The sequence below is a fragment of the Lysinibacillus sp. KU-BSD001 genome, from assembly GCF_042920265.1.
Classification (GTDB): Bacteria; Bacillota; Bacilli; order Bacillales_A; family Planococcaceae; genus Lysinibacillus_B.
Genome location: NZ_JBDQZI010000012.1, coordinates 1 through 57,671, shown reverse-complemented (window position 1 = coordinate 57,671; position 57,671 = coordinate 1). Strand labels below are relative to the sequence as shown.

Genomic DNA, 57,671 nt, shown 5'->3' with positions numbered 1-57,671 from the left:
GGTCGCAATCATTGGTGCATTTTTCACTAAATTATTCACTTGCGTAGCAATTGGATTGCCGATCATTAATAAAAGACCTGTTACGACGCCTGCTAGTAAAATAATGATTGTACTAATACTTCCCCATCTCGGTAAGCCGCGCTTTTCTAACAAGCGCTGCAGCGGCTCCGTAACATAATACAATACGCCCCCTAATAACAATGGAATAAAAATCGTTTTTAAAATGATAACAAACGGACTAAAGATCCCTTGAATCTCTATAAAATATTTAATAATTAAAAGACCGATTAAAATACCGACCCCTACTTGAAACCATAGTTTCTTTGTCATTATTGACCTCCTTCTTATTAATCTGCTCTAAATCAAACTATGTATTTGAAAGATATGAACACGGGGCTATCCAAACTGGTAAAGTGCTCACCTTCCTATGAAATAGGTTACTACTTCTTACATACGTGATGAAACGATAGAATGTTTCACTCTTTAATCATTCAATATTCTTATTGATTATACTTTATTTTACTGATCAAAAAGAAGACTTATAAAAAGAGACTATCACCAAAGAGTAGAGATGAACTAAAATGCTAGTGTTCATCACTTACATAGCTTTCACCATTGTTGCCTCTTTCAAACCCTATTTATTCGTTTGCACAGAACACATCGCTTTAGGAGGATTCCTTTTTTAAAATAAAAGAATGAGCAGTAAGTCAAACTCCACCGCTCATCCTTCATTTTTATAGCTTTGTATCATCAATACTGTTTAAATACGCTTCAATGACACCCACTACCGATTGGACACAGCCCTCTTCAAATGGCGAGATTAACCCAGCCTCTTTCACTAAGCCTGTGAACGATTGTGAACCACCTAAGCTGCATAAATGGACATAGTCTTTCCATGCTACTTCAAAATCTTCACGTGAACGCTTCCAGAATTGGAATGCACAAATTTGCGCTAATGTATAGTCAATATAATAGAACGGGCTTGCATAAATATGCCCTTGACGGTGCCAAAAGCCGCCTGACTCTAAATACTCCTGACCACCATAATCACGATGTGGCAAGTATTTTTCTTCGATTGCTTTCCAAACTGCGCGACGTTCTGCTGGTGTCATTTCTGGATTTTCATATACAACATGCTGGAACTCATCAACGGCTACCCCATATGGTAAGAAGATTAGCCCTCCACTTAAATGGGCAAATTGATATTTATCTGTATCCTCTTTAAAGAATAACTCCATCCACGGCCATGTGAAAAATTCCATACTCATCGAATGAATTTCACATGACTCAAAAGTTGGCCATAAATATTCTGGAATGCCAATATTACGACTTGCATATACCTGATAAGCATGCCCTGCTTCATGTGTTAAGACATCGATATCGCCCGATGTGCCGTTAAAGTTGGAGAAAATAAATGGTGAATCATAGTTTTCGATAAACGTACAATAACCACCAGATTCCTTGCCTTTCTTCGCCACTAAATCCATTAACTCGTGATCTAACATATAGTTGAAGAACTCCCCTGTTTCTGGTGATAATTCCTCATACATCTTTTTCCCATTTGCGACAATCCAGTCAGCATCGCCTTTCGGTGTCGCATTCCCTGATAAAAACTTCAACCCTTCATCGTAGTATTTTAAATCTACTACTCCGATGCGTTTTGCTTGGCGTGCGTACAACTTTGTAACAAGCGGTACGATATATTCACGTACTTGCTGGCGGAATTTTGCGACCATCTCGGCATCATAGTCTATGCGATTCATATGAATATAGCCAAGTTCTACATAGTTTTTATAACCAAGTGTTGTCGCGATTTCATGGCGAATTTTCACGAGCTGATCGTATAAGTCATCAAATTTTTTCCCATTTTGTGCAAAAAAGTGAGCTGATGCCTCGCGCGCTGCTTTACGTACCGTACGATCTGTTGATTCACCATAAGGCGCAAGCTGGGCTAGCGTTAATGTTTTCCCATCAAACTCAATTTGAGCAGAGGCTACGAGCTTATTATATTCTGATACTAATTTATTTTCCTTTTGCATCAATTCAATAATCGCTGGTGAAAAGCCTTTAATTTGGTTATCTGCTAATGCAAATAACTGCGCTCCCCATTTTTGTTCTAACGCTGCGCGAAACGGTGAGTTGACAAGCGCTTTATAGTACTCTGTGATCACATCGTCCATTTCGGGCTCGATTTCATCTAAATAATCACGCTCTTGTTGGTAATATTCATCTGTTGTATCAATAGATGCACGAATATATACAAGGTTCGCCTGCGTAGAAAAATCTTTGCGATATGCATTGATTTTTTCAATCACTTCGCTTTGTTCTTCCACTGTTGTCGCTTGTTTAAATTGTGTAATCAATACATGGACTGCTTCCTTAATCGTCGGCATATGTGGACGTTTATACTCGTAATCTGTAAATTTCATCGTATCCCTCCATTTAATTCGAAATCCGAAATTTATAGCTTTATTATTTAGTATTTTTCCTATAAATGCAAGAAAAGAGTGTAGATATACTACCTACACTCTTAAAAAAACCGTATTATTTCTCTATTCTACCCATTAATAAACAAGCATTTATCGAATCGTGAATTTATTAACGGATTCTTGTAACCCCTGAATTTCGTTCGATAAATCATTCGACGAGTTTGTCACCATTTGCACGGCTTTTTGCTGTTCATCTACAGACGCCGTTACTTCCTCCGTCATACTTGCATTCGTTTCACTAATCATTGCAATTCGTTCAATAGAGGCAAGCATCGTATTTTTCGAATTATTTAGTAACTGCACGCTTGTCGATACTTCTTCAATGGAACGAATAATTGTTTCAACGGCATTGCCAATGTCTTCGAAAGACTGTTCCGTCGTTTCCACTGACTCATGCTGCCCTTGAACAATCGCATACGTTTTAGACATCTCATTCGTTACTAATTTGGTCTCTACTTCAATCCCTCTGAGCGTATTTCGCACTAAATCGGTTGCTTGGCTTGTTTGGTCGGCTAATTTTCGCACTTCTTGGGCGACTACAGCAAAACCTTTTCCATGTTCCCCCGCACGTGCTGCCTCAATCGAAGCATTTAACGCTAATAAGTTCGTTTGGTCTGAAATTTCATTGATTGTATTCACAATCCCTTCGATGTCACGAACTTTCCCAATTAAACTATCTAATACATCTTGCATCGATGTAATAAGCTCATAAGATTCTGAAGAACGCTCTTTTAATACAGTTAAATTATCTAGACCTTCCGCATTCGACTTCCGCATCTTTTCAGATGAGCGTAGCATCAATTCATTTTTCTCATGTAATTGCTCAATTTCTTTGGCAAAACTTAACGTGATTTGGTTTGTTTCATCCGCATCTGCCGCTTGCTGTGAAGCGCCTTTTGCTACTTCTGTTGCCGCTTTGACAATATCTTCTCCAAATGCTGTTGTTTCCTCTGCCACTGCTGTTAAATTAGTCGATGTATTTTGAATTTCCCCAATCGTATGCTCCACATCGGAAATGAGTACCTTTAGCTGACTCACCATTTCATTGAACCCTTGATTTAATACACCGACTTCATCATGGCGTTCTGTGTTGTCTAACTCTACGGTTAAATTGCCTTTCGCTACTTGTCCAACACGTTTTGATAGTTTCATCAGTGGGAAAGCTAAATGACGAGAGAATAGAATCGCCGCTAGTCCCCCTAGGACAGTTGAAATGACTAATGTAATAAGTATAACCTTTAATAACGAGTTAGCTGGTGCATTGAAATCCTGTAAATACGTTCCTGATGCAATAATCCAGTTCCAATCTTCTTCTAACTTTGAATAAATTAGTTTTGGTGCCACTTCAGTTTTTCCTGGTAACTCAAATTCATAATACGTAAAGCCTCCACCCGCTACAGCTTGTTCCTTTACTTCACGTATAAAGTACTGACCTGAGCTATCTTGGTCATTCCATAAATTATCGCCTTCTCGTGTAGGGTGACCAATTAACGTCCCTTGGCGATTTATAATATATATATAGCCATTCTCTCCTAAATCAGAAGGGTTCGCTAATTGTCTTTTTCCATCTGGTTCTTTTTCACCAATCAGCGCAGCCTTTACTTGTTCCTGTGCCTCTTGTACCGTAATCGCTCCGCTGTCTACGGCTACCTGTGCTTGATCAATTAATTGTAGTGCAGATTCTACACTATTTTTAATTACTGTTTCTCCTAGCTGATCAAGCCCCTGTTGCGCTTCCATGTAACTAACAAAACCAATGATTGAACTAGGTAGTAAGAATAATAAAAATGAAAAAATCAATAATTTTCCACGAATTGTACGTAAAACACTCATTTCATCACCACTTTTCTATTTTTCCCAAATCCCCCGTTATCTTTATTATTACATAAAAATGTAATTAAACAATTAAATTCCGACAATTTTTCTACAAAAATTAAAAAATATTTAAAATTATAAAAATAAAAGTGCGGCATCTCATCATAAATAGATACCACACTTCCTTTTATTTTATAACACACGTGTTTATTTTCACTACAGTTGAATCGCTTTCTACAGGCACAGCTTCAATTAACGAGTAAGTCCCTTTCAACCATTCCACTAAAGTATCACTGGACACTATTCACCTAAATCAGCATTATGATAGACGCGTTGCACGTCTTCTAAGTCTTCTAACGCATCAATCATTTTTTCGAACTTCGCTAAATCATCACCAGTTAATGCTACTTCTGTCATCGGAAGCATCGTTAACTCCGCTACTGCAAACTCCTCAATACCCGCTGCTTTAAACGCTTCTTGTGTCACATGAAATTGATCTGGCTCTGTATAGACAATGATTGTCCCTTCTTCATCTAGAATATCACGTGCATCTAAGTCCGCTTCCATTAAAATTTCAAGCACTTCATCCTCAGATTTACCTTCAATACCAAATACAGCTGTTGCTTGGAACATATGTGCAGCAGATCCACTTACACCCATGTTACCCCCATTTTTACCGAATGCCGCACGTACTTCTGATGCTGTACGGTTGACATTGTTTGTTAACGCGTCCACGATGACCATTGTACCGCCGACACCGAAGCCTTCGTAGCGTAACTCGTCGAAGCTTTCTTCGCCGCCACCCTTCGCTTTATCGATTGCTTTTTCAATAATATGTTTTGGTACTGAATATGTTTTCGCACGCTCTAAAACCGTTTTTAACGCACGGTTTGATTCTGGATTTGGCTCACCTGACTTAGCAGCTACATAAATTTCACGACCAAATTTCGCATAAACACGACTGTTAGCAGCGTCTTTACCAGCTTTTTTGTCCTTAATGTTATTCCATTTACGACCCATAGTTCCACTCTCTTTCAATTTATATAAAATGTAAATTGCCTTGTAACTTAATTATTATACAAAAAAAGTCGCTTATTATAAAGTGAACCTTCACACAATAGAGGCCTCTCCTCTACTATTCTATAGAGGCATACAGGCATCCCCCCATAATGTGGCAATACCTGTATGACTAACTTCCTGCTGCTCCCTTTTCTTTATCACATTTCGAATCATTATGTAAAAGTAATACTGTTCTTCAATTTCAAAAATAAAAGCTACTACAGAAAAATGAATCGTTGCATCCTTCAAAAATTGATTTCACTAGAAGAAATCACTAAAATTCCACGAGGAAAATAATAAAACGAAAGCAGTGAATGTGGAAGATGCGGCCTTGTAATATCAAAAAAATAGCATCTAAATTTCACTAATCAACATACGTAACATTATATAATAGTAAAATGGGGTTTAATCTCAAGGACTCTAAAAGCACATCGAGGGCTGGGGTCATGTTCGTGGAAAGCGTTCACTCGTAATAGCATGAATGATCGAGTACGTATTCAAGTTAATAATTTACAAATAATAGGAGCAACTTATTCTATACTAACGGGAGTTTATGATGAAAAATAATATTTGGTCTCGTTATGGAATTCTTTTAATAGGTAGTTTTTTCTTTTTATTAACATTGCGTTTAATTTGGTTATTTATTTTTTATCCAATACAAATAGAGGTCCCTGACAATACTTCTACAAGTATCGATTACGCTCTTATTGAAAATGATGAGCTACTTCATCTACAAGGTAGCAATGAGCAACCGATGCACATTTCATTGGATTCTTTTCCGAGCGAAGTAACGCTCATGTTTTATATTCCTAAAAGTGAATTTAAAACAGAAGTATTTGTGAATGATCGGCTCATTAGTCAACCGTCTGAAAAATTTGGCACAACTTATAGTGCTTATTTAGCAGAAGTGACGATTGATGAACCGAACTTTACATTAACTGTTTCATCCAATGAAAATAAGCATACGCTATTGTTTCATAAGCCTATTATTATGAGTTCCATACAAGGGTTAACAGATTACATTGATTTGATTAATACATTAAATTTAATCATTTTAATTACACTTTTACTCAATATTACTTATAGTGTCTTCATTTACTTATTTATTTATCGAAATCGTATCGTCTTAATCTATTCGATTATGTACATTTTCCCTTTTTTAGATGAAATCTATCGCTTTGTAAACAGTTTATGGGGGGACTTTTTACTTCCTTATTCATTAGAAGCCAAATTGACCTCTATTTTATATTTATGTACCGCCTTTTGCATCGTTCGATTTGCCCAATTATTACCAGTCCATACAACAAAATTAAAATATCAATCACTCATAAATGGGTTATTTAGTATATTTCTATTTATTTTGCTTATAATACCGCTTGCTTATAAAGACTTCATCGATTTTCTATTAATACCCTTTTATATTATATCGGTTTTATATACTTATAGAGCGGTTTGGCGTGTTACGGTGATTACCGTCAAAGAAACATACTTTTTACTCTTTGCTGGAATGGCTGCTTGTTCTGGTTTACTATGGCGGGTGATTAAATCTCTACTTCCTTATGAATTACCTTTTTATCCGTTTGATTATTTAAGTATAGAAATTGGCATTGCCTGCTTTTGGTTTTATCGATTTTTTATTACTAACGAACAAATCAAATTATATGCAGCTAAGTTACAGCAACGGGACCAAATGAAAGAAGATTTTCTACGCCAAAGTTCGGAACGTTTATATAATCCGTTAAACTCACTCATTTTTGAGTTGGAAAATGATAAAGTCGATTTAGCGAAATTGAAAAGCATCGTACGAATGATGAATTTTTCACTCGGCCATTTATTCGATTATACGCAAATCCAAAATGAAACGATTCATATTGAAAAAAAATCGATTGCAGTTACGCCATTACTTTCGTATTTATTGAGCTTATTGCAACCATTTGGACAAGCCAATCATATTACGCTGACGTTTAACAACCCAAACAAGCTACTTCATGTTATGGGCGATGAGCAAAAGTTAAGTCAAGTATTCATCAATTTACTGAACAATGTTTTGATAAAGCTAAAAAATGGTAGTGAAATTACGATTGAAGTACAAGAGCAAGGAGACTATGTTTCCATTTGCATGTCAGGAATGTCTAATGAAGTTTTAGAAGAACTTGATCAATTAACGATTGAGGTATGTCATCAAATCCTTGCTATGCAGCAAGGCGAACTTATTTTTAATCCTTTTATGCTAGAAATTCGTCTATTACAAAGTGTAGAAAAAGAACATTGGCATGTGGAGTTAGACCAATCTGTTATGTGTACTGAATATAAGGGCAAAATTCTTTTGTGGTCCGAAAATCATGCAGATAACGCATTCCTCTTGGCGCTTCTATCTTCACAACAGTATCAACTTACGTTGGCCAATGAATCCAATTTTTGGACACATTTAAAAACGCTTCAGTATGATTTAGTCATCATTGATTCGATGATTGCAGCACATTCATCATTAGACATTATTAAAGAAGTTCGTCAAAATTTTTCATTTGTACAGTTACCTATTCTATTCTTGACCGTACAGGCACATAATTTAGAACTATCTACTATATTCAAATCCGGTGTGAATGATTATATTTCGAAACCGATTCAGCCTATGGAATTGCTCTCACGTACCAAATCACTCATTACGATGAAACAAATGGTAGAAAATGAGCTTCATTTAGAAGCCGAATTATTACGTGCACAAATTGAACCACATTTTTTATTTAATACATTAAATACTATTGCTTCATTAAGCACGATTGATCAGGATAAGATGGTTGATTTACTACACGAGTTTGGCAACTTCCTTTCTAGTTTATTTGATGCGCGTATACAATCTCGTATGATACCGCTTTCCGATGAAATTGAGCTCGTCAAATCTTTTGCCTTTATTCAAGAGCAACGGTTTATGCCTAACTTAAAAATTGTCTGGGTACTGAACGATACAACCTATGATGCTATCAATATTCCCCCATTTAGTTTGCAAACACTCGTGGAAAATGCAATCCGACATGGCGTGCATCCCAAGGGAAGTGAGGGAACGGTCACTATTAGTATATGGAAAACGGAACAACAATTTTTCATCCGTGTAGCAGATAATGGGGTGGGCATACCAGCCGACAAACTAGCTAATATCGTGGAAATGAGTAGTGGACTAGGGTTGCGAAATACACTCGAGCGACTCCGACATAATTTAAACGCGACACTGCAAATCGACAGCACAGAAGGACTCGGGACAATCTGTACAATCAGCATCCCCCTTCACTATGACTAATATAATGGAAACGTTTCTATAGGAGGAAACGCTAGTAGTAAGCCAACGCTTTGAAATGGGATGGATGGAACCTTTTTGACTGAACAAAACGGAAATAAATCTAACTCTATTTTTCAAAAAAATTTTTACATTCGTATATTCAACAACCTTCATACAGTGGGGGTTTTGGTGCATAGGATGGGCTAGGGCCAAAGTTTGACGCTTTTAATCTAAGTGCCTCACTCCTTTATCGAGGCACTTAGATTCAGAATATGACATCTTGTAGTAACACCTAGGTAATCAACTACTTGTTTTCCCCTAACCGATCCGGTTTACGAGATAAAATAGGGCGGAAACACGTCTAGTGTAAGATGGAGCCTCCTTATTGCCCTTCACTCCATATGCTATTAGCGTCCTCCCCTTTTTAATCAAGAACAGATTTTGATATTCAAACTATATACACCGTTCATTTTCCCTTCAGCTTATACTTTCACAACTGACATTTACAATAATCGTTTAATTTTTATTGATGCCATGTGAAAAAATAAATATATTCTACATCCTAAGCTTTTAAGAATCGTTTAAGATTAAAGTTTTATAATTAAACCCTAGGCCTATTGTTTCATCACATAAACATTTAACGTTCTAAAAAATTTATATAAGCCCAAAAAATACATATTTTTACCTTTTATAAAATATAATACCAGATGAAAAAGACATAAAAAAATCAATTTTTTTATTATAAAATTGATTTATTATATAAAATAACAGAATTTATTGTTATTCATTTCAAACATTACGAATTGAATGAAAAAAGTGACACTACCAAATCTCGGTTAATTCACTGCTATCATTACCGATATATTACATTTACATATAAGGGGGGAAAAACACATGATTTCTGGATACAAGAAATTTTTCACACTACTTAGCTTTATTTTGTTTTCTAGTATTTTCTTCACAATAGAAGTAAATGCTGACCAAGTTTACTTTGTCTCTCCATCTGGGAATGATAGCGCAACAGGAGGGAAAGACGACCCTTGGCAAACCATACAACATGCCATTAATCAAGTTCAAGCAGGCGATACAATCAATGTCAGAAAAGGCATCTATAAAGAACTTATTACGATTGAAGATATAGGAGATATAAAGCAAGGCTGGCTTACTATTCAAGGATACAAAGATGAAATTCCCATAATCGATGGATCTACTATAGAAGTAAAGGGTTCCAAGCGGGCTGGCTTTTCCTTAAAACAGGCTGAGGGGATACGCATTCAAAACTTTGAAATACGTAATATTAAAACAGATGATGAAAATCGTTATCCCGCTGGCATCTTAATAAGCAATGCTAGTCAGCATATTGAGCTCAACAATAACAACATTCATCATATTGCAAATTATGCTGAAGACGGCAATGCACATGGCATTATCGTATACGGCAACAAAGCAAAAGCGATTGAACACATTGTTATTAAAAACAATAAATTACATGATTTAACGTTAGGCAGAAGTGAATCTTTAACACTTTCTGGAAATGTGACTCAATTTACGATTGATCAAAATTACATCTATGATAATAACAATATCGGTATTGATATAGCAGGACATTATGGTGCATGCGATGAGGACAATTGTATGGATATTGCTAGAAATGGCATGGTGTCTAATAATCGCGTCATCAGAAATTCCTCGGCTAAAAATCCAGCTTACGATGGCGATAATTCCGCAGCAGGTATTTATGTAGATGGCGGTCAGCATATCGCAGTAGTAAATAATATCGTGAGCGAAAATAATTTCGGCATATCCATTTCAAGTGAGAATTACGAAAAAGCCGCTATAAACATCACCGTAGAACGCAATATTATTATTAATAATGATAAATCTGGATTAGTCATAGGTGGCGCTGACCACGATAACGGTGGCGCACATCATAGTCAAATTAGAAAAAATATATTTATAAAAAACGACCTTTCAAACGAAGGGTATCGTGAAATATTAGTTCAACATCATAATATTAATAATACATTCTCAAATAATATCTACTATTTATGTAATCGAAAGGACTATTTGTATAGTAGTGACGATACAAACCCTCAGAACGAATTTAAAAATGAAATTTTCCGTTTCTCAAATAATTTATGTACTAAAAATTAAGCTCTCTAATATACAGAAAGGAGGCTTCTATGCGAGTTTTAATTACGGGTGGTTATGGTTTTATCGGTTCACATGTGGCAGAGCGCTTTTATAAGGAAGGGTACGAGGTTCATATAATTGATGACTTATCTACTGGAAAAAAGGAAAATGTCACAATAAAGCATAAATCTTATATTTTGTCTGTTGATAACCCTAAGTGTAAAGATATATTTGCTTCTTATCATTTTGACATTGTTGTACATTTGGCGGCCCAAGTAAGTGTGGCCAAATCAATTATAAGCCCGATGGATGATGCACAACATAATCTAGTTGGTCTTACCAACATCTTGCATCTTGCTAGTCAACATCATGTGAAAAAGTTTATTTTTGCCTCTTCAGCAGCTATTTATGGACAAAATGCAAAGATTCCATTAACAGAAGATCAGCTCCCAACTCCTATTTCTCCATATGGAATAAGTAAATGGGCCGGTGAGCGGTACTGCGTTAACTGGACGGAACAATATGATTTAGACACCATTTGTTTCCGATTCTCAAATGTGTATGGACCTCGTCAAACAAAGGATGGTGAAGGTGGTGTAGTTTCAATCTTCACCTCACGTATATTAAAAAATCAAGCATTACAAATTCATGGCGATGGCAACCAAACAAGAGATTTTATTTATGTAGAAGATGTAGCCTTTGCCATTTACCGAGCATCACAAAGCATTTTAAGTGGCATTTATAATTTGTCTACGAATACCGAAGCTAGCGTCAATGACATTGTAACGTTTTTAGAAAACGCACATGGCACTATCCAAACAACACATATTGCTGCTCGCAAAGGAGATATTTACCGCTCTGTATTAAGCAATGAGCTTATAAAAAAACAATTAGACTGGGTACCTATGTACTCATTAAACGAAGGTTTACAAAAAACTTATGAATGGGCAAAATCTACTGTACCTCTAGAGGAACAAGTAAAACCTGTACAAAGAAGAGAACAACCTAAATGGTTTAAAACATTTAAGCCTTATATCGAAAACTTTATATTCTTTTGTATTTTGAGTGCCATTATGTTAAATATAACAACACCTTTTCTTACAACTTTTGAAGTAGGCATCTTTTATATTATGACAATGGGCGCTATCTATGGTAATAAGCAAGCATTTTTTGCAGTAGCCCTATCATTCAGTTTATTGCTCATCGATAAATTAAGACAAGGTCGCGAGTTCATCTCTTTAATGTATGACACGGTTTTCTTCTTCCAATTAGCTACTTTTTTATTCATCGGTTTAGTAGTTGGTTACTCTGTCCAACGCAAAAATATTAAAATCGAAGAACAAAATGAAAAAATCGAAGAGCTTGAAAACCGTCATCAATTTCTTGAAGAAATTCACGAGGAAGTACGCAGTGTAAAAGATGAGTTACAATTTCGCGTACTGAATAGCGAAGATAGCTTTGGAAAAATCTATTCTGTTATTAAAAGTTTAGATGATTTAGAACCTGAAAAAGTGTTGACAAGCACAGTAGATGTTGTGCAAAAAATTATGAGATGTGATGGTGTTTCGATTTATATGTTTAACAAATACCAATCATTTTTACGATTAGTAGCGAATTCAACGGTGAATGGAGAACGTCCTGTGAGTAATTCGCTTAAAGTAGAAGATACGTTCTATATACAACAAATGATACACACGGGCCAACCTTATATGAATAGACATTTACATGCTGATGCCCCTTTAATGGCTACCCCTATTTATCATAATCAGCAAATGACAGCCGTTATTACAATTAGTGAGTTACCTTTTGAGAATTTCTCTAATTACCATGAAAACTTATTTAAAGTCGTAACAGAGTTAATCTCGACATCTCTAAGCCGGGCATTCGATTATATTCAGATGACAGAAGAAACACGTTATATTGATCAAACATCCGTTCTAAAGCCCGAAATCTTTAATGACATTTTAGCTAGTAAAATGATCGCTAAAGAAAAGTATAATATGCCTTTTACTATTTTAAAAATGGCCGTTGATTCATCCGCTTTAAAATATACATCTGATAAAATCGTAAAACTGCTACGTGAAACGGATTATATTGGTTACGATAATGATGAATTACAAATTTTATTATCGAATACAAGTGAACAAGATTTGCCAGCCATACTAAAACGCTTTAAAGAGGCTGGAATCGAAACAGAAATCTATCAAGGTGTAATCGTATGATGAAGTGGTTTTTATTATATATAGTCGTTTCTGCCATTATTATGTTTTTTTTCGCTAAGGGAGACAAACGGGAATGGTTATTTAAACTAACCATCGTGATTACATTACCCGTTATCGGGTGGCTTTTCCCCTCCATATGGCCAAAAAAATGGATTCGCAATAAGGGACATGAATTTCAAGCTTATATGACAGGACAAACGGACGATATTCCATTAGAATTCATCCAATCTCAAAGCAAAGTAGAACGTGAACGCGAATTAAATGTCATTTCAATTGAAGAAGCACTGATTGTAAGTGACTATTCGACACGCAGACGCGTAATGATTGATGTGTTAAAACAAGATGCGATGCAATACTTGGATGTGCTAAAAATAGCAGTTACAAACGAAGATACGGAAACATCACATTATGCGGTAACGGCTGTCATCGAAGTAAAACGTGAACTGTCAATCTTATTACAAAAACTATCTGTAGAATTTAACCAAGATCCAAATAATCAACATGTCGCACTAACGTACGCAAATGTCATTAAAGAGTATTTGCGCAGTGGATTCTTAGATGAACAGTCCACAAAACAATATCAAATCACCTATACGCAAATCTTGCAACAATTGATAGATAACGACCAAGCAGATGAAGAAGTCTTTGCAGCAAAAGTTGAAATGGAGTTAAAGTTACGAGATACACATGCTGCTGAAAAAACAGCACTTTCTTTTAAAAAGCATTACCCACTTTGCGAGAAAGCTTACTTAAGCTTAATGGCGACTTATTATCAAATGCGAGCATTTGAAAAGCTAGCACAAGAATTACAAAACTTAAAAGCGACCCCTATTACGCTTTCAAATCAGGCACTTACGATTGTACGTTATTGGTCAGCAGGAGTGAATAAAACAAATGAAATGGTTAGTAGCTAACCGAAAAGTAAGTATTATCGTCTTATTTGTATTGTTGAGCGGTTTACTTTTACAATTATCACGCTCTCAATTTGTACTGGAGATGGTCGATAATGAAAACCTCGTAGCCAAAAAGGATGAAATTATTTCCGCTAGTTTAGAAAATCCAACGGAAACAAGCTACGATGTCGACTATTGCATTGTTTACGATGAAACAACGCTTTCATTTAAAAATAATGCTGAACAAGCCCTTCAATATATGCACAAAAAAACAAAGTCTTATGATGTCTATCTTGGAAAAGTAGATTATAATCGATGTCCGCGTATTATTTTAACAACACCCTACTTAAAGCATTTAGGAAGTATAGAAGAGATCGAAAACTATGTTTATCATGGTGGTCGCCTTTTCTTAATGAATGTATTAGAAATGGATACACATTTTCAAGTTCTTTACCGTAAATTAGGCATTGTAGATTTTCACGATTATGTAGAAACAAATGGGGTGAAAATGCTTTCAAATGTATTGATTGGGACAAAAGGAAAAACATTTTTAGAAAATACAGCTACTAATGTAAGCATTGGTGTTACGTTAAATAATCATGAAGATACATTAATGCAAACGAGTAGTGGCGTACCATTATTATGGAAAAGCTCTTATGGTGAAGGTACTTTCGTAGTGTTTAACGGGACGATATTAACTTCTAAAACTAGTCGAGGAGTATTTTCTGGGGCAATTAGTTTAATGGAACCTGACTATATTTATCCTATCTTTAATTCTAAAACGTTTTATATTGACGACTTCCCAGCCCCAATTGCTAAAGGGACGAACGATGTTATTTATAAGGAATACAAACGAGATTTACCTACTTTTTACCAAAATATTTGGTGGCCAGATATGTTACAACTAGCTAATGAATTCAATATTACCTACACTGGTATGCTAATTGAATCATATAACAATCTTGCCGAAGCCCCCTTTGAAAACACAGATGATGCTGAATCTAGTTATTTAATTTCGTTTGGTCGTGAATTAATTCAAAGTGGCGGTGAATTAGGTTTTCACGGCTATAATCACCAATCTTTCACAATGGATAAGGAAATTTCAAAATCCTTTGGCTATAATGCCTGGAAATCCACTGAAGATATGAAATTGGCTATTCAAGAGCTACGACGTTATACAAAAACAGGGTTCCCAGCTTATAAAGTTACGTCTTACGTCCCGCCTTCTAACGTACTTTCTCAAGAGGGACGAAAGCTCCTAAAAGAAGTATGGCCAGAGCTAACTGTTATTGCTTCTTTATATTCCGAAGATATAACTACTCGTTCATATGTGCAAGAATTTGAGATAGCTGAAGATGGCGTGATTGAAATGCCTCGTATATCTTCTGGCTATTTTAAAACAGAGACGAATGAATGGGCTATTGCAAATGCTATTACAGGTCTCGGTGTATTTTCTCACTTTATTCATCCTGATGATGTCATTAGTGAGGATCGGAGTAAAGGCAGTTGGTCTGATATGTACGAGGAATTCGAAGAGCTAATGAAGGAAATTCATAAAACATACCCTTGGTTCCGCTCTATGACGGCTACAGATGCTGCACTAGATGTCGCTAAAGTGTTGCAATCAACAGTAAATTTTAAGCAAACCGAAAACAAAGTTCATGGTACTATTGAGAACTTCTATACTGATCAATACTTTGTCTTCCGAACAGAAAAACAAATTGGTCGATTACAAAATTGTACGGTGCAAAAAATCGATACAAATACTTATTTAGTCACAGCGGAAGAAGCTGAATTCGAAATAGCATTAAGGGGGAACAAGTAAATGCGTATTTGTTTAATAGCAGAAGGTTCTTATCCTTATGTAACTGGAGGGGTTTCGAGTTGGATTCATAGTTTAATGACCTCTATGCCAGAACACGAATTTGTGATTTATGCCATTGCCGCTGAAAAAAAACAACAAGGACAATTTAAATACAAGCTCCCCCCTAATCTTATTGAAGTACGTGAAGTATTTTTAGATGCACATTTAGAAGAAGCAGCACAATGGGGTAAACGTTATCATTTAACACCGGAGCAGAAAAGGAACTTAACTTCCCTTGTGAGTGGAACGAAAGATGTCAATTGGCCTGAATTGTTTCAGTTAATCCGAAGTGACCAATTTAGCAATGTAAGTGAATTTTTATCTAGTAAAGACTATTTTGATTTAGTTGAGCATCTAGCAAAAACAAATTATTCGCAAGTTCCTTTTACAGAGCTTTTTTGGACATTAAGCTCCATGATTTTACCATTCTTTACGCTCATTCGTCATGATATACCCGAAGCTGATATTTATCACGCTGTTTCCACTGGCTATGCAGGTGTTTTAGGTGCTTTAGCAAAGGTCATTTATAACAAACCATTACTTTTAACGGAGCACGGTATTTACTCACGTGAACGTGAAGAGGAAATCATTAAAGCAAACTGGGTAAAAGGGTATTTTAAAGATTTATGGATTAACTATTTCTATACATTATCTAGCTCGATTTATGAATTGTCCGATCAAGTAATTACGCTATTTGGTCGCAATAGAGACATTGAGATTGAACTAGGTTGTAACCCAGATAAAATTGAGATTGTACCAAATGGTATTGAAGTAGCGGACTATGCGACTGTTACACGTACCGTACAAGATGATAAAATTCGGCTTGGTGCCATTGTACGGGTTGTACCTATTAAAGATATAAAAATGATGATTCAAATGTTTGCGTTAGTTGAACGTGCCATATCAAATGTAGAATTGTATATTATGGGCCCTGCTGAAGAAGATTCTGAATACTACGATGAATGTGTGCAGCTAGTCAAAACGCTAGGTGTAAAAAATATTATTTTTACAGGTATGGTTCAAATTAAAGAATATCTCGGAAATCTTGATATTTTACTCTTAACAAGTATTAGTGAAGGACAACCATTAGCTATTTTAGAAGGTTTCGCCTGTGCTAAGCCCTACGTCTGTACAAATGTAGGAGGTTGCCGTGAATTAATTGAGGGGCGTCCAGATGACGACTTCGGTCCAGCTGGTTATGTTGTCCCTGTTATGCACTACGAGGAAATGGCCAGCTTTGTAATTAAACTATGTCGTGATGAAAATTTACGTATACAAATGGGGCAAAATGGCTTTGCACGTGTGGCACATGATTATAAACGTACCGCATTCATTAATAGCTATAAGCAAATTTACAAAGAATTAGTAGGAGGGATTCATACATGGCAGGTATAGGTTTTGAGTTACGAAAATTATATCGACAACAAGGGCTTGCCCATAATGTAAAAGCATATGCCTACTCTACCATGACAACAATCGGCCCTATGATTCTTTGTTTAATTTTGGTATTTGCTCAACAATACATGATGCGTGAAAACGACAGTAGCTATTTACAAAATGAGCTTTTTGTTGCAACGATGGCCTACTGTTTTGTTTTTTCAATCATTGTCACATCTGGTTTATCGATGCTTGTTACGCGTTTTATCGCAGATCGTATTTATGAACAGAAATACGAGCAAATTATTACTGCTTATTATGGTAGCTTACTGCTCATTCTACCTATCGCGGCGATTATCGCAATTATTTTCTTATGGGGTGTCGAAGAAAATTTACTGTATAAAGTAGTAGCTTATATTTATTTTGTGGAGCTTGTTGCAATTTGGATGCAGAACGTTTTCCTATCCGCATTAAAAGATTATAAACGTATTTTCCGTGGTTTTTTAATTGCCGTCATTTTATCGATTTTAACGAGTTTTTTATTGTTTTATGTTACATCTTGGAGCCCTGTTATTATTGCATTGTTAGGAATAGATGTAGGGTTTGCAAGCATTTTAATTTTGTCTTCCTTACATTTCGAACACGTATTTCCACGTAATGAAAAACGAGATTACTTCGCTTTTTTACAAATGATGAAGTCCTATCCTGCTATTATCGTGAGTGGAGTTTGTGTGTATTCAGCTGTTTATATTCATAATATTGTCTATTGGGTATTTTCAGATGATCATTTTTTAATTTCAGGTCAGTATTTATTAATGCCTTTTTATGATGTTGCTGTATTTTATGCTTATTTATCCGTACTCCCTTCCCTCATTTTCTTTGTCGTAATTATCGAGACAGATTTTTATGAGAAATTTTTAAATTACTATAAAAATGTAATCGATGGTGGTACGTATGAGAGTTTACAAAACGCTAAAAAGAAAATGCAAAAGGTTTTATTACATCGAACAGGATTTTTAGCCGAAATTCAATTGCTCTTTACTATCCTTTCAATCGCAGTAGGTATTTTACTTTTACCGAAAATCGGTTTTTCCATGGAGCAGTTAGATTTATTTATAACACTTTGCTTTGGTTATTTCTTTTTTATTTTAATGTTTATATTGTTGCATATTTTAATGTACTTCGATGATCGAAAGGGCGTGTTAGCCATTAGTGGCTCGTTTATCGGCCTAAGTGCTGCACTTACGTATATGACGATGATAGTGGAGTTTCATGGCATGGGGATGTTTTTAGCATCGTTTATTGGTTTAGTCATTACATTCTTCCGCATGCTTTATATTATCGCCAATATCGATTATTACACATTCTGCCCACAACCAATGCTAACGATTAGCTCAAAAACGAAGCGGCGATATAATTGGAAGAAACACATTACAACGACGACATTATTAATGAGCATATTCGTTTTAACTGGCTGTATGCCCAATGAACAAGAAGTTACTAAAACAGAGGAATCCCAAAACACGGGTCAAACACCAGTTCCATCAGATAATTCCATTCAAATTGATGATAAGCGTTTATATGAGAGAGACGATGACTCCTCTATAAAAACGCTCTACATTACAGTTTTGCCTGATGAAGAAAACAAAGCTTTAGATTGGTACGCTTTAAATCGGATTACAGAGCGCTATAGCGAAGAAAATCTTAAAATCATTATGGCTGAAGGTCAACCGAATGGTAATGGTCCAAAAGTGGGTATGTTCGGAGCATCCGAAACGACAGCGAATGCAAAAATTAGTATTCGAGGAAATACAGCACGGAATCATCCTCAAAAATCGTATAAAATTAAATTGCTAGATAGCGCTGGCACTTGGAACAATCAGACGACGATTAATCTAAATAAGCATATATCAGATGGTAGCCGACTGCGTAATAAATTAAGCTTTGATTTAATGGAGAAAATCCCTCATATTTCGAGTTTACGAACTCAATTTGTTCACCTATATGTTAAAGACGTAACAGCTGGTTCTACAGCATATGAAGATTATGGATTATACACACATGTTGAACAACCGAATAAGCAGTTTTTACGCAATCACTTATTTGACCCGAATGGTTATTTATATAAAGTAACATTTTTTGAGTTTAATCGTTACCCCGAACAAATTCGTTCACATACAGATGAAAACTACGACTCTCGCTCTTTTGAAACAATTTTAGAAATTAAAGGACGCGAAGAACACGACAAACTCATCACAATGTTAAATGATGTGAATGATTATAGCTTACCGATTGAAGAAGTAATTAATCGTCATTTCGACGAAGATAACCTTTTAACGTGGCTAGCTATCAATATTTTAATGGATAATATGGATACAGATGCTAACAACTTTTATTTATATTCTTCTTTAAATAATGATAAATGGTTAATTCTCCCTTGGGATTATGATGATGGTTGGGAAAAGGGACGTGATTATTCCAATTTTAGCTCTTATCGTGCTGGAATTAGTAACTATTGGGGAAATCGTCTATTTAACCGTTACCTTAAAGTACAAGACAATGTCGATAAACTAACAGCAAAAATAGAAGGACTTTATGCTGACTATATTAACCAAAATACAGTGACGACACAATTAAATCAGTATGCATCTATTGTAGAACCTTATGTTCAACGCTATCCTGATAGTTACTATTTACCTATTAATAGCGCTGATTATCAGCCAGAGTTACAACGAATTATTGAAACACCAGCTAATTCTCTCAAACGCTATTATGAAGATTTAGAAAGACCAAAGCCATTCTATATAGCAAATGAAGTACTATTAGAAAATAATGAGCATGTTTTCACTTGGGAGATAGCATTCGATTTACAGAACGATGATTTATTCTATAATGCAACAATTGCTCGTGACCCAGCTATGCAACAAGTGGTTCATCAAGCAGAAAAAATACGTGTAAATGAAGTGCGTATACCTCAACTACAGGCAGGTATTTATTATTTAAAAGTTACTGCTACCGATTCAACAGGCAATACTCAAGTAGCATTTAATATGTATACAGATGAAGATTCAGATGAAACTTACTTTGGTACTATTCGATTAGAGGTGGAATAGTGGATTTAAGCAACCGAAAATTTCGACATGAAATGAAATATTATATTAATTATATTGAAATGCATGCGTTAAAATCGAAGGTTTCAACCGTTTTAACTTTAGATAAACATTCTAGAAGTGTAGATGGATACAATATTCGTAGCTTATATTTTGATGGGCTACATGATCATGCTTTATACGATAAAAATGATGGCATTTTTGGTCGTGAAAAGTATCGCATCCGTATCTATAACGGTGAAGATCATGTGATTAACCTAGAAAGAAAAAGCAAATTTGGTGACTTTGTTAGTAAAGAATCCGCACGTTTAGCGCGTGCTGATTATGAGGGTATTTTATGTGGTCAATATAGCAGTTTGCTCCATCGTCCAGAGCCATTAATACAAGATTTTTATAGAGCTTTACAATATCGATTGTTCCGCCCTACCGTCATCGTTGATTATATAAGAGAAGCATATATTTATGAACCTGGCAATGTACGCATTACATTCGATAAAGAATTACGTGCAGGCATTAACGGCATTGACTTATTTGATAATCGAATAATCTATGAAGAAATTCTCTATCCTGAGCAAGTCATTTTAGAAGTAAAATTCGATCGTTTTTTACCTGATATGATTCGACAGTTAGTGCAGCCGGAACGATTTGTACGGTCTGCCATTTCAAAATACGTATTATGTCGTGAAAGAACGATTCAATACTTTAAAAAATAAAGGGGGTTTCTTTATGAGTGACACATTAAATTTTCAAGATATTATAAAGAAAAGCGTTCTTAGCCTGGAGTCATTTGCAAGTGTTTCATATATTGATATTTTTTTAGGATTAATATGTTCCTTTGCAGTAGGGATGTTTATCTACTTCGTCTACAAGCGCTATTTCCGTGGCGTTGTTTATAGTTATAACTATAATGTTTCCTTTGTCTTAATGACCATGATTACATCATTGATTATTATGACCATTAGTACAAACATTGTGCTATCACTCGGGATGGTAGGGGCACTAAGTATCGTCCGCTTCCGTACAGCAGTGAAAGATCCCCTTGATATTGTCTATATGTTCTGGGCTATTTCTGCTGGAATTGCGATTGGAGCTAAAATGTATCCTTTAGCTCTTATTGGTTCACTAGCTTTCGGTGGTACATTAGCCTGGTTATCGAAGAAAAAAGCCCGCGGCGATACATATTTGTTAGTCGTACACTATACAATTGAGGCATCCGATGATTTGCGTAAAGTCTTTAGGAAGTTAAATACTAAATTAAAATCAAAATCTATTCGTCATGGTTTAATGGAGATGACTGTTGAAGTACAACTGGTAGATGATAATACAAGTTTTATGACATTAATAGATAGCATAGAAGGCGTACAATCTTGCTCCTTAGTAAATTATACTGGTGACTATGCTCAATAAAATAAAATCGGCGGACTAAAAGTTTACTTTAGTCCGCCGATTTCTTATTTTCAGCCTAGCTGATGCTCCTCCAAAATCCTCTCCAACAACACCTCGCAACCTTCCACACAAAGCTCATACGTTTCTTGGAAATTGCCTGTATACCATGGATCAGGTACATCTTTTTTGTGCGATGTTAAATCTAAAAAGCGAAATATTTTCGCATCTTCATATGCCCGCAACATATCACGGGTATTTTCTACATTACTCGCATCCATACATACAATATACTCAAATTCTAAATCAGATGTTCTCAGTTGACGTGACACCATACCACTTGTAGAAATACGCATTTCCTTTAATTTTTCACGTGTCCCTTTATGTGGTGGTTCTCCCGCATGCCAATTACTTGTTCCGGCAGAATCTACTTTAATTTGTGCCGCTAATCCGCGCTTTTCAACTAAGTCTCGCATTACAGCTTCTGCCATCGGGGAACGACAAATATTCCCTAAACAAACGAATAGTACTCGAATCATTTCTATCCCTCCATCAATTCATACGAAAAACACCCTTCTTAAGAGAAGAGTGTCCTTCTTTATTTTTTCTGTTCCAGCTCTACTAGTAGGCGCTGCAATTCCTGTTCTAACAAATGTGTGGCTTCGTCTCGTGCTTCCTTGCCACCTCCCACTGTAAATGGTTTACCGTAAATCAAATAACCTTTTTTTCGCTTCAATACACCACCGATATCTTTCGGTCCAATATACGCCGCAGGAACGATTTGTGATTTAGACAGTTGAGCAATTGTGATAGCACCTTGCTTTAAATCATTGCTCTCTGCACTACGTGTACCACTCGGGAAAATACCTACAATTTTCCCCTCTTTAATCAGTTGACGTGGCACTTTAATGACGCTTGGTCCTGGATTATCACGGTCTACAGGAAATGCGTTGAGACGTTCGATTAACCACCCAAGTCCCTTTATTTCAAATAATTGTTTTTTCGCCATAAAGTGAATTTCACGTGGATAAATCGATACGCCTAAATTTAAAATATCTACATACCCATTATGCGTACACGCAATCACAAAGCCGCCATCCTTCGGCACATTTTCAAGGCCGTACACTTTTGCTTTTGATCCGTTCGCCGCTAAAAACATTTTGACAATATTCGCCGCTAATTTATACAATGCTCATTTCCTACCTTATCTACTTTAATAATTTCATTTTACTAAAAAAGCGTGTTTGCCTCAATTAGTTATATTGCTTGGCAATTTCATTAATCCGTCCTAGTTTGCTAAAAAGGAAGCTCCCTTCTTCTGCTAAAATGATGGACCTGTTGACGACTATATTGACAACACTCATCCGTTCTTCATTTATTACTTGTTTCACGTGAAAATGAAGAACTGGGGTATCGTTGAAAAATGAAGCTTCTCCTTATAAAGAATTGGCCCTATCGTTCATTTGAATATTATAGGAGCAGCAATTAAGATTTCCTTCAAACCTTGCTGCATGATCACCTACGTATGTTAGAAGCCTCGAGAGAAAAAATTTTTTCACGTGTAACAATTATTATGTCATCCGCTTCACCTCATTTTATACTACTTCACACACCCAATTAAAATATTTAAATCAACAGTAATTTCGGTTATAACAATCTCGTCTTTGTTTGCGATATGCCAGCCCATCGGCGTCATTTGTAATAGCTTCGGTACTACATCTGCTGATAATGGCATTGTATACGTAAGGCGCTCTATCTTAACTGTGTCAAAGCTTTCCTGAAAACGCTCTACCGTTTGATTGTTTGTATAGTTTTCCTTTTCTGAATCAGCAAATGCTTGTTGGCGTAATTCCTTTAAATAGCCTTCTTGTGGCACGACTTTAATGACTTTTCCACCTGGCTTTAGGAGGCGCTTAAATTCATCATAATTGGCTGGCGATAAAATATTGAAAATCGTATCAAAACTTCCCTCATGATACGGACTTTTGGCTAAATCGCCCACACACCAAATCGGTCCTACGTGAAACTTTGCTGCAGCTAAGATGCCCTCTTTGGCAATATCAATACCAACACCAATGGCTTCTGGTTTTTGCATCATAATACGTGCTAAATGTGACCCTTCTCCACAGCCTGTATCTAAAAAATGTGTACCGACTGCAAGCGCGGCTAATCGCTCTTGTAATGGATTATATAAGCCGCTTGAAATAATATCGTGACGTGCCTCAAATAGCTCTCTCGAGTACATCGACTGTACAGGCTTCGTCATAAAGTTAATGTATCCCTGTTTGGCTACATCAAATGAATGATTACTCGGACAAATCACTTTTCCATTTTCTTCAATGGTTATGGATTGTGTACAAATAGGACAGATAAAAATCGCTTGGTTTACCTGCATATTTTGAATGCATACTGCTTTTTTGGATAACATCATTTACTCCTCCAATACTAGTATGTATCATAACACGAAAGGGCTACTCCGTAAGTTTTCACTTACAGTGTAGCCCTTCTTTATTCTAAATATTTCACCTGTAACTCCGCACGCACTTCCTTTGAAATCCTAAATTGATCTTGTAAGAAATCAGCTTCTGATTCATAGCGTGTATCAATTTCATGGAATACGGCATTTAGATATTTTTCGTTTGCCAACATGACCTCATAAAATGGGGTTAAATCTGCATCTGGATAAGCGGCTTTTAATTGTTGTGCCATTTTTGTAACCAATGGTGTTAATAAACGATTTGTTAGTAAATACTCTTGCATAATTGTTTCACGTGGCACATCTAATAGCATTAAAATGAGCGTACCACCAATGCCGGTACGATCTTTCCCAACTGCACAATGGTGTAATAAACCTAAATTATTTTCATTCTTCACTAATTGCATTAAGCGCTGAAATGAAGGGTTATTAAACGGCATTTGAGCATAAAATTTTGTGAAATGATCGGCATTTACTTGCTTATAAAAATCGAAATTAACACTTCCGTCTTTAGGAGCACCCGGCATTTTAAATGAGGATGCGCCTTTTGCTGGTATACGAATATTTTGTATTCCTTCCATGACAGGCGTTGGATTATGTGTTGCCTCATGGTCATCACGATAATCAAAAATTGTTTTAATACCGAGCCTTTTCAACATTTGTTGATCTTGTAAGGTTAATTTCGCTAGATTGGCCGAGCGGAAAAATAAATTTCTTTTTACTAATTTCCCGCTATTTGTTTTATAGCCACCCATATCTCGGAAGTTTAAAACGCCTTCTAACACAATGATTTGGTCCAGGCTTTGTGACATAAAACCACCTCCATCTATTCATAGCAAGACATTTCCTGGGGAATAATGTCGAAGTTTTAAGCGGGACTAACAGGTTTACATTCCGTTTCCCCGCGAATTTAGACAAAATAGGAACCGTCTCCTACTCGTGGGCTTCTTGAAAAGACATTTTGAGATGCTACCTTTTCGACCACCGCAGAACTCTTATCAAGTAGTGAAGGGGATGGTCAGAAAGCTTTTACTTTCCGGACATCCCCCTCCTTCAAAAATTAGTAAGCTGTCCAACCAGCATCTGCTGTCACAACTGTACCATTTACAAATGCTGCATCGTCTGAAGCTAAAAATAATGCCACACGGGCAATATCTTCTGGCTCTCCATTACGTGGATTAAATGTTGCACCTGCCATCGCCTTGTTTAACCCTTCTTGATTTGGATTTCTAAATGATGCACCAATATTTGTATTCACACCACCTGGAGCGATGGCATTGCAACGAATTCCTTTATCTGCATACTGGAAACCTGTATTTTTTGTTAAACCTACTACCGCATGCTTTGCTGCTGTATATGCAGCACCTGCACGTGAACCATATAAACCGCCCACTGAAGCAATATTTACAATGACACCTGCACCTTTTTCTAAGAAAATTGGCATTGCTTGACGTGTCGTACGCATAATACCCGTTACGTTGACAGCAAACACTTTCTCCCAAAGTTCGTCTGTTACATCACCAATCGGAGCAAAATTATCCATAATCCCCGCATTATTCACTAAAATATCTAATGTTCCGTACGTATTTACTGCTGCTTTAATCAGCTTATATACGTCACCTTCGTTTGATACATCTGCTTCTACTGCGGTTGCTGTGCCACCAAATTTCGTAATTTCTGCCACGGTTGCACCTGCACCTTCTAACGTTAAATCGGAAACAACAACTTTTGCTCCCTCTTTTGCATAAAGAATTGCGATTGCCTTACCCATTCCTGAAGCAGCACCTGTAACGACTGCCACCTTGTCTTGAAGTCTCATCGATAAAACCTCCTTGAAAGTGTATTCCTGTTACAGTTTTAATATTCGACTTCGTTTCATGTTTCCCTGCTTCAATTCACTACAAGTTTAGGCTGCTTTTTGATTAATAACACAAACAGGCTCGCAAAACCGCAGAACCCCCCTGCTAATAAAAATGCCCACATATACGAGCCAAACACGTTATAAATGACACCACCTGAATAGGCAGCCACGCCCGCTCCTACTTGATGTGCGGCAACCATCCAGCCGTACATCATCGCACTCTTTTGAATACCAAATCGCTGACGTGTTAAACCAACTGTTGGTGGAACCGTCGCAATCCAATCGAGCCCATAAAAAATGGCAAATACCATGAGCCAACCGTATGAGCCCGAGTCTAACGCGAATGGTAAAAAGAGTAAAGATACCCCACGCAAGCTATAGTACCAAAATAATAACCACCGATTATCGAATCGATCTGATAGCCACCCTGACAACGTCGTACCAATCAAATCAAAAATCCCCATAAACGAAAGCATCGCAGCTGCTGTCACAACAGGAATTCCAAAACTAATACAATACGAAATAAAATGTGTGCCAATTAGTCCGCTTGTCGATAAACCACAAATAAAAAAACTGCCTGCTAATAACCAAAACTCTTTGACACGTAGTCCCTCAAATAACGCTGCAATGGCTACTTTAAATGGATTCCCTGATGAATGGACTACTTCTTGCTCCATTTCCTCTTGGCCATATGGTGGAAGGTTTATATCACGCGGATAGTTCCGCATAAAAAGCCCCATGATTCCTAACATGACGATACTTAATATAAAAATCAATAAAATAGCCGCTTGCCATGAATGTTTCTCAACAAGCGCCGCTAATACCGGCAATAAGATGAGCTGTCCTGTTGCCGTTGCTGCCGTTAACATACCCACTGCTAAACCACGGCGCTTTACAAACCAGCGATTGGCTACTTGTGTACTTAATACCGTTAAAAAAAGACCGGACCCGATGCCAATGACCACGCCCCAAATCAAAATCAATTGCCACTCACTCTTCATTACAAATGTGAATGCAAGCCCGATTGCTAACAATGTCATCGAGCCCATCATCATACGTTTCAAGCCAAACTTTTCAACAAAAGCTGCCATAAAAGGCCCTGAAAAGCCATATAAAAATAAACTTACCGCAAAGGCAAACGAAATCGCTGGACGATCCCAGCCAAAATCCGTCTCAAATGGATCAATAAAAACGCCTGCAGAAGACCGAATAATGCCTGCTACAATGATAGCTAAAAACGTGACAGCTAATATAATCCAACTATAATGAATTCTTCTCATACAAATCCCCCTAATAACGCTATTGTACTAGAAGAGATATTTGAAAATATATTATTTTCCCAAAAATAAAAGCCGGCTGTATGCCGACTTTACTTAATACTTAAATTTTTGACGCGTGACTGCTACTAAAATCAATGCTGGAATTGTACATATTAACATGCCTAAAAAAGCAGCGCCCGGTTCAATTTCGTATAAATAACCACCTAAAAATGTAAGCAAGGCTACACTTAAACTCATAGCAAATGCGGAATACATGCCTTGTGCTGTTGGAATTTGTGAAGCTTTTAGTTTACTCGAAATGTATTGAATAAACGCGTAATGCGCAAAACCGAATGATACGGCATGTAATGCTTGTACTAAAATGAACACCCATACATTTGGGAATAGGAAAATAGCTACCCAGCGTATTGTCGAGCCAATTGCCGCTAGCCCAAACAAGGTAGATGGGCGGAATTCTGAAAACAGAGCATCTGCCTTTAAAAAGAAGGCAATTTCAATAATGACGGCTACATTTAAAATGAGCCCGATATAAAAACTATTAATACCTAAGTCATCTAAAAAAATATAACCGTAATTATAGTAAGAAGCATGTGCACCTTGTAGTAAAATCGATATGACTAATACAATCCCAAAGCTACCGGATGTGAATAATTCTTTTAATGAAACCCCTTCGCTTGTTTCCTTGCGTTTTGGCTTGTCACTCAACTTTGCAGGTGCGGCAATCCATTGTGACGCCACCATCATCACAAGCCCTGCAATCATAATCCATAATACAGAACCAATCCCGAACAGTTCTGTTACTCCACCAACAAAGACTAACGCAATCGTATAGCCAAGCGAACCATACGAACGACTTTTACCGTAATGAATCTTTTCTGCCCGTATTAACACCGATGCACTGCTTTCCATACCTGGCATTAAGTTCGGGTAAATCGCACTAAATAATACCGTAATGACAAAAAGCGCTGTATACGATTCAAAAGGGATATAAAATAGCATTGTAACAAGTGCAGCAATTGCCATCCCGCGCATCACGACACTAATCGCATACAATTTTGTCGCTATTGGGAATACAATAAGCATCGAAAGTGAGCGGGCAATCATCCCAGCCCCCATAATAATACTTGCTGCCGGGACAGATAACCCTTTATCTGTAATTAACCATCCTGTCCAATATGGTAAAAACACACCCCATGTAAAGAAGAATGTGAAATAGTTTAACGACAGCCATTTTTGACTATTCATTCATGAAACTCCTTGTTGTATAAACTTGCTTTATTTTAGCATAAGGTATATGAAAACGACAGTTCACTCCATAGTAGAGAACATACAACAAAAAAAGAGAGGTACACCCCCTCTTAATTGATTTCTTAATTTGTCACTGCTTGCTTTGTAGGCTGTTTAGCCGACTGTTGTTTAAAGCTCATGAATCCTTCTAGTGCATGATACACTTTATCAATTTCTTCCTTCGATAACACTTCGCCACCAATTTGTTTTGTCCATGCCTTTAGCTCACGCATTTTTATGACTTCTACGTTTGGCGAATACGTTTCAACTTTTTGGAACGAACATGCATCTGAGAACACTGAAACAGAGCTATATACATCTCCATTTACATCTGGCAGTAACTCTCGTAATGTGTCAATAATACGATGATTGACCATAATCGGGTTCGTAAAAGGCTCTTGCTTATCGCCATGTTTTACTTGCACCCATTCTACTTGATGTTCATCACCTGTAATCCAACCTGTTTTATGTACACCATCTATCACATAAATACCAGATTCGTGTACGAAAATAGCATCAACCGGATATGTCGAATTATTCACGGGCAACTGAACATCGATTAACACTTTATGCTCTCCAGCTACGTGATCTAATTGTGTCATAAGTTTATACAACTGGCCTTTTTTAGCATGTAATACGATATCGAAAAATGAATAACCTGTTAATTGACCGAATGCCGTTCCGTCGTGCCTATATACAAGTACAGCTACTGTTATGATTAGTGCGACTATAATGAGCGTAATTCCAATCACCATATCCCTGCTCCTTACCGATTATTTTTCCATTTTATTTTAACAAATCTAGTACGGGCTGACTATGCAACAGAAGACACGAATGTCAAGTTATGACATGCTGTTTTACGGTTAAAAAGCACAAACTAAAGCACTGCATTCATTTGATAGAAAAATAAGTAGACTACATCATAAAATTCGTCAAAATAAAAGACTACCCATTAAGGAATAGTCACACCTTCTACCATCAATAATTTTTTCTTCATGTCAAGTCCTGCCCTAAAGCCTGTTAGTGTTCGATTTTTCCCAATAACACGATGGCATGGAATAGCAATCATCACTGGGTTAGCCCCAATTGCTGTACCAACCGCGCGTACCGCTTTTGGATTATCGATTGCAGTGGCAATATCGCTATAACATTGAACTGCGCCAAAAGGAATAGCTTGTAGCGCTTGCCACACTTGCTGTTGAAATGCTGTACCTTTTACATCCAAAGAAAAATCAAAATCCTTTCGCTCACCAGTCAAGTATTCTTTAAATTGTTGTAGATAAGGCTCTAATTTCTCATCATTTCGCGCCAGTTGTTCCCCTTTTCTTCGCTTCTTTGCCCACTCCAACAATTCCTGTTCATCGCGGTTTTCAGAGCCTGTAAAGCAAAGCCCTTTTTCAGTTGCTGCCACGATGAACTGCCAATCCGCATGCTGAAATACTGTCCAATAAATCATGTTAATCCCCCTTTTTGTTGAAACTTTTCATACGCTTTTTCCGTATAAGTAAGTAACATTATATCGAAAGGAATGGACTTCATGTTCAAAAAGATTATTAAAAGTATATTACACTCTGCTGCAAGTTCACGTCGTTATTCTTCTAGTAGCCGTCGTCGCTATTCTAGTCGTCATAATTACTACGGTCATAAACATTATAAACGAGGTTACCGCCGTTCTTCTCGTAGCTTCTTTAGCTCAAAAAGCTTTTTTAGTAGCTGATGATTTCATTATTCAAAGAAAGTAAATATGAACGCCTTTTAAAGCAGTTCATCCATGTCCATACAAACTATCATATGATGAATCCAATCGGGGAAGGCTCCTACGGTATCGCCTACTTACTGATTCATAACGAAACGGGCGAAAAAGCCGTGCTAAAACGCTTAAAAACAAAGCACCGCCATACAACTAATCAGCAAAAGTTTTTACAAGAAGTCTCGTTTTTAAAAAGGCTCTCTACTTTACCTGTACCAACAGTATTGACAGAGGGTTTCATTGAGGAATTACCATTTTATATAATGGAGCATATTGAAGGGGATACATTTGAACGTGCTATTTTCGAACGGAACGAACAATTTTCTGTAGCAGATGCATTAACTAAAACGGAAGAACTGCTAACTATTCTAATCCGTATACATGAACAAGGTATTGTGCATAGAGACTTGCGTATGCCAAATATTATTTTAAAAAATGACCAACTCACGATTATCGATTTTGGTCTTGCAACAAAGATCGACCCAGCTGTTTGTGTCAATACAATTGATAACCCTAAAAAAGCTGCAAGCCCACTCAGTGACTTATATGCAGTTGGACACTTTATGCTCTTTCTTTTGTACTCAAGCTATAACCCTACATCAAAGAAAAGCCGATCATGGCAAGAGGAATTAGCGCTACCAACTATACTACAACACTATATTGAACGACTCCTGATGATTCAATCACCATTTTTAGATGCTAGCACAGCTAAACAAGCGCTTCAAATTGTGAAGGAAGCTTCTGAAAAGACACTTTGAGTCGCTTCTTTCGCGACGAGGGATGTTGATGTGACACCGCAGGATCCATATTTCTTAGTAGATATGGATCAATAAGTAAAGGGTGTCCAGAAAATTTTTCTGAACACCCCTTTTCTTATGCTTATTGCATTTCCTTTGTTGGCCCCATTACTGGTGGTACTGGTAAGCCTGCTTGACGTAGTAACACTGTCATTTGACCGCGGTGATGTGTTTGATGATTGACTAACAACCGTAGTAATTTACCACGTGGCATTGCTCCACCCAAAGCCTGTACCTCTTCCTCCATTTGAGCATCTGTTAATGTTGCTGCTTCTTTGTTATAGGCTTCCACGACCGCCTCATACATTTCCACGATTTCTTCCATCGTCTCAGGCATCGGCATATCTGGTCCTGGTGATGGAATTTGTAACTCAGCGAAGTGTCCAAAAGCACCGGCCACACTCACTAAATGCCACGATAACCAGCGAAGGGAGTTATGTCCTTCTACAATCGAAGCGTGCTTTTTGTCTTCCGTAATTGCTTGCATTACGCGAAGTGTTCCTTGCGCATTCATGTGCCAATCTTCTAAAAAATCTTGTGCTTTACGATACATCTTATTCTCCCCTTATCATATACTGTTCAAGCGCTCGCCATGCCTCTACTTTTTGGTCGAATGTCTTAATATTGCGTCCTGGTACAGGGCTGGTTGATGGCATTTTATAATACTCTTTTCCAACAAGCAATTCAAAGCCTAGCTTCTTTTGAAAGACGTCATACGCTTTTGTACCATTAAAAAAGACCGCCTGAATTTGCGGATAACGTTTAAAAAGAGCAACAAAATCATTCGGGATTTCGTTTTTAATATTACTATCTAGACTACCAGCACGTTCACATGCTTGAATTACATCCCACAACCCAATGCCATGCTTCTTCACAAGTGCGAGGCGCTCTTCATACTGTTCTGGCACCATTGTACTCGTTAGCTCACCAATGATTCCCCAAAAATGATTACGTGGGTTGCCGTAATACTGCTGCTTTTCAAGCGATTTTACACCCGGCATAGAGCCGACAATGAGTACAGTTGTCTGTTCATTTACTACGGGTGGTAGCATATTTTTAATCATCATCACACCTCCTAGTCGCTAGTTTACACATAGGAAAGCCCTAATACTAAACTTCCCCCTTTGAAAGTTTCTATGATGATGGCAATCTAACCATAACCTTTATAACGATATGAAAAAGGAGCTAACCTAGTAGCCCCTTCTTTATGTTTATTTTTGCGATACACTTGCACTTTGGAATGTAGCCATATCCTTCATCATCACATTAGCTGCTTTAACAATCGGATACGCAATGGCTGCACCTGTTCCTTCACCAAGACGTAAATCAAGCTGTACGAGTGGCTGTTTATTCAGATGCTTCGCTGCAATTGCATGCCCAATCTCCACCGAATTATGCGATAAAATCATATAGTTTACAGCACCTGGCGCTAGTAGCTCCGCTAAACAAGCAGAAACCGTACAAATAAAGCCATCTAGTAAAATCGGGGTACGCATTTCTGCCGCGCCAATCATAGCACCTGTCATACCTGCTAGATCAAGACCACCCATTTTAGATAGCAAGTCAATGGCATCATCTTTCTTCGGTTTATGTAACGTAATCGCCTCACGACAAACCTGTGCTTTGCGATTCAATTGCTCATCATTAATACCTGAACCGCGACCAACAACTGTCTCTGGATCAATCTCAAGAATAGCTGCTAAAATGGCACTGCTTGGTGTCGTGTTACCAATACCTAACTCTCCAACAATGATACAGCCCGCGCCTTCACGAATAGCCTGTTGTGCTGCATCGTAGCCTACTTTAATTGCTTGCCATGCCTCTTCTTCTGTCATCGCACGCTCTTTTAAAAAGTTAGCAGTTCCAGATGGACGGACTTTCTTGTTAATGACCTTCTCATTTGGTACAGGGCGTAAAATACCTAAGTCATAGACAGCAAGTGGTGCACCAATCATACGACTAAACACACTAATTCCCGCACCACCTTCCACCATATTCATCGCCATCTCATACGTTACTTCTTGTGGAGAAGCCGATACATTTTCTTCCACAATGCCATGATCTGCACAAAATACGAGAGAAGCAGGAGCAATATTAGGTTTTATTTCCCCCGTCATGCCTGCAAGTTGAATCGCTACTTCTTCTAAGCGCCCTAAACTGCCCGGTGGCTTCGTTAGCGAATCAATATACTGACGTGCCTGCTCCATTTTTTCTTCATGCAGTGCTGGAATTGAAAAAGTTAACATTGTTGAAAAACCCCTTTATGAACCGAATTTTCACTAAATATACCATAAAATTTAGCATTATTTCTTCATTTAAGTAAATCACAAAAAATTACTCCACAGAATAGAAAATGTCCGTGCAAATTTCTTTTGTATGTGTGATTTTTCTCACATCTAAAAAATTTCAAACATTTTATAATGGGCTTAAGATGAAAGGAGCGAATTTTTATGTTAAAAATAACTTATGTACTTGCCTCTTGTCTTGGTATTGGTGTTGCAATTGGCCTTGGTGTACTCATTAACCAAACTTTCATTCAAGTTTAATACCTCATATTAAAAAGGATTGGCCATTTATACTCCGCCAATCCTTTTTATCTTGTTATTTTTTAATAGGCGAACAATATAAAAAATAATGGGCGGGAGAAAAGGAATACAAGAAATAATCGGTAAGGATAATGCCATGTTTTGCTCAACAATCGGAATTTGTCCGAGCAAAAGTCCCGCCCCAAGCCATAATACAACCCATATCCCTCCACCCATACTGTTATAAGCTAAAAAAGGATACAGTGGATAGTTCGTATAGCCTGTCACAAATGGAATCGTCGTCCTCATAAGCGGAATAAAGCGCGAAAATAAGATCGCTCTATGTCCATAATTTTTAAAAAAGTCCTTTGCAGACTGCAATGTCGTTTTCGGAATAACCCGCCAGCTACCCGTCACTCTCTGTCCAATTTTACCTATGCAGTAATTTTGTGTATCCCCAAGCACAGTTGCTGCAAATAATATCACGACTAAAAACCATAAATTTAACTCGCCTAATGCGGCTAATGCACCACTAACAAATACAGTTGCATCTCCTGGTAAAAATGTAAGAACAACAAAAGCAGTTTTACAATAAATAATGAAAAACAATAAAATATACACGAGATGCCCGTAATCCTCTAAAAAATGGTGAATCGCAACGTCAATTTGTCTCATTTCCAATAAAAATGTGTGCATGCCATCACCTCTTCATTTTTCAGTTATACTGTGTCGCTGTCATTAAATTAAATTTGCCCTTATGGCGTTTTATGTCTAAAAGGGGAGGAAAAATGACAATTAAAACGAAAACGAGATAAATTTAAATTCTCCCAGCAAGTGGTACTTCGCTTCTTTCTATTCCCATCAACATCCGTTCTTACTCATACGAATACTAGCTCACCAAGTCCCTATACGTATATATGTGCATTTTAATGTTCTAGCATAAAGATTGACTTTAAAAATCACCCTCCATGTTGAAAGCTTATCGTCTCCTTTGCTTACATTTCGGCTAAAAATAAATGTTTTTTGAGGTTCACTGCAGGATTTTGACTGGATACGGTAGGATTTTGCTCATGCCGAGTGTTTTTGCTCGGATACCGCAGTGTTTTGCTCATGCCGGGTGGTTTTGACCGGATACAGCGACTTTTTGCTCGGATACCGTAGCTTTTTGACCGTTCACTGTCGACCGTTTTAAGATGATTTACATAGAAATACACGTCCAATCAATTATCAGCCAAAGGGGCAATTGCTTATTCTACCGTTCTACAAGTACAATAGAAGAAAAACGAGGAGCCTGAGCCATGTTCAAATCTTTATTTAAACGAAAAGATAAAGTACTAAAACACCAAATCGAATTTTGCATCTCAAACCTTTCATTTGGTAGTGCAGATGCATATGATGAGCTAATCCAACGTGAAGATGTTGTCATTGAAGAATCTGGTTGTACATCAAATTGTGAAACATGCGATTCATGCTTATTTGCGGTTGTAAACAGCGAAGTGGTAACAGCGGAAACAGCGGACGAGCTATTACAGCGGATTGAAGAGAAAATGAAAGAAAATCCATTGATGGATTAAACATAGCAGGAGCAAATGAGGATTTGCTCCTGCTATTTTATTTGTAGTAAAGACGTAATCCACCTAGCAATTTTCACACTATTGACTTCTACTATAGCTATGTTAGAATATTTTTATACTTTTTTAAGTTGAAGCGTTGAACTTCAACGCATTGAATTGCATTATACAGCTAGGAGCAGACATATGTTTTCTATTGAAGCAAAAACAAAGCCCTCTGTTTTAGAGGCACTTTTTATTGTGTTCACTGTTATTGGCATGATTGCTATTGCAATTGGGCAGCTCGGTTCAACCCCACATATTCCTATATTATTCGCTATTATCTTTTTAATTTTTTATGGACTAATCAAACGCATACCATTTAAAACATTAGAAGAAAGCATGTTAGCCGGAGCTAAGGCTGGTATGGGTGCCGTTTATATCTTTTTTTTAATTGGTATATTAATTAGTAGCTGGATTGTAAGTGGGACCATTCCAACCCTTTTATATCTAGGCTTATCCATCGTAACGGCGAGCTTTTTTTATACAATTGTCTTTATTATGACAGCCATTATCGGGACAGCCATTGGTAGCTCACTCACAACGGTAGCAACAATTGGTGTCGCCTTTATGAGTATTGCCGGAGCCATTGATGCATCCATGGCACTGACAGCTGGAGCGATTGTATCAGGTGCCTTTTTTGGTGATAAAATGTCGCCTTTATCGGACACGACAAATTTAGCTGCGAGCATCGTTGGCATCGATTTATTCGAGCATATTAAAAATATGAGCTGGACAACCGTTCCTGCATTTTTAATTAGTGCGATTTTGTATTCTGTTTTATCCCCTTCTATTGGGACATTTGATGCTAGTACGATTGCATCTTACAAAGCAAGCTTACTAGAAACGAATTTCATCCATTGGTATGCCATTGTACCACTTATTGTACTTATTATTTGTACATTACTGAAGATGCCTGCCTTTTTAACACTGATCGTCAGCTCGCTTGTAGCACTTGTATTATCGATGTTCCATACGTCGTTATCCTTAGCTGATTACTGTGCCATTTTATATAGTGGATTTGTTTCAGAAACAGGCGTAGAGGTGATTGATTCACTGTTAACACGTGGCGGTATTAGTAGCATGTACTTTACTATTATGCTTGTGCTACTTAGTCTGAGTATGGGCGGTCTATTATTTGCACTTGGTGTTATTCAAACACTTCTTGAAAAAATCGAAAAGCTACTAAAATCAGTTGGTGCATTAATTACAGGAACGGCATTGACAGCGATTGGGATTAATACTCTCGTTGGTGAACAGTATTTATCCATCTTATTAACGGGCGAAGCATTTAAGCAAAAATACGATGAACAAGGCTTACATCCAAAAAATTTAAGTCGGGTGATGGAAGATGCGGGTACCGTCATTAACCCATTAGTCCCTTGGAGCGTTTGCGGTTTATTTATCGTGTCGATGCTGGATGTACCCGTCATGAGCTATTTACCGTTTGCTTTCTTTTGCTTAATCAGTCCTGTGCTTACTATTTTATTTGGTTGGCTGAATATGACGATTACGAAAAAATAAACAATCACCATGGATAGACTACTATTACCTAAATAACTAACAATATGACATGCCTGCTACTTCATGTAAAGTAGCAGGCATATTGACATTTGTCGTTCAAAATAGTGAATAATCTGCCCCCTTCTCAATAAACCGTCTTTTTAATCCTTATGGCACTAAAAAACTCCCCTTTTATTTGTTTATTTATTTATACATTTGTCTATCCTCTTAATAGTTTAAAAAGCTTATTATAGGAGGGTTTAGTAATGACTGACTTAGAGAATCAAAACACCTCCCAGCCTAATTCTAAAAATGCTCCTCTATGTGCATCTCTTAGTGAAAATATAAAAACCTTAAAAAATACACTGGGCAACAGTAATGACATCATTCTACGTGAGTTGTTAATTGGAAAATTACGGAAACAGCGCATTGCTATTATTCATATTGATGGTCTAGCAAATGAAACAATCCTAAATGATTCTATATTAGAATCCCTAACGCTTCATTTAACAGAAAATCCAAAAATTATGTCGAACGAAATGAATCAATACTTAAAGGATTATTGTTTAACGGTGAGTGATGTGAAAGATATTGTAGATTTTACAGCACTGTATAATGCTCTGTTAAATGGAGATACGATCATACTGTTTGATGGACTGACAAAGGGGATTGCCGCAAGTACAAAAAGCGCTAAAGATCGGGCTATTTCCGAGCCTACTACAGAGTCCGTTATTAGAGGACCCCAGGAAGCCTTTACTGAAACGCTTCGTACAAACACAGCTTTAATCAGGCGGAAAATTAAAAGCCCCAATCTTTGGATCAAATCGAGAGTGATTGGACAAGAGACGCAAACTGATATTGCGATTATGTATATAAACGGCATTGCCAACGACAAAATTGTGCAAGAAGTACTCGACCGTTTAGATCGTATTGAGATTGATGGCATTCTTGAGAGCAACTATATTGAGGAAATGATTCGAGATTCAAAATTCAGCATATTTCCAACCGTTTATAATTCGGAACGTCCTGATGTAATAGCAGGGGAATTACTGGAAGGAAGAATTGCTATTTTAGTAGATGGCACCCCTTTTGTGTTAATCGTCCCTGCTTTATTCATCTCTTTTTTACAGACAGCAGAGGATTATTATCACAATGCCATTATTAGTTCATTTATACGACTTATACGTTTTTTTGGTATAAGCCTTTCGCTAGTTGCTCCATCCCTATATGTTGCTATCACTACTTTTCACCAAGAAATGTTACCTACACCATTGTTAATTAGTATTTATTCTCAAAGAGAAGGTGTACCATTCCCTGCTTTTGTAGAAGCATTAATCATGGAAATTGCCTTTGAAATACTGAGAGAAGCTGGAATCCGTATGCCACGAATGATTGGTCCTGCCGTATCCATTGTGGGTACATTAATTGTTGGACAAGCAGCTGTAGAGGCAGGCATTGTTTCTGCCGTAATGGTCATTATTGTGGCACTAACAGCGATTTGTAGCTTCCTTTTCCCAGCTTACGGGCTTTCGAATGCGGTACGCGTGTTGCGTTTTCCACTAATGATCTTATCAGGGATGTTTGGCTTAGTTGGGCTAATGGTTGGCATTATGTTGATTATTCTTCATTTATGTAGTTTGCGCTCTTTTGGCGTACCTTATATGAGCCCGTTTGCCCCGTTAATTGTGAAAGATCAAAAGGATACTTTAATTTTGCTTCCACGTAACCTTTTGTTAACTCGCCCACGATTAATTAGCCAAAAGAATAACGTAAGAGGGAAGAAGCATCTAGGCAATACGAAAAGAAATGTACATTAAATAAAAAGAGGAGCTCGAATGAAAAAATTAATCACAATGATTTTGCTAGCAGCCGTTGTTCTTCTGTTAAGTGGTTGCTGGAGTAAACGGGAATTAAGCGAGCTCGCCATTGTAGTGGCACTAGGAATAGATAAAACAGACGACGAATATGCCGTATCAATCCAAGTCGTAGATCCTAGTGAAATTTCTGCAAGTCAATCTTCAAGCGGGCGGGCGCCTGTCGTTACGTATCATGCAACGGGAGAAACATTATTCAAAGCGATCAGAAAAGTGACAACACTCTCTCCTCGAAAAGCTTATTTTGCGCATCTACAAATGCTTGTAGTTGGAGAGGATTTAGCTAGAGAAGGTTTGCGTTATACGATTGATTTTTTAGGGAGAGGGAATGAAATTCGAAATGACTTTAATATTATTGTTGCTCATAAGACAACAGCCAAAAATGTGTTAAATGTCTTAACGCCCATTGAAAAAATACCTGCGAATAAAATGTTAAATTCCATTCGGGTTTCGCAAAGGGAATGGGGATCTACACTACAGGTAGATGTAGATGGATTAATCAATAAGTTAAACGATGGTGGACAAAATTATGTATTGTCAGCTGTAGAGGTGAACGGAGATCCACAACTAGGGATTGAGCAAACAAATGTCCAAAGAATTAGCCCATCTACAATATTAGAATTTATAGGACTAGCCGTATTTAAACAAGACAAGTTAATAGGGCTTTTAAGCGAAGAAGAGAGTAGAAGTTATAATTTTTTAAACAATGAAATTAAAGGTACACTTGAAATCATATCCTGCCCTGAACAAGGGCAGTTAACAACTGAAATAACAAATTCTAAAACGAAAACGAAAGGAAAAATAAAAAACGGCATTCCTCAAATATTCGTCCAAATTGATGTGATACAAAGTGTGGCTGAAGTGAACTGTGACATTAATTTAACAGATGAACAAACCCTCCATATGATTGATAAAGAAACGGAAAATGTAATTAAAAATCATATAGAACAGTTACTTGATACAATTCAAAAAGAATATGAAGCAGACATCTTAGGATACGGTGACGTTATTCATCGTGAAAATGCTAAGGAATGGAAGAAGATGAAGGATGATTGGCCAACACTTTTTCCAGAGTTACAGGTAAATGTAGAAGTTAACGTAAATACACAAGGTTTAGCCACTTTGCAAAACGCAAAAGTAAAGGAGTAATCTTACATGTTTATGGCTTTAGGGATTTTAATGATTTCTGGGGTTATTTTATATATGACGCTACCGAGGTTAATCAAAGAAAGAGATGCTAAAACCATTTGGGCATTTTCTCTTTTACTGTTTATTGGAACCGCCTTAAATATTGCGATCAGTTTGAATGTCAAAATTCCTAGCCCTTTTAATGTAATTATCATTATTTATAAACCAATTAGTGCGTTTTTGAAGTCCTTTTTTTATTAAGTTAACAATTGGCTACAAGCGATACTAATTAACCAAAATGCTTGAAAAGGAGGGAATTATGGAAAAGCAGATCATTAGTTCACGTCAATTTACAATCATCGTCCTTTTCTATTCAGTTGGTACAAGTATATTAATTATACCCGCAAGCATCGCACTAGATGTAAAACAGGATGCATGGATTGTACCGATAATAGGGACAATATTAAGCGTATTATTAGTAAAACTACTGATATCTTTAGGAAAACGAATGCCTACCTTATCTTTTGTAGAAATGAATGAAAAAATACTTGGGAAATTTATAGGTAAATGCGTTTCTATTGGGTTTATAGTATTGACCTTACTTTCAGCAAGCGAATTACTCTATTTTATGGGGAACTTTCTACAAACAGAAGTAATGATCGAAACACCACAAGTGGCATTTTCGATTCTTTTTAGTATTACTATTCTTTTCGCTGCTTACTTAGGTATAGAAGTGTTCGCACGCTCACTGGAAATATTATTACCATTCTTTGTGTTAATATTTATTATTTTTGTCCTCAGTATTTCACCACAAATAGATAGTAACAATATTCAACCATTTTTTGAAGTTGCAGCAAAGCCACTTATTTATAATATTTTTTATTTCGTAGGTCTCTTTTCTTTTCCATTAGTTGTTTTATTAATGATTTTCCCGTCTGCTGTCAATGTATATCAATCCGCGCAAAAAGGATTTTATATTGGGATGATCGCTGGAGGTCTCATATTAAGCATTGTTATAGCATTATGTATTTTAGTTTTAGGCGCACCAAATACATCTTTACGCACTTTTCCTAGTTATGCATTAGCACAAAAAATTTCAGTAGGTAATTTCGTACAGCGTATCGAAATCATTATGGCATTTATGTGGTGGATCACCATTTTCGTAAGAGCATTTATGTATTTTTATGCCTGTGTAAAGGGATTAGGCGAAATACTTAAACTAAAAGATCACCGACCGCTCATTCTACCGCTTGGCATGATTTCAATCGGGCTTTCTCAAATCATGCATCCCAATGTTATACATTCAGCTACATTTAATAAAGAAACTTGGCCATTATATATAGCTACATTCGCCATTGTTATTCCTTTGATTTTACTGACCGTTGTAAAATTGCGTAAAATGGAAAACCATGACGCGAATGGTAGCGAATCGTCCTTTCCTAAATAAAAGGGACTAAATTACTTATATGAATACAACAAGAGAATATAAAGAAGCCTTCCCAATAGTTCTTTAGTAAATAAAGAGCTATTTTTTTTATGAAGGAATCGGTATTTTCTGTAATGCATATTGGACAGATTTCGTAATGCCTATTTTCGGATTTGAAATCGTTCCGTCTAAATCAAATTAAATAACCTTATATTTTCCAGCCATTCTACATACCTACCTTTTGTCTACCATAACTTCTTTTGCCATTCTACCTGCTACATCCTTTAGATTTCAACTACTACTCCATTTTATTGCAACATATATAACCAACACTAATGCCACGTTTAATTTTTTATCTCATTACTTGCGAAACATAAGGAGAAAAAACATTCCATTTTATATGTAAAACATGAAGATGTTACTACCAATGATTTACGCAAAAATGGGTAATTTAATGAAGAGGTCAAAGCACCTTTAAAATAAAGCAAAGGAGGTATGAATAGTGGGAGCACTCTACAGAATTGCTTTAATCCTTGTTATTGTTGGTGCAGTTAACTGGGGACTTATTGGTCTTTTCCAATTTGATTTAGTCGCTACAATCTTCGGTGGTCCAGATTCGATCATTTCTAGACTAATCTATACACTTGTTGGTGTTGGTGGACTTATCTGTATACCGCTTTTAAGCAAGCCTTTAGTCGAAGAAGAAGCTTCAACTTCGAATGCAAGTACCAATCGACCAGCATATCGAAATCCGAGCTACCAAACAGAATTTGGGAAAGAGGAAGACTTCTCTAATTCAAAAAAGTCTAATGCGAACAAAAAGAAGAATGATTCAAACTCGAACAAGTAACATTATCATATTGGCGGACCTTTTTAAGGTTCGTCAATTTTTTATCATTATACAAATACGAACCACATTATATGAAGCCCTAATACACTTACATACAACAAAAATAAGACTATTAGTAAAACAAGATAATTTTTTTGGAACTTTTCATTACTTGTTTTGTACACTACATTAGATATAGCTATGAGGACAAGCGATAAAACGGTTTTTATACTTAAAAATAATAGTGGGCTTTTTAACCAAATAAAGTCCATGATTGGATTTAACTCTTCAATTACACCATTTGCTAAACCATAATGCGTAGCAAATCCGTCAACTATATTCAACATCGCCACTAACCAACTGACATATATCAATTTCACTTTATTTTTCATTATATGATCCTTAATTTTTAATACTAAGAAACTCAATTGGAATATGAAGACTACTATCCATGTTCAAATGATTACTTATCGATTTCATTATTTTTATTATGTAATAGATGGTCATTATTTATTCTGAAACATTTCCCCTAACAAAAATAACTACTCCATCTTTCTGTCTAAAAAATCATATTTACATGGTTATTATCCTTCCATAATTCTTGCGTACATTACGATGTTGTTATGATTTTAAACCATTTTAAATTTATAATAAAAACAAAACAATAAAAAATTTCATTTTGTTTAATTTTATTTTACTTTTAAATTACTTAAATTTAATTAAAAGCATATAATAAGTTTAATAAAAATAAACAAAAAGGAAGTGAGGTAAGATGTTAGCTAGTTTATCAAAAACAATATGGATGCATATTTGTACAATTTGGTCAAAGCCCACAAGGAAAACATCTTCACCGCTAGTCGACATTCACCCTGTTCAGCAACAAACAATGCGGTTACACGAAACGTTCTGTCCAATTCGTCGCAACATGTATTAACCTAACTGTCTCATGAACTACTGACCATATCAATTTTTCAATAATAAAAAGCAAGTGGCGTGACCTAGCCACTTGCTTTTTGTATATTAATTAATGGCTACCCTTGTTTCAATAAGCCCCTCTCCCACTTTCGTTAACGGAAGAGGTTCTGTTTCCTCTGTATGATCATTAATTAGACTCGCTAATACATGCACACGTAATATAATGCCTTGAATTACCTGCTCCTCGTTTGTGACAACTAACGGATATTTGGACTCTAAGACATACGGTATAATATCTTTTACATATTCATCAGGAGGAACTGTTTTGACATCGGTCATTACGATTTCATGCAATGCTCGATGCTCTTTAATGCCCTGAATTGCTTGATCAATTGTAATCATACCTTGTAGCTGTCGTTTCTTGTTTGTGACAAACGCACTGGAAATCCCACTTTCCTGCATTACTCGAACCGCTACATGTAAACCATCTTTTAATGAGACTAACCCAAAAGGCTTCGACATAATATGCTCTGCTTGCAATATTTGCGAACGGTCAATATCACGGATAAATTCCGAAATATAATCGTTAGCAGGTTGATCTAAAATTTCTTCTGGCGTACCGATTTGTTCTACTTGACCGTCTTTCATGACCGCTACACGGTCCCCAAGTCGAAAGGCTTCATTGACATCATGTGTAATAAAGATAATCGTTTTCTGTAGCCGATTTTGTAAATCGAGTAATTCTAGCTGCATCTCCCGCTTAATAAGCGGATCCAGTGCACTAAACGGTTCATCCATTAACAAAATATCAGGATCATTTGCAAGCGCCCTTGCAATCCCGACACGCTGACGCATCCCACCTGAAAGTTCATCTGGAAACTGATGCTCATACCCTTTAAGGCCTACAATTTCTAGCTGTTTTTGAGCAATTTCACGTCGTTCCTCTTTCGATGTACCACGTATTTCAAGTCCATATTCCACATTTTCAAGCACTGTTCGATGACTAAACAAACCGAAATGTTGAAATACCATGGCAATCTTCTTTTGTCGATATGTTTTTAGTTGTGCTTTATTGTACTCTACAATGTTCTCACCATCGATATAAATCGCGCCAGACGTTGGTCGATTCAATAAATTTAAACAGCGGATTAATGTCGATTTCCCACTCCCAGACAACCCCATAATTACAAAGGTTTCGCCTTCTCTAATGTCCATACAAGCATTGTATACCCCTACTGTATGACCTGTTTTTGCAAGAATCTCTTCTTTCGAAACACCATTCTCAATCATTGAGATTATTTTTTTAGGTTTTGGCCCAAATATTTTCGAAACCTTTTCAACTTTTATTTTGACTGTCATGCCGCACCCCTCCTATGCTTCTGAAGACGGTTAGCAATACCACCCGTGAGGCGATCCATAATAATCGCTAAAAACACAATACTAATACCCGCTTCAAAACCGAGTGAAATATCAATACGATTAATCGCATAAAGGACACGCTCTCCTAAACCTTTCGCCCCTACCATGGAACCAACGACTGCCATTGCTAAAGCCATCATCATCGTTTGGTTCACACCCGCCATAATGGTCGGTAATGCTTGTGGTAGTTGTACCTTTAGTAACATTTGACCCTGTGAAGAACCAAATGATTGAGCTGATTCAATGACCTCTTTCTCTACATTCCGAATGCCTAGCTCCGTCAACCGCATAACAGGTGGTAATGCATAGACAATTGTAGCAATTACAGCAGGTACATTTCCTAATGGGAAGAAAAAGATTACCGGAATTAAATACACAAAGCTTGGCATTGTTTGCATTGCATCCAATAGTGGTCGCATCGTAACAGACATCGTTTTACTAAATGCCATCCAGACGCCTAGAGGAATACCTATCGCAAGAGATAATAGAACGGAGATTAACACAATGGAAATGGTAGTCATTGTCTCTGACCATAAATCAAAGCTACCAATCAGAAACATAAAAGCAGAAAATAGAAGACCTCCGTACAGATTCGTAAAATACCAACCTAGCAAAAAGATAAGAATAATGAATAACCACCAAGGAATGGCTAGGAGACCTCCTTCGAGTCCTTTAATAAGGCTAGAAGAAATAACAAAGATAAAATCAAAAAACGCTTCTAAATTGACTGCTAAAAAATCAATAAATTTTTCTACCGCATCCCCAATAGGGATTCTAAAATCAGGAAATTCATGCATATCATTCGGGCCGCCTTCACCGAGACAGCCCTTTCACCTCACAATTTCAATCAAATCCATATATTCTGATTCATTATTTCAACGTTGCTTTTACTTTTTCAGCTACTTCTTCAGACACCCAAGTTGTCCAGATTTTTTCATGTTCTTTCATCCACCACTTTGCTGCATCCTCTGGTTCTACTTCATTTTCACCCATATATTCTAATGCTTGTTCTGTTAAGTCATTACTTGTTTCATAGTGACTTAGGAAATCAACAACATCCTTTGCTTGTGTTGGTAAGTCTTTATACACGGCAACCACAACATCATTCGGTGGAAATTCCGTCCCCTTTGAACTTTCCCAAACTTCCTCGTCATACGGATGGTCTTCAAGTAATGTTAAATCATAGCTAGCTGTGACCCATGTTGGCGACCAATAGTAACCTACCCATGGCTCCCCCTTTGTGTATGCGCCAGCTAAATCAGCCACAATCGCCGCATCAGAACCCGGTGCTAAATAGTTATACTGTTCATCAAGACCATATGTTACAAGTTTCGTCTCCAAGTGTTCACTAACTGCCCAGCTTGACGGTGCACCGACGATTCTCCCTTTGCTACCATCTTCAGGATCTTGGAATAGTTCAGGATACTTCGCTAAGTCTTGAACAGTTTTTAAATCTGGTGCAACTGCTTCAATCCCTCTTTCTGCATCCCCTTTTATTACGTAAGTTGGAACATATAATCCTTGTGCATTATCTGCAAAGTTAGTCGATAGCTTGACAATCTTTCCACTTTCGACTGCTTTTTCATACACTTCTTTCACGTTATCCGTCCATACTTCCATATAGACATGAAGATCACCTTGTTCAAGTGCTTGCATCGTAGTAGCTGTTGTGCCACTCACCACTTCGGTTTCATAGCCATACCCTTCTTCAATAATGAGCTGAGCAATGCTATTGTGAACGCGAATACTATCCCATCCCGCATCCGCAAACTTAATGACTTCAATGCTTTCTACACTCTCTTCATCGCTACAGGCAGCTAGTACTAAAAACGTCACTAGTAGCAATAAAAACTTCATCCTTTTCATTATCTTTTACCCCTTTTGATCTTATATTTTTCTCTCAATACATGTTGGAAATGTAAGCATCATTAGTTGAGAATAATTTGATTTTCCTGCTCATCGATACCTATAGCACTCTTCGTCATAATTTGCGCTAGTGCTTGTTCCATCGTATAACTCCCTTTTTCCTGATTCATAATCCACTTCGCTGCATAAATGGCCCCTTGCCCAAAAGCAGCTCTGTTATGGGTTTCATGCACAATTCGGATTGTTTGATTTGGCAAACCAAAAACAACCTCATGTTTCCCTACAACACTACCAATGCGAATCGAGTTTACATGTTGTTCTTCATCTAATCCTAATGCTTTTGCAATTCTTATGGCCGTTCCTGAAACATCTTTTTTGTCTTTGAAATGTTCTTCGATAATTTCAATATCTGAATCTGGGACAATTTCTTGTAGTAACTTCGAAGCTTCCATTAAAAAATTAATACCTAGTGTAATATTAGGAGAATAGAGAATGGCCGTCTGCTGACTTAATGCCTTTAAATCCTCAATATCCCCTGGCTCATAATTAGAAATGGCAGAAACAATACGACTACCATACTTCACTGCATGTTGATACTCCTTCACCGCACAGGAGCTAGAAAAATCAATAATCACATCCACTGGATTTTCCTCATAAAAGCGATGGAAATCGACTTCCTGAAATGAAAAAATCCTCCCTTCCCCATGCACATGCCCTAGTAAATGGCTGGCAAATTCACCGGTATGCTCAATCGATTTCTTCATGACCCACTTTAATTCACAATCGGCGTCATTAATAATTTCATTGGCAACAGCAGCTCCTGTACGCCCAAACCCAAATAATCCAATGGAAATTTTCATATCACCACATCCCCTTTATGTTATTTTTACGCTCCCCTAAGTCACAATTTTGTACTTACTGCCCACAAATTCAAAGTAACAACTCATTATAAAATATAAGTTGTTTGTTTGATTAACTACTTAAATTTATTACAAAGTTGTTACTTTTGTCAAATAAATATTTCCATTTTATGACGCTTTTGTCCATAAAAAAAGCTTAAATAACAGGGATAATCCCTTGCTATTTAAGCGTTTTACTTACTTGTAAAAATTGTTCTGCATTAGAAAGACAGATCTCGTCGCCGATAAAATATAAAATATCCCCTACTTCAAGTGTAGCGTATGGACCAGGTGAAAGAAGTAACTCATTCTTTTTGCGAATGCCGACGATGGTAGCCCTTGTATTTTGCCAAAAATTAATTTCACTAATGCTTTTAGATAAATACGGGCAAGACTCACCAATCTCTAATTGAAACGGAACAAAAGGATTAACCGATTGAAATCGATTCGTACGATTAATGAGCTCTTTCGCCGTTTCTTGTAGGTTATTTAACTCCGCAAACTGTTTTTCAATACTCATACTTAGCTCTTTTTGTAATTCTCGTACCGATTTAATCCCTTCAAGACGATGAACAAAATTCGCTGCATTTTCATATGAAGTAATGATTACACCACTTCCTTTTGTTGCTTCGACAATGTTCAAATCTTGTAACACAGCGATAGCGCGACGAGCCGTTTCCGCCGATACGCCATACTGCGAAGCTAATGATGAGCGTGCATAAATTTTATCCCCGATAATATACTTTTTCTCCACAATTTTTGTCGCAATATCTTCTGCAATAATTTGATATCTAGGTTGTTTAATTTGAATTGATTTCGGTTCCATAATTGCAAATCCCTTCAGGATATAATGTATCTTCCTACTACCATAACGCTTAAGCGCATTATTCTCAAGATTGAATTGATAGTTAACGTAAATTCCCCGTATTTATAGATATATAGGAACTCAAGGCAATTGATAGAAATGTTAATGTCAATGGCTTTTACACAACTATTAGTAGCTATTGTTACCGCATTATAAAAAAGCTATAAGCATGGTTACTTGTTATATAAATAAAATTTTCTTACTGGGAAGTACAAAAATCTCTTCTATGCAATAAAATAAAGTACCTTGTTCTGATATAAGGAGGTTTAACGATGGGCGCTATAAACGGAAAAACTTTTATTGAACGTATTAATCAACTAAATAATGAAATTTGGTTTAATGGTGAAAAGGTGGAGGGAAAAATATCGGAGCATCCTGCTTTTAAAGGGCTCCTACAAACAAAAGCCGCGCTTTATGACTTACAGCATGACCCCAACCTAAGGAATGATATGACGTTTACATCACCTACCTCAGGGGAACGTATCAGCCTTTCGTATTTACAGCCGAAAACAAAAGAAGACTTAGTGAAAAGGCGCAAAATGATGGAACATTGGGCAAGATATACGAATGGGATGATGGGCAGAAGTCCCGACTACTTAAATAGTGTTTTAATGAGCTTTGCTTCATCTGCCGACTTTTTAAACGGAAAAGAAAACTGCTTTCCACAGCATCTACAAGCCTTTTATGAATACGCAAGAGAAAAAGACCTCTCCTTTACACATACCTTTATTTCACCACAAGTCAATCGCTCACAATATTACATGGAAGATAGTAACGAACCGATTGCTGCAAAAATTATCGAAAAAAATGAAGAAGGAATCATTATAAAAGGGGCACTGCTACTGGCGACTCAAGGAGGGCTAACCGATGAAATATTAGTTTTTAGTACCGCTAAGTTTTTCTTTGATGAAGATGAGATGTTTGCTTTTTCCATCCCATCTAATACAAAAGGGTTAAAGTTTATTTGCCGCGATACATTTATCGGTGGGGCATCGTCCTTTAACTATCCATTAAGCTCTCGGTACGAAGAAATGGATAGTCTTGTCGTCTTTGATACTGTACTCGTACCTTGGGATCGCGTATTTTATTATCATAATAATGACGTAGCCCAAAACTTCATCTCTCATAGCTCTTTCAACCATTTTGCCAATCAGCAAGTATTAACAAGGCAAATTGTTAAAACAGAGTTTATTTTAGGGCTAGCGGAGCTTCTAGTAGACACCATTAACATCGGTGAATATCAACATGTACAAGAAAAGATATCAGAAATTATTATCGGACTTGAAACAATGAAAGCACTCGTAGAAAAGTCAGAGCATCACGCCACATTAGATGAATGGGGATATATGCGTCCTGATCTTACCCCGCTAACAGTCGCTACCAACATTTTCCCTAAAATTTACCCGCGTTTCAGCGAAATTCTTCAAATCATAGGTGCTAGTGGCCTGATTGCTTTACCAACCGAAAAGGCATTCCAATCGCCTATTAAACCTGCATTAGATCACTATCTTCAAGGAACGAAAACATTAGCAGAAGATCGGGTCAAAATATTTCGGTTAGCGTGGGACTTAACGATGAGCGCATTTGGCACAAGACAAACACAATATGAGCGATACTTCTTTGGTGATCCTGTACGATTATCCGGTCATTTATACAAAAGCTACCCCAAAAATGACTATGTCAAAAGAGTGAGCCAATTCTTACATTTAGATAAGCATTGACTTGTTTACACAAAATCAATATGAAGCATGTATCCAGTCATAATCAACCATACTAATGCAAATTCATTTAATGCTAGGTGGCTATTATGAAACGAAAAATAATTGCTATATGTATTTTACTCGTCCTGATTTGTGCTGGGCTCGTATTATCGATTTCGATGTCTCCTACGAAAGAGATGAGCATCGATATAGCGCAACCCTCAAAAAAACCAGTGATTATCGTGACAGTCGACTCGCTCATGACAGAACCGCTAAAAAAAGCGATACAAGATGGAAAAGCACCCGCCTTCTCATTTTTAGTGAATAAAGGACAATTATATCCCGATTTCATTAGTTCCTATCCGACGATGTCCGTCACCATTGATAGTACATTGCTAACAGGTACTTATGCGAACGAACATAAAATCCCGGGTCTTATTTGGTTTAAAGAAGAGGAAAACCGCATGATTAGTTACGGTAGCGGTATTAGTGAAATGTGGCATAATGGGCTAAAAAATGTGGCGCTTGATAGCGTCATCCGCTACAATCAACAACACTTAAGTAAAGAGGTGCAAACGATTCACGAGGCATTAGCAAATCAACAGCTTCAATCCGCTTCCATTAATGGACTGTTATTTCGCGGAAACGTGCAGCATCAAATGAATGTGCCAAAGCTCATTTCACTCGTAAACCTTTTACCAGGGAACCTTGAAATGAACGGGCCTACATTACTATCACTTGGCGCATTATCTCAATATAACCCGAAAAACGATCGCCATAAATTGGCGTGGGATCGCCTCGGCTTCAATAATGATTTTACGATTAATGAGTTGAAATTTCTCATTCAAAACAATCAATTGCCATCCTTTACACTCGCCTATCTTCCTGATGCCGATGCCGAGCTACACAAAAATGGGCCGAATGATTTAAAAGCGATTGAAAAAGCCGATGCATCACTTCAACAATTATTCGATACGTATTCCTCTTGGGAAGAGGCAATCGAAGAAGCGACATGGATTGTCCTTGGCGATAGTGGTCAATCCTTTATAGGAAAGAATAAAGAAAGCTCACTGATTAATTTAAATGATATACTAAACAATTATTCCTTTTGGGAACGCAAAAATAAAGATGCTCAAATGGCGATTGCCATTAATGAACGCATGGCCTATATATATATAAATGATGGCACGATACCACAAGCAGAAGTCATAGACACATTAAAGAAAGAGGAAAGAATTCATTTTATTGCTTGGACAGAGGATGGAACGAACTATGTAGCCAGTCCGCAAAGCGAGCAACTACTGACATTTTCACCAAACGGACCGTATATAGACCCGTACAAACAAACGTGGACAATTGAAGGGGATGTCACTATTTTAGATGTTACGCTGGCTGAACAAAACACGATTCAATACAATCATTATCCTGATGCACTTGCAAGACTCCACGGAGCACTTCATTCGCAGGAAGGAAATGTTTTAATTGTTGATGCTAAGCCGTATTTTGAGTTCATCACAGAACATAGCCACGACCATGCTGGCGGTGGTGCACATGGTTCGTTGCATAAAATGGATTCTGTCGTCCCCGTGATCGTTGCGGGAACAGATGAGAAACCACCATTTAACCGGTTGGTGGATCTAAAAGAATGGATTCTTCAATTAGTAGGTGGCTCGTAAATGACGAGTCACCTACTGCCTTTTCTTTAGATGACTTCCGCAGACTGCCTCACAAGTTTCTTATAGTAGGCATGCTCCTGCAATAGCTCCTGATGTGTGCCGGTTCCTGAAATATGTCCATTTTCTAGCACGATAATTTGATCCGCATGCGTAATCGTTGATAAACGATGGGCAATAATAATCGTTGTGCGTCCTTGCATCGCTTGTTGTAATGCTGCTTGCACATACTTTTCGGATTCGTTATCTAAATTGGATGTTGCTTCATCGAGCAGTAAAATGGGTGGATTACGTAAAATGGCCCGTGCAATCGCGATACGTTGGCGTTGACCACCCGACAATTTGATGCCCCCTTCTCCAACTTGCGCGTCTAAACCACCCTCTAACATTTGCACAAAATCCCATGCATGTGCTTTTTGGAGGGCATCAATAATTTCCTGTTCCGTTGCGTTCGGTGTACCGTACTGCACATTTTCTCTTACTGTACCATTCATCAGTGGACTTTCTTGCGAGACATAGCCGAATAATCCTCGCCAACGATCTAAACAGAGTTGCTCAATCGATTGCGTCCCGTAGTAAATGGCACCCCCTGTTAGCTCATAAAAGCGTTCCATTAATGAAAACAGCGTCGTCTTTCCGCCACCACTTGCACCGACAAGCGCCGTTGTTTTGCCAGCCGGAATAGTCAGAGATAGCTGATTAAAAATAGGCTTATCTCCATATTGAAAAGCGACAGCATCAAATATAATATTAGCTTGCTTTGTGTCTGGCTGAGCTACTCCCCCTTGCTCTACTGGATAAGCAAGTAATTCGTGCAATCTTTCTGTTGCACCAAGCGCCTTTTGAAGCGAAGTAAAAAACGTGGCCATTTGTGTAAACGGCACGATAATTTGCACTAAATAAAACATAATCGCCACAAGCGCCCCAGCAGAAATCGCGCCTGTTGCCACTTGTGCGCCGCCATAGCCAAATAGCAAAATGAGCACAAGCATCATGACAAGCGTCATAATTGGCGATAAAATAGCGAGCACTTTCGCTTCCTTTAAACCGAAGCGATATAAATTAACAATTTGTGCTTTACCCTTTTCCTTTTCTAGTGGCTCTGCTTGATATGCTTTTACGAGGCGAATATTTGTCAGCACTCGACCTAAGTTCCCTGAAAAACTGGCTAGCTCGTCTTGATTCGCTTTTGCAATTTGATTCATCTTCTGCCCTAATGGGAGCATCACACCAATAGATAGTGGCACCGCAATGAGCATTAGCAATGTCATTTTCCAATCAATCCATAGCAAAATCCCGACTGAACCAATAATCGTCAGTATCCCTGTAAAAAACGTAATAATATGTTGAGTAATTAATTCTTTTACCACATTTGTATCTTGCGTAATACGGCTCATCGTTTCGCCAGATTCATGTGCATCAAAATACGTAATACGTAGCTGAAGTACATGCCCCCAAACCCGCTCTCGAATAGCGGCAACAATTTTCTCACCGATTGTCATCATCATGTAAAATGCGATTCCTGAAATCGCTGCTTGCACGATAAGTACTCCCGCTACGAAAAGAAGGGCTAAAAAGGAAATGTCCCCTTCCGCAAACCGATTGATCATATTCATTGTTAACAGTGGGACAGCTAATCCTACCCCTGTCTCAATAATGCCGAGTATGATGGCTAGAACAATAAGCCCTTTTGGTGGATTTGCTCGCTTAACTAGTTGCCATAATTTATTTGGCTGAAATGTACTTTTTTGCACCACTATTACCTCCCTCAATTTAAAGTTACTCAATCTGCTCTTATACCTATCTTCTGTTGCTGTACAAGCAGCTTCCTCTCATGCTTATATTATAGAGACTCACGTAACGTAAGAATCAACAGAAACAACTACAATTTTTACATAAAAACCCCCATATAGCTTTCAGATGTACTCGCTATTGGAGGTATCGTGTTATTTATTTACTTTTACTTCGCCAAGGAATGTCGTGTGTAAAAACGCTAGTCTTCTTGCCATTTCTTCAGGCGTATTTTTGAAACCTTGTTTAATCCAATAAATGAATAGGCCTAAAAATGCATAGGTTTCATAAAAATTAATGGCCTCTTTATCAAACCAGATTTCTTGTTGCAACGTTAATTCTTTACGACCTATACTTCCTAGTGTCTCGCAAAATGTATTTTGCGAACCTGGAATAACTTCTCCCATCAGCATCAGTGAAAACACGAATTGATTGTTATAGACAAATGTAAAAATGGGAATGCTCAGTGTAGGATCAGATAATGTAAACGTCTCTTTCCCTTTATAACTATCGCGATAGTATTGAGCCAGCTCGTCTAAATAGTCTCTAAAAATATCCGCTAATACCTGTGTACTATCTTCATAATGAGAGTAAAATGTCACACGATTACAACCCGCTACTTTTGCAATTTCTGTAATTGAAATAGCTTTAAAGTCTTTTTCCTTTACTAAAGTTAGTACTGCATCTTTTAATTTTTTCCGCGTTCGTATGATGCGTCGATCTTCTGTTACCACTTGCAACATCACCTAATTTCATACAATCTTTTCACAAAGTATAGCATGAATACGTGTACGGTGCTTTTTTCATTCCATCATTAAAACTATCGAATATTCCGAAAGTAACGTCTTTTTAATAATGAAGTGCTTTAAATTGACACTCCCTACTCTATTCTGTTAATTTACAATTGTAGTTTATATTTATCATACATATCATAAGGAACTGTGCGTTTTTTCATAGATTCCTTTTATTTCCTATGGTATGTTGAACACAATGATAGCTTACCATCCATAACATTGGTACAAAACAAGTTCGATTTCATTATTATATTTAGGAGGAGTTTCATTATGGCTCGTTTAGAAGGTAAAGTTGCAATTATTACAGGTGCTGCTCAAGGTATGGGTGCTGCACACGCAAAATTATTCGTTGAAGAAGGCGCAAAGGTTGTCATCACTGACTTAAACGAAGAAAAAGGTCAAGCATTAGTAGCTGAATTAGGTGAAAACGCAGTATTCGTTAAACAAAACGTAGCAAACGAAGCAGACTGGGCTACAGTCATTGCTACAGCAGAAGAAGCTTTCGGTCCAGTAAACGTTTTAGTAAATAACGCTGGTATTACAATGGCGAAATCACTAATGGAAACAACGGTTGAAGAATACCGTCGCATCGTAGAAATTAACCAAGTATCTGTATTCTTAGGTATGAAAGCTGCACTTCCTTCAATGCAAAAAGCTGGTGGCGGTTCAATCGTTAATATTTCTTCTTTAAACGGTTTAGTTGCTGGTGCGATTGGCTACACAGATACAAAATTCGCTGTACGTGGTATGACAAAAGCAGCGGCAATGGAAGCGGCTCACTACAACGTGCGCGTAAACTCTGTACACCCAGGTGTAATCGCTACACCAATGGTAGTACAAGAAGATACAAAAGCAGCAGTAGAAGAATTTGCAAAGCACATTCCATTACGACGTGTTGCGCAACCAGAAGAAGTTTCGAAAATGGTATTATTCTTAGCATCTGATGACTCTAGCTACTCTACAGGTTCTGAGTTTGTAATCGATGGCGGCGTAACTGCACGCTAATCATTCAAAAAGACTGCATGTGCAATGCAGTCTTTTTATTATTTATATGATGAGATTAACACCACTACAAAAAACGTAGCTTTAACTATCCAAAGCTACGTCCTTGTTTTATTTAAATCCAAACCACACTGTTAAGATGTATGCTCTGACCAACGTCGCTTAATTTTATAACCCACTATAAACAAAACGCTTAAATAGAGCAATATTAAAATAACTGTGCTTAATTCATTATCCTCAAACTGATTCCCTGCCAAAGTGAAGGCTAAAATGGTCGGTAACTTTCCTAAAAGAGTCGCTAAAAAGAAGGCTCTAAGACTGATCATTGATACACCAGCAATCATATTAACCCCTGCTGATGGCAGTACTGGTATTAATCGACCTATTAGTATTGCTAAAAATCCGTTGCGTTCAAGCAAATGAAAAAAACCTGTTACGCTATGCCATTTGCTAACCTTTCGTAATGCCCAATCCTGCAAAAAGTAACGGCAGGTAATAAACATTAAAACAGAGCCACACACTGTTCCACCTAAATTTATCAACAACGCTATAGGGATTGAATACTGAGCTCCAATGGCACTAGCAATAAGCGGAATAGGCATAGCCGGCACAAATGCGAGCACCGTCATTAGAACAAACCCAAACCAAGCTGTAAAGACCGAATTTCTTTCAATTAATCCTAATAGAAACTGTTCCATCACACACTCCTAAAGTTTTAACACTCTCTTCATCATGCTATACACACTTATTTGCTTAAAATATAGACTACCAATTACTCTAATTCACTTTCATCCCTCTATAGCATATTTCAAGAGAATCATCAGCTCAATAATTACCTAATGGAAACTAAAAAACCCCTAGTAGCGTAACGTTAAAATATAATATCATACAAAACACCTTCCAAAATAATCTATATATCTATTATTTCAACACCTATGTTTTATACTATATCTAGCTATTCATTAATACGACAAAAATAAAAAAGTATGCAGCACTCGCTACATACTTTAGATGACCCGTACGGGATTCGAACCCGTGTTACCGCCGTGAAAGGGCGGTGTCTTAACCACTTGACCAACGGGCCATGGCTCCGAAGGTAGGACTCGAACCTACGACCAACCGGTTAACAGCCGGTTGCTCTACCACTGAGCTACTTCGGAATAATATAATGGTGGGCCTAAATGGACTCGAACCATCGACCTCACGCTTATCAGGCGTGCGCTCTAACCAGCTGAGCTATAGGCCCATTTATTATGTAATGGTGGGTCAGGACGGAATCGAACCGCCGACACTTAGAGCTTCAATCTAATGCTCTACCAACTGAGCTACTGACCCATATAAATGGCGGTCCCGACCGGGATCGAACCGGCGATCTCCTGCGTGACAGGCAGGCATGTTAACCGCTACACCACGGGACCATTTGGTTGCGGGGACAGGATTTGAACCTGTGACCTTCGGGTTATGAGCCCGACGAGCTACCGAACTGCTCCACCCCGCGATAATATTATGATTGCTGAAGTTTTATTCTAGTTCACCATTTTCTTTTAAAACAAAATGGCGGAGGAAGAGGGATTCGAACCCCCGCGCGGTTTAACCCGCCTGTCGGTTTTCAAGACCGATCCCTTCAGCCGGACTTGGGTATTCCTCCGTATAAATGGTGGCTACCGAGGGAGTCGAACCCACGACCTTTCGGGTATGAACCGAATGCTCTAGCCAGCTGAGCTAGGTAGCCATTGAAAATAATATTTGGTGGAGCCTAGCGGGATCGAACCGCTGACCTCCTGCGTGCAAGGCAGGCGCTCTCCCAGCTGAGCTAAGGCCCCAGAGTCGGAATGACAGGATTCGAACCTACGACCCCTTGGTCCCAAACCAAGTGCTCTACCAAGCTGAGCTACATTCCGAGTTTAAAAATATGGCGCGCCCGACAGGAGTCGAACCCATAACCTTCTGATCCGTAGTCAGACGCTCTATCCAATTGAGCTACGGGCGCATAATAAATGGTGCCGAGGGCCGGAATCGAACCGGCACGGTGGTCACCCACCGCAGGATTTTAAGTCCTGTGCGTCTGCCAGTTCCGCCACCCCGGCATATTGGAGCGGAAGACGAGGTTCGAACTCGCGACCCCCACCTTGGCAAGGTGGTGTTCTACCACTGAACTACTTCCGCAATATGCTGTAATTTTTATTCTGACAGTATATAAAGTTAAATAGTGCAAATTAATACAATGGAACTTATAAGCCTTCTTCTAGCATTAGCTCCTAAATATAGTATATCCTCTACCACTGCATAAATATTATGAAATGGTGAGCCATGAAGGACTCGAACCTTCGACCCTCTGATTAAAAGTCAGATGCTCTACCAACTGAGCTAATGGCTCTAAATAATAATGGGGCGACTGATGGGAATCGAACCCACGAATGCCGGAACCACAATCCGGTGCGTTAACCACTTCGCCACAATCGCCATTGTTGTTAATAGTGGCTTTAAAACCTGGCAGGGGCAGTAGGAATCGAACCCACACCAAAGGTTTTGGAGACCTCTATTCTACCGTTGAACTATGCCCCTAAATGGTGGAGGGGGACGGATTCGAACCGCCGAACCCTAAGGAGCGGATTTACAGTCCGCCGCGTTTAGCCACTTCGCTACCCCTCCAAGGGATGGTGCCGGCGATAGGAGTCGAACCCACGACCTACTGATTACAAGTCAGTTGCTCTACCAACTGAGCTACACCGGCATAAATATGGTGGAGGATGACGGGCTCGAACCGCCGACCCCCTGCTTG

At 37.6% G+C, this 57,671-nt stretch carries 48 protein-coding genes and 18 tRNA genes (1 of these 66 running past the window's edge); 22 read left to right on the top strand and 44 right to left on the bottom strand.

Features of this window, described 5'->3' with window-relative positions:
- The 4 genes from AAGS61_RS15925 to AAGS61_RS15910 form a co-directional block, all read right to left on the bottom strand.
- On the bottom strand, nt 1-330 hold the beginning of the coding sequence (locus tag AAGS61_RS15925) for an AI-2E family transporter (protein ID WP_391374044.1). 750 nt of this gene lie to the left of the window's left edge; only the first 330 of its 1,080 coding nucleotides appear in the window; its start codon is at nt 328-330; its stop codon lies off the left edge, out of view.
- Nucleotides 331-734: 404 nt separating this feature from the next.
- A complete protein-coding gene (locus AAGS61_RS15920; protein WP_391374041.1) occupies nt 735-2,429 on the bottom strand; it encodes a M3 family oligoendopeptidase in 1,695 nt (564 codons plus the stop codon).
- 150 nt (nt 2,430-2,579) lie between these two features.
- Nucleotides 2,580-4,322 carry a methyl-accepting chemotaxis protein gene (locus AAGS61_RS15915; RefSeq protein ID WP_391374038.1) on the bottom strand — a complete coding sequence of 581 codons (1,743 nt, stop codon included), beginning with the start codon at nt 4,320-4,322 and terminating at the stop codon, nt 2,580-2,582.
- 282 nt (nt 4,323-4,604) lie between these two features.
- Entirely contained in the window at nt 4,605-5,324 is a 720-nt protein-coding gene (locus AAGS61_RS15910; RefSeq protein WP_391374035.1) for a YebC/PmpR family DNA-binding transcriptional regulator, read from the bottom strand.
- Between the two features lie 595 nt (nt 5,325-5,919).
- Here AAGS61_RS15910 and AAGS61_RS15905 point away from each other — a divergent pair.
- The 9 genes from AAGS61_RS15905 to AAGS61_RS15865 all read left to right on the top strand — a co-directional run bounded on the left by AAGS61_RS15905 (nt 5,920) and on the right by AAGS61_RS15865 (nt 21,643).
- The gene (locus AAGS61_RS15905; RefSeq protein WP_391374032.1) at nt 5,920-8,658 is read left to right on the top strand and encodes a histidine kinase; all 2,739 of its coding nucleotides are present in this window, start codon (nt 5,920-5,922) and stop codon (nt 8,656-8,658) included.
- An 873-nt stretch (nt 8,659-9,531) separates the two neighbouring features.
- The gene (locus tag AAGS61_RS15900) at nt 9,532-10,791 is read left to right on the top strand and encodes a right-handed parallel beta-helix repeat-containing protein (protein ID WP_391374029.1); all 1,260 of its coding nucleotides are present in this window, start codon (nt 9,532-9,534) and stop codon (nt 10,789-10,791) included.
- Nucleotides 10,792-10,820: 29 nt separating this feature from the next.
- The gene (locus tag AAGS61_RS15895; RefSeq protein ID WP_391374027.1) at nt 10,821-12,992 is read left to right on the top strand and encodes an NAD-dependent epimerase/dehydratase family protein; all 2,172 of its coding nucleotides are present in this window, start codon (nt 10,821-10,823) and stop codon (nt 12,990-12,992) included.
- Nucleotides 12,989-13,906 carry a hypothetical protein gene (locus AAGS61_RS15890; protein ID WP_391374024.1) on the top strand — a complete coding sequence of 306 codons (918 nt, stop codon included), beginning with the start codon at nt 12,989-12,991 and terminating at the stop codon, nt 13,904-13,906. The genes AAGS61_RS15895 and AAGS61_RS15890 overlap by 4 nt, the downstream gene beginning before the upstream one ends.
- A complete protein-coding gene (locus AAGS61_RS15885) occupies nt 13,887-15,710 on the top strand; it encodes a DUF2194 domain-containing protein (protein ID WP_391374022.1) in 1,824 nt (607 codons plus the stop codon). The genes AAGS61_RS15890 and AAGS61_RS15885 overlap by 20 nt, the downstream gene beginning before the upstream one ends.
- Nucleotides 15,711-17,144: a GT4 family glycosyltransferase PelF gene (pelF, locus tag AAGS61_RS15880; RefSeq protein ID WP_391374020.1), complete on the top strand. Its 1,434-nt coding sequence runs from the start codon at nt 15,711-15,713 to the stop codon at nt 17,142-17,144.
- On the top strand, nt 17,132-20,239 hold the full coding sequence (pelG, locus tag AAGS61_RS15875) for an exopolysaccharide Pel transporter PelG (protein ID WP_391374017.1): 3,108 nt from the start codon (nt 17,132-17,134) through the stop codon (nt 20,237-20,239). Before pelF ends, pelG begins: the two co-directional genes overlap by 13 nt.
- Nucleotides 20,239-20,949, top strand: coding sequence for a polyphosphate polymerase domain-containing protein (locus AAGS61_RS15870; RefSeq protein ID WP_391374015.1), 711 nt, complete (start codon nt 20,239-20,241; stop codon nt 20,947-20,949). Before pelG ends, AAGS61_RS15870 begins: the two co-directional genes overlap by 1 nt.
- A gap of 13 nt (nt 20,950-20,962) precedes the next feature.
- Nucleotides 20,963-21,643 (top strand): DUF4956 domain-containing protein, encoded by a 681-nt coding sequence (locus AAGS61_RS15865; protein WP_391374012.1) that lies wholly within the window; start codon nt 20,963-20,965, stop codon nt 21,641-21,643.
- Between the two features lie 50 nt (nt 21,644-21,693).
- Here AAGS61_RS15865 and AAGS61_RS15860 read toward each other — a convergent pair whose 3' ends face one another.
- The 9 genes from AAGS61_RS15860 to AAGS61_RS15820 form a co-directional block, all read right to left on the bottom strand.
- On the bottom strand, nt 21,694-22,158 hold the full coding sequence (locus tag AAGS61_RS15860; RefSeq protein WP_391374010.1) for a low molecular weight protein-tyrosine-phosphatase: 465 nt from the start codon (nt 22,156-22,158) through the stop codon (nt 21,694-21,696).
- Between the two features lie 59 nt (nt 22,159-22,217).
- Entirely contained in the window at nt 22,218-22,808 is a 591-nt protein-coding gene (locus AAGS61_RS15855; protein ID WP_391374007.1) for a lysophospholipid acyltransferase family protein, read from the bottom strand.
- 411 nt (nt 22,809-23,219) lie between these two features.
- Complete coding sequence (locus AAGS61_RS15850) at nt 23,220-24,050, bottom strand: putative RNA methyltransferase (RefSeq protein ID WP_391374004.1); 831 nt, start codon at nt 24,048-24,050, stop codon at nt 23,220-23,222.
- Nucleotides 24,051-24,127: 77 nt separating this feature from the next.
- A complete protein-coding gene (locus tag AAGS61_RS15845) occupies nt 24,128-24,907 on the bottom strand; it encodes a tyrosine-protein phosphatase (protein WP_391374002.1) in 780 nt (259 codons plus the stop codon).
- 248 nt (nt 24,908-25,155) lie between these two features.
- Entirely contained in the window at nt 25,156-25,914 is a 759-nt protein-coding gene (locus AAGS61_RS15840; RefSeq protein WP_391373999.1) for an SDR family oxidoreductase, read from the bottom strand.
- Nucleotides 25,915-25,985: 71 nt separating this feature from the next.
- Nucleotides 25,986-27,236 carry an MFS transporter gene (locus tag AAGS61_RS15835; RefSeq protein ID WP_391373997.1) on the bottom strand — a complete coding sequence of 417 codons (1,251 nt, stop codon included), beginning with the start codon at nt 27,234-27,236 and terminating at the stop codon, nt 25,986-25,988.
- 93 nt (nt 27,237-27,329) lie between these two features.
- Nucleotides 27,330-28,481, bottom strand: a complete 1,152-nt coding sequence (locus AAGS61_RS15830) for an MFS transporter (RefSeq protein WP_391373994.1) — start codon at nt 28,479-28,481, stop codon at nt 27,330-27,332.
- Nucleotides 28,482-28,606: 125 nt separating this feature from the next.
- Nucleotides 28,607-29,278 carry a nuclease-related domain-containing protein gene (locus tag AAGS61_RS15825; protein ID WP_391373992.1) on the bottom strand — a complete coding sequence of 224 codons (672 nt, stop codon included), beginning with the start codon at nt 29,276-29,278 and terminating at the stop codon, nt 28,607-28,609.
- A 197-nt stretch (nt 29,279-29,475) separates the two neighbouring features.
- Nucleotides 29,476-29,979 (bottom strand): methylated-DNA--[protein]-cysteine S-methyltransferase, encoded by a 504-nt coding sequence (locus AAGS61_RS15820; protein ID WP_391373989.1) that lies wholly within the window; start codon nt 29,977-29,979, stop codon nt 29,476-29,478.
- Nucleotides 29,980-30,060: 81 nt separating this feature from the next.
- Here AAGS61_RS15820 and AAGS61_RS15815 point away from each other — a divergent pair, with 81 nt between their 5' ends.
- Nucleotides 30,061-30,240 (top strand): hypothetical protein, encoded by a 180-nt coding sequence (locus AAGS61_RS15815; protein ID WP_391373986.1) that lies wholly within the window; start codon nt 30,061-30,063, stop codon nt 30,238-30,240.
- A complete protein-coding gene (locus AAGS61_RS15810; protein ID WP_391373983.1) occupies nt 30,240-31,031 on the top strand; it encodes a serine/threonine protein kinase in 792 nt (263 codons plus the stop codon). The genes AAGS61_RS15815 and AAGS61_RS15810 overlap by 1 nt, the downstream gene beginning before the upstream one ends.
- Nucleotides 31,032-31,152: 121 nt before the next feature.
- Here the strand turns inward: AAGS61_RS15810 and AAGS61_RS15805 are convergent, their stop codons facing one another.
- From AAGS61_RS15805 to AAGS61_RS15790, 4 genes are all read right to left on the bottom strand, one after another.
- The gene (locus AAGS61_RS15805; protein WP_391373980.1) at nt 31,153-31,623 is read right to left on the bottom strand and encodes a DinB family protein; all 471 of its coding nucleotides are present in this window, start codon (nt 31,621-31,623) and stop codon (nt 31,153-31,155) included.
- 1 nt (nt 31,624) lies between these two features.
- Nucleotides 31,625-32,134, bottom strand: coding sequence for a DNA-deoxyinosine glycosylase (locus AAGS61_RS15800; RefSeq protein ID WP_391373978.1), 510 nt, complete (start codon nt 32,132-32,134; stop codon nt 31,625-31,627).
- Nucleotides 32,135-32,281: 147 nt separating this feature from the next.
- The gene (gene cobT / locus AAGS61_RS15795; protein WP_391373975.1) at nt 32,282-33,316 is read right to left on the bottom strand and encodes a nicotinate-nucleotide--dimethylbenzimidazole phosphoribosyltransferase; all 1,035 of its coding nucleotides are present in this window, start codon (nt 33,314-33,316) and stop codon (nt 32,282-32,284) included.
- Nucleotides 33,317-33,643: 327 nt separating this feature from the next.
- Nucleotides 33,644-34,291, bottom strand: a complete 648-nt coding sequence (locus tag AAGS61_RS15790) for a VTT domain-containing protein (RefSeq protein WP_391373973.1) — start codon at nt 34,289-34,291, stop codon at nt 33,644-33,646.
- Nucleotides 34,292-34,893: 602 nt separating this feature from the next.
- Here AAGS61_RS15790 and AAGS61_RS15785 point away from each other — a divergent pair.
- The 7 genes from AAGS61_RS15785 to AAGS61_RS15755 all read left to right on the top strand — a co-directional run bounded on the left by AAGS61_RS15785 (nt 34,894) and on the right by AAGS61_RS15755 (nt 41,986).
- Complete coding sequence (locus AAGS61_RS15785) at nt 34,894-35,169, top strand: DUF1450 domain-containing protein (RefSeq protein ID WP_391373970.1); 276 nt, start codon at nt 34,894-34,896, stop codon at nt 35,167-35,169.
- A gap of 183 nt (nt 35,170-35,352) precedes the next feature.
- On the top strand, nt 35,353-36,729 hold the full coding sequence (gene nhaC, locus AAGS61_RS15780) for a Na+/H+ antiporter NhaC (protein ID WP_391373968.1): 1,377 nt from the start codon (nt 35,353-35,355) through the stop codon (nt 36,727-36,729).
- A gap of 245 nt (nt 36,730-36,974) precedes the next feature.
- Nucleotides 36,975-38,525: a spore germination protein gene (locus tag AAGS61_RS15775; protein ID WP_391373965.1), complete on the top strand. Its 1,551-nt coding sequence runs from the start codon at nt 36,975-36,977 to the stop codon at nt 38,523-38,525.
- 18 nt (nt 38,526-38,543) lie between these two features.
- On the top strand, nt 38,544-39,731 hold the full coding sequence (locus AAGS61_RS15770) for a Ger(x)C family spore germination protein (RefSeq protein WP_391373963.1): 1,188 nt from the start codon (nt 38,544-38,546) through the stop codon (nt 39,729-39,731).
- A 6-nt stretch (nt 39,732-39,737) separates the two neighbouring features.
- Nucleotides 39,738-39,971 (top strand): hypothetical protein, encoded by a 234-nt coding sequence (locus AAGS61_RS15765; protein WP_391373960.1) that lies wholly within the window; start codon nt 39,738-39,740, stop codon nt 39,969-39,971.
- 58 nt (nt 39,972-40,029) lie between these two features.
- Nucleotides 40,030-41,157 (top strand): GerAB/ArcD/ProY family transporter, encoded by a 1,128-nt coding sequence (locus AAGS61_RS15760; protein ID WP_391373957.1) that lies wholly within the window; start codon nt 40,030-40,032, stop codon nt 41,155-41,157.
- A 481-nt stretch (nt 41,158-41,638) separates the two neighbouring features.
- Nucleotides 41,639-41,986 (top strand): DUF378 domain-containing protein, encoded by a 348-nt coding sequence (locus tag AAGS61_RS15755; protein ID WP_391373955.1) that lies wholly within the window; start codon nt 41,639-41,641, stop codon nt 41,984-41,986.
- Between the two features lie 47 nt (nt 41,987-42,033).
- On the opposite strand, the gene AAGS61_RS15750 is transcribed toward AAGS61_RS15755, so the two are convergent.
- Entirely contained in the window at nt 42,034-42,357 is a 324-nt protein-coding gene (locus AAGS61_RS15750; protein ID WP_391373953.1) for a DUF5658 family protein, read from the bottom strand.
- 380 nt (nt 42,358-42,737) lie between these two features.
- Between AAGS61_RS15750 and AAGS61_RS15745 the strand changes: the two genes are divergently transcribed.
- Complete coding sequence (locus tag AAGS61_RS15745; protein WP_391373951.1) at nt 42,738-42,899, top strand: hypothetical protein; 162 nt, start codon at nt 42,738-42,740, stop codon at nt 42,897-42,899.
- Between the two features lie 86 nt (nt 42,900-42,985).
- On the opposite strand, the gene AAGS61_RS15740 is transcribed toward AAGS61_RS15745, so the two are convergent.
- The 5 genes from AAGS61_RS15740 to AAGS61_RS15720 form a co-directional block, all read right to left on the bottom strand.
- A complete protein-coding gene (locus AAGS61_RS15740) occupies nt 42,986-44,239 on the bottom strand; it encodes a quaternary amine ABC transporter ATP-binding protein (RefSeq protein ID WP_391373948.1) in 1,254 nt (417 codons plus the stop codon).
- Complete coding sequence (locus tag AAGS61_RS15735) at nt 44,236-45,096, bottom strand: ABC transporter permease (RefSeq protein ID WP_391373945.1); 861 nt, start codon at nt 45,094-45,096, stop codon at nt 44,236-44,238. The genes AAGS61_RS15740 and AAGS61_RS15735 overlap by 4 nt, the downstream gene beginning before the upstream one ends.
- 73 nt (nt 45,097-45,169) lie before the next feature.
- Nucleotides 45,170-46,165, bottom strand: coding sequence for an ABC transporter substrate-binding protein (locus AAGS61_RS15730; protein ID WP_391373943.1), 996 nt, complete (start codon nt 46,163-46,165; stop codon nt 45,170-45,172).
- A 62-nt stretch (nt 46,166-46,227) separates the two neighbouring features.
- The gene (locus AAGS61_RS15725; protein ID WP_391373941.1) at nt 46,228-47,025 is read right to left on the bottom strand and encodes a 4-hydroxy-tetrahydrodipicolinate reductase; all 798 of its coding nucleotides are present in this window, start codon (nt 47,023-47,025) and stop codon (nt 46,228-46,230) included.
- A 220-nt stretch (nt 47,026-47,245) separates the two neighbouring features.
- Entirely contained in the window at nt 47,246-47,890 is a 645-nt protein-coding gene (locus AAGS61_RS15720; protein WP_391373938.1) for a TrkA C-terminal domain-containing protein, read from the bottom strand.
- 311 nt (nt 47,891-48,201) lie between these two features.
- Between AAGS61_RS15720 and hpaB the strand changes: the two genes are divergently transcribed.
- Together hpaB and AAGS61_RS15710 are read left to right on the top strand one after the other, a co-directional pair.
- Nucleotides 48,202-49,650 carry a 4-hydroxyphenylacetate 3-monooxygenase, oxygenase component gene (gene hpaB, locus AAGS61_RS15715; RefSeq protein ID WP_391373936.1) on the top strand — a complete coding sequence of 483 codons (1,449 nt, stop codon included), beginning with the start codon at nt 48,202-48,204 and terminating at the stop codon, nt 49,648-49,650.
- Nucleotides 49,651-49,736: 86 nt separating this feature from the next.
- Nucleotides 49,737-51,305, top strand: coding sequence for an alkaline phosphatase family protein (locus AAGS61_RS15710; protein ID WP_391373933.1), 1,569 nt, complete (start codon nt 49,737-49,739; stop codon nt 51,303-51,305).
- A 26-nt stretch (nt 51,306-51,331) separates the two neighbouring features.
- Here AAGS61_RS15710 and AAGS61_RS15705 read toward each other — a convergent pair whose 3' ends face one another.
- Nucleotides 51,332-53,056, bottom strand: coding sequence for an ABC transporter ATP-binding protein (locus AAGS61_RS15705; protein ID WP_391373930.1), 1,725 nt, complete (start codon nt 53,054-53,056; stop codon nt 51,332-51,334).
- Between the two features lie 192 nt (nt 53,057-53,248).
- Complete coding sequence (locus tag AAGS61_RS15700) at nt 53,249-53,827, bottom strand: TetR/AcrR family transcriptional regulator (RefSeq protein ID WP_391373927.1); 579 nt, start codon at nt 53,825-53,827, stop codon at nt 53,249-53,251.
- A gap of 330 nt (nt 53,828-54,157) precedes the next feature.
- On the opposite strand from AAGS61_RS15700, the gene AAGS61_RS15695 reads away from it, so the two are divergent.
- Entirely contained in the window at nt 54,158-54,892 is a 735-nt protein-coding gene (locus AAGS61_RS15695; RefSeq protein ID WP_391373925.1) for a glucose 1-dehydrogenase, read from the top strand.
- 131 nt (nt 54,893-55,023) lie between these two features.
- On the opposite strand, the gene AAGS61_RS15690 is transcribed toward AAGS61_RS15695, so the two are convergent.
- The 19 genes from AAGS61_RS15690 to AAGS61_RS15600 form a co-directional block, all read right to left on the bottom strand.
- On the bottom strand, nt 55,024-55,587 hold the full coding sequence (locus tag AAGS61_RS15690) for a TVP38/TMEM64 family protein (RefSeq protein WP_391373922.1): 564 nt from the start codon (nt 55,585-55,587) through the stop codon (nt 55,024-55,026).
- A 314-nt stretch (nt 55,588-55,901) separates the two neighbouring features.
- Nucleotides 55,902-55,973: transfer RNA gene (locus AAGS61_RS15685), tRNA-Glu, on the bottom strand.
- Nucleotide 55,974: 1 nt separating this feature from the next.
- Nucleotides 55,975-56,049 (bottom strand) — tRNA-Asn (locus AAGS61_RS15680).
- A 9-nt stretch (nt 56,050-56,058) separates the two neighbouring features.
- Nucleotides 56,059-56,135, bottom strand: a tRNA-Ile gene (locus AAGS61_RS15675).
- Nucleotides 56,136-56,148: 13 nt separating this feature from the next.
- Nucleotides 56,149-56,224, bottom strand: a tRNA-Phe gene (locus tag AAGS61_RS15670).
- Nucleotides 56,225-56,231: 7 nt separating this feature from the next.
- Nucleotides 56,232-56,307: transfer RNA gene (locus tag AAGS61_RS15665), tRNA-Asp, on the bottom strand.
- Between the two features lie 3 nt (nt 56,308-56,310).
- Nucleotides 56,311-56,387, bottom strand: a tRNA-Met gene (locus AAGS61_RS15660).
- A gap of 57 nt (nt 56,388-56,444) precedes the next feature.
- Nucleotides 56,445-56,537, bottom strand: a tRNA-Ser gene (locus tag AAGS61_RS15655).
- Nucleotides 56,538-56,544: 7 nt separating this feature from the next.
- Nucleotides 56,545-56,621: transfer RNA gene (locus tag AAGS61_RS15650), tRNA-Met, on the bottom strand.
- Nucleotides 56,622-56,636: 15 nt separating this feature from the next.
- A tRNA-Ala gene (locus AAGS61_RS15645) sits at nt 56,637-56,712 on the bottom strand.
- Nucleotides 56,713-56,716: 4 nt separating this feature from the next.
- Nucleotides 56,717-56,790 (bottom strand) — tRNA-Pro (locus AAGS61_RS15640).
- A 12-nt stretch (nt 56,791-56,802) separates the two neighbouring features.
- Nucleotides 56,803-56,879, bottom strand: a tRNA-Arg gene (locus tag AAGS61_RS15635).
- Between the two features lie 8 nt (nt 56,880-56,887).
- Nucleotides 56,888-56,976: transfer RNA gene (locus AAGS61_RS15630), tRNA-Leu, on the bottom strand.
- 4 nt (nt 56,977-56,980) lie between these two features.
- Nucleotides 56,981-57,055, bottom strand: a tRNA-Gly gene (locus AAGS61_RS15625).
- A 135-nt stretch (nt 57,056-57,190) separates the two neighbouring features.
- Nucleotides 57,191-57,266: transfer RNA gene (locus tag AAGS61_RS15620), tRNA-Lys, on the bottom strand.
- Nucleotides 57,267-57,276: 10 nt separating this feature from the next.
- Nucleotides 57,277-57,352 (bottom strand) — tRNA-His (locus tag AAGS61_RS15615).
- A 28-nt stretch (nt 57,353-57,380) separates the two neighbouring features.
- Nucleotides 57,381-57,454 (bottom strand) — tRNA-Trp (locus AAGS61_RS15610).
- Between the two features lie 3 nt (nt 57,455-57,457).
- A tRNA-Tyr gene (locus tag AAGS61_RS15605) sits at nt 57,458-57,541 on the bottom strand.
- Nucleotides 57,542-57,547: 6 nt separating this feature from the next.
- Nucleotides 57,548-57,623 (bottom strand) — tRNA-Thr (locus AAGS61_RS15600).
- Nucleotides 57,624-57,671 lie beyond the last annotated feature (48 nt).

Bases quoted from the DNA above. Each gene is read 5' to 3' on its own strand.
- AAGS61_RS15920 (WP_391374041.1), bottom strand. From the start codon at position 2,429: ATGAAATTTACAGATTACGAGTATAAACGTCCACATATGCCGACGATT.
- AAGS61_RS15915 (WP_391374038.1), bottom strand. From the start codon at position 4,322: ATGAGTGTTTTACGTACAATTCGTGGAAAATTATTGATTTTTTCATTT.
- AAGS61_RS15910 (WP_391374035.1), bottom strand. From the start codon at position 5,324: ATGGGTCGTAAATGGAATAACATTAAGGACAAAAAAGCTGGTAAAGAC.
- AAGS61_RS15905 (WP_391374032.1), top strand. From the start codon at position 5,920: ATGAAAAATAATATTTGGTCTCGTTATGGAATTCTTTTAATAGGTAGT.
- AAGS61_RS15900 (WP_391374029.1), top strand. From the start codon at position 9,532: ATGATTTCTGGATACAAGAAATTTTTCACACTACTTAGCTTTATTTTG.
- AAGS61_RS15895 (WP_391374027.1), top strand. From the start codon at position 10,821: ATGCGAGTTTTAATTACGGGTGGTTATGGTTTTATCGGTTCACATGTG.
- AAGS61_RS15890 (WP_391374024.1), top strand. From the start codon at position 12,989: ATGATGAAGTGGTTTTTATTATATATAGTCGTTTCTGCCATTATTATG.
- AAGS61_RS15885 (WP_391374022.1), top strand. From the start codon at position 13,887: ATGAAATGGTTAGTAGCTAACCGAAAAGTAAGTATTATCGTCTTATTT.
- pelF (WP_391374020.1), top strand. From the start codon at position 15,711: ATGCGTATTTGTTTAATAGCAGAAGGTTCTTATCCTTATGTAACTGGA.
- pelG (WP_391374017.1), top strand. From the start codon at position 17,132: ATGGCAGGTATAGGTTTTGAGTTACGAAAATTATATCGACAACAAGGG.
- AAGS61_RS15865 (WP_391374012.1), top strand. From the start codon at position 20,963: ATGAGTGACACATTAAATTTTCAAGATATTATAAAGAAAAGCGTTCTT.
- AAGS61_RS15860 (WP_391374010.1), bottom strand. From the start codon at position 22,158: ATGATTCGAGTACTATTCGTTTGTTTAGGGAATATTTGTCGTTCCCCG.
- AAGS61_RS15850 (WP_391374004.1), bottom strand. From the start codon at position 24,050: ATGATGTTATCCAAAAAAGCAGTATGCATTCAAAATATGCAGGTAAAC.
- AAGS61_RS15845 (WP_391374002.1), bottom strand. From the start codon at position 24,907: ATGTCACAAAGCCTGGACCAAATCATTGTGTTAGAAGGCGTTTTAAAC.
- AAGS61_RS15840 (WP_391373999.1), bottom strand. From the start codon at position 25,914: ATGAGACTTCAAGACAAGGTGGCAGTCGTTACAGGTGCTGCTTCAGGA.
- AAGS61_RS15835 (WP_391373997.1), bottom strand. From the start codon at position 27,236: ATGAGAAGAATTCATTATAGTTGGATTATATTAGCTGTCACGTTTTTA.
- AAGS61_RS15830 (WP_391373994.1), bottom strand. From the start codon at position 28,481: ATGAATAGTCAAAAATGGCTGTCGTTAAACTATTTCACATTCTTCTTT.
- AAGS61_RS15825 (WP_391373992.1), bottom strand. From the start codon at position 29,278: ATGGTGATTGGAATTACGCTCATTATAGTCGCACTAATCATAACAGTA.
- AAGS61_RS15820 (WP_391373989.1), bottom strand. From the start codon at position 29,979: ATGATTTATTGGACAGTATTTCAGCATGCGGATTGGCAGTTCATCGTG.
- AAGS61_RS15815 (WP_391373986.1), top strand. From the start codon at position 30,061: ATGTTCAAAAAGATTATTAAAAGTATATTACACTCTGCTGCAAGTTCA.
- AAGS61_RS15810 (WP_391373983.1), top strand. From the start codon at position 30,240: ATGATTTCATTATTCAAAGAAAGTAAATATGAACGCCTTTTAAAGCAG.
- AAGS61_RS15805 (WP_391373980.1), bottom strand. From the start codon at position 31,623: ATGTATCGTAAAGCACAAGATTTTTTAGAAGATTGGCACATGAATGCG.
- AAGS61_RS15800 (WP_391373978.1), bottom strand. From the start codon at position 32,134: ATGATTAAAAATATGCTACCACCCGTAGTAAATGAACAGACAACTGTA.
- cobT (WP_391373975.1), bottom strand. From the start codon at position 33,316: ATGTTAACTTTTTCAATTCCAGCACTGCATGAAGAAAAAATGGAGCAG.
- AAGS61_RS15790 (WP_391373973.1), bottom strand. From the start codon at position 34,291: ATGCACACATTTTTATTGGAAATGAGACAAATTGACGTTGCGATTCAC.
- AAGS61_RS15785 (WP_391373970.1), top strand. From the start codon at position 34,894: ATGTTCAAATCTTTATTTAAACGAAAAGATAAAGTACTAAAACACCAA.
- nhaC (WP_391373968.1), top strand. From the start codon at position 35,353: ATGTTTTCTATTGAAGCAAAAACAAAGCCCTCTGTTTTAGAGGCACTT.
- AAGS61_RS15775 (WP_391373965.1), top strand. From the start codon at position 36,975: ATGACTGACTTAGAGAATCAAAACACCTCCCAGCCTAATTCTAAAAAT.
- AAGS61_RS15770 (WP_391373963.1), top strand. From the start codon at position 38,544: ATGAAAAAATTAATCACAATGATTTTGCTAGCAGCCGTTGTTCTTCTG.
- AAGS61_RS15765 (WP_391373960.1), top strand. From the start codon at position 39,738: ATGTTTATGGCTTTAGGGATTTTAATGATTTCTGGGGTTATTTTATAT.
- AAGS61_RS15760 (WP_391373957.1), top strand. From the start codon at position 40,030: ATGGAAAAGCAGATCATTAGTTCACGTCAATTTACAATCATCGTCCTT.
- AAGS61_RS15750 (WP_391373953.1), bottom strand. From the start codon at position 42,357: ATGAAAAATAAAGTGAAATTGATATATGTCAGTTGGTTAGTGGCGATG.
- AAGS61_RS15745 (WP_391373951.1), top strand. From the start codon at position 42,738: ATGTTAGCTAGTTTATCAAAAACAATATGGATGCATATTTGTACAATT.
- AAGS61_RS15740 (WP_391373948.1), bottom strand. From the start codon at position 44,239: ATGACAGTCAAAATAAAAGTTGAAAAGGTTTCGAAAATATTTGGGCCA.
- AAGS61_RS15735 (WP_391373945.1), bottom strand. From the start codon at position 45,096: ATGCATGAATTTCCTGATTTTAGAATCCCTATTGGGGATGCGGTAGAA.
- AAGS61_RS15730 (WP_391373943.1), bottom strand. From the start codon at position 46,165: ATGAAAAGGATGAAGTTTTTATTGCTACTAGTGACGTTTTTAGTACTA.
- AAGS61_RS15725 (WP_391373941.1), bottom strand. From the start codon at position 47,025: ATGAAAATTTCCATTGGATTATTTGGGTTTGGGCGTACAGGAGCTGCT.
- AAGS61_RS15720 (WP_391373938.1), bottom strand. From the start codon at position 47,890: ATGGAACCGAAATCAATTCAAATTAAACAACCTAGATATCAAATTATT.
- hpaB (WP_391373936.1), top strand. From the start codon at position 48,202: ATGGGCGCTATAAACGGAAAAACTTTTATTGAACGTATTAATCAACTA.
- AAGS61_RS15710 (WP_391373933.1), top strand. From the start codon at position 49,737: ATGAAACGAAAAATAATTGCTATATGTATTTTACTCGTCCTGATTTGT.
- AAGS61_RS15695 (WP_391373925.1), top strand. From the start codon at position 54,158: ATGGCTCGTTTAGAAGGTAAAGTTGCAATTATTACAGGTGCTGCTCAA.
- AAGS61_RS15690 (WP_391373922.1), bottom strand. From the start codon at position 55,587: ATGGAACAGTTTCTATTAGGATTAATTGAAAGAAATTCGGTCTTTACA.